Origin of the sequence: Kitasatospora dryopteridis (assembly GCF_050749075.1) — a bacterium.
In the GTDB taxonomy this organism is placed as follows: domain Bacteria; phylum Actinomycetota; class Actinomycetes; order Streptomycetales; family Streptomycetaceae; genus Kitasatospora.
Genome location: NZ_CP192749.1, coordinates 5,823,447 through 5,879,653, shown reverse-complemented (window position 1 = coordinate 5,879,653; position 56,207 = coordinate 5,823,447). Strand labels below are relative to the sequence as shown.

At 72.0% G+C, this 56,207-nt stretch carries 54 protein-coding genes and 1 tRNA gene (2 of these 55 cut by a window edge); 23 read left to right on the top strand and 32 right to left on the bottom strand.

Translation table 11 applies throughout. The features are described from left to right. Positions 1 to 368, top strand: the final stretch of a protein-coding gene (locus ACQ614_RS26495; protein WP_431681210.1) for an XRE family transcriptional regulator. The gene continues 406 nt to the left of window position 1, outside the view; only the last 368 of its 774 coding nucleotides appear in the window; its start codon lies beyond the left edge, outside the window; it ends in the stop codon at positions 366 to 368. Next, a complete protein-coding gene (locus ACQ614_RS26490) occupies positions 355 to 822 on the top strand; it encodes an NUDIX hydrolase (RefSeq protein WP_431681208.1) in 468 nt (155 codons plus the stop codon). Before ACQ614_RS26495 ends, ACQ614_RS26490 begins: the two co-directional genes overlap by 14 nt. Here ACQ614_RS26490 and ACQ614_RS26485 read toward each other — a convergent pair. Continuing rightward, entirely contained in the window at positions 810 to 1,364 is a 555-nt protein-coding gene (locus tag ACQ614_RS26485) for an HD domain-containing protein (protein ID WP_431681207.1), read from the bottom strand. The genes ACQ614_RS26490 and ACQ614_RS26485 overlap by 13 nt on opposite strands. Before the next feature lie 187 nt (positions 1,365 to 1,551). Here ACQ614_RS26485 and ACQ614_RS26480 point away from each other — a divergent pair. From ACQ614_RS26480 to ACQ614_RS26435, 10 genes are all read left to right on the top strand, one after another. After that, positions 1,552 to 2,633, top strand: a protein-coding gene (locus ACQ614_RS26480) for an IS630 family transposase (protein WP_431675994.1) whose coding sequence is annotated in 2 segments (ribosomal slippage) — positions 1,552 to 2,037 and positions 2,040 to 2,633 — 1,080 coding nt in all. Because the reading frame shifts where the segments join, the coding sequence is not laid out codon by codon here. Between the two features lie 738 nt (positions 2,634 to 3,371). Beyond that, on the top strand, positions 3,372 to 4,340 hold the full coding sequence (locus ACQ614_RS26475; RefSeq protein WP_431681206.1) for an NAD-dependent epimerase/dehydratase family protein: 969 nt from the start codon (positions 3,372 to 3,374) through the stop codon (positions 4,338 to 4,340). Beyond that, positions 4,337 to 4,996 carry a phytanoyl-CoA dioxygenase family protein gene (locus tag ACQ614_RS26470; RefSeq protein ID WP_431681205.1) on the top strand — a complete coding sequence of 220 codons (660 nt, stop codon included), beginning with the start codon at positions 4,337 to 4,339 and terminating at the stop codon, positions 4,994 to 4,996. Before ACQ614_RS26475 ends, ACQ614_RS26470 begins: the two co-directional genes overlap by 4 nt. After that, complete coding sequence (locus ACQ614_RS26465; RefSeq protein WP_431681203.1) at positions 4,993 to 6,018, top strand: glycosyltransferase family 2 protein; 1,026 nt, start codon at positions 4,993 to 4,995, stop codon at positions 6,016 to 6,018. Before ACQ614_RS26470 ends, ACQ614_RS26465 begins: the two co-directional genes overlap by 4 nt. After that, positions 6,015 to 7,061 (top strand): glycosyltransferase family protein, encoded by a 1,047-nt coding sequence (locus tag ACQ614_RS26460; RefSeq protein WP_431681202.1) that lies wholly within the window; start codon positions 6,015 to 6,017, stop codon positions 7,059 to 7,061. Before ACQ614_RS26465 ends, ACQ614_RS26460 begins: the two co-directional genes overlap by 4 nt. A gap of 16 nt (positions 7,062 to 7,077) precedes the next feature. Continuing rightward, positions 7,078 to 8,280, top strand: a complete 1,203-nt coding sequence (locus ACQ614_RS26455) for a polysaccharide pyruvyl transferase family protein (RefSeq protein ID WP_431681200.1) — start codon at positions 7,078 to 7,080, stop codon at positions 8,278 to 8,280. A gap of 29 nt (positions 8,281 to 8,309) precedes the next feature. Further along, a complete protein-coding gene (locus ACQ614_RS26450) occupies positions 8,310 to 9,332 on the top strand; it encodes an NAD-dependent epimerase/dehydratase family protein (protein ID WP_431681198.1) in 1,023 nt (340 codons plus the stop codon). Next, positions 9,329 to 10,093 carry an HAD family hydrolase gene (locus ACQ614_RS26445; protein WP_431681197.1) on the top strand — a complete coding sequence of 255 codons (765 nt, stop codon included), beginning with the start codon at positions 9,329 to 9,331 and terminating at the stop codon, positions 10,091 to 10,093. Before ACQ614_RS26450 ends, ACQ614_RS26445 begins: the two co-directional genes overlap by 4 nt. Next, positions 10,090 to 10,950 carry a glycosyltransferase family 2 protein gene (locus ACQ614_RS26440; protein ID WP_431681195.1) on the top strand — a complete coding sequence of 287 codons (861 nt, stop codon included), beginning with the start codon at positions 10,090 to 10,092 and terminating at the stop codon, positions 10,948 to 10,950. Before ACQ614_RS26445 ends, ACQ614_RS26440 begins: the two co-directional genes overlap by 4 nt. Continuing rightward, complete coding sequence (locus tag ACQ614_RS26435; protein WP_431681193.1) at positions 10,947 to 11,948, top strand: glycosyltransferase; 1,002 nt, start codon at positions 10,947 to 10,949, stop codon at positions 11,946 to 11,948. The genes ACQ614_RS26440 and ACQ614_RS26435 overlap by 4 nt, the downstream gene beginning before the upstream one ends. 7 nt (positions 11,949 to 11,955) lie before the next feature. On the opposite strand, the gene ACQ614_RS26430 is transcribed toward ACQ614_RS26435, so the two are convergent. The 3 genes from ACQ614_RS26430 to ACQ614_RS26420 all read right to left on the bottom strand — a co-directional run bounded on the left by ACQ614_RS26430 (position 11,956) and on the right by ACQ614_RS26420 (position 14,788). Further along, on the bottom strand, positions 11,956 to 12,792 hold the full coding sequence (locus ACQ614_RS26430) for an RNA methyltransferase (RefSeq protein WP_431681192.1): 837 nt from the start codon (positions 12,790 to 12,792) through the stop codon (positions 11,956 to 11,958). Between the two features lie 230 nt (positions 12,793 to 13,022). Continuing rightward, the gene (locus ACQ614_RS26425; RefSeq protein WP_431681191.1) at positions 13,023 to 13,475 is read right to left on the bottom strand and encodes a hypothetical protein; all 453 of its coding nucleotides are present in this window, start codon (positions 13,473 to 13,475) and stop codon (positions 13,023 to 13,025) included. Further along, entirely contained in the window at positions 13,475 to 14,788 is a 1,314-nt protein-coding gene (locus ACQ614_RS26420) for a phage major capsid protein (protein ID WP_431681190.1), read from the bottom strand. The genes ACQ614_RS26425 and ACQ614_RS26420 overlap by 1 nt, the downstream gene beginning before the upstream one ends. 388 nt (positions 14,789 to 15,176) lie before the next feature. Between ACQ614_RS26420 and ACQ614_RS26415 the strand changes: the two genes are divergently transcribed. After that, positions 15,177 to 15,824 carry a hypothetical protein gene (locus ACQ614_RS26415; protein WP_431681188.1) on the top strand — a complete coding sequence of 216 codons (648 nt, stop codon included), beginning with the start codon at positions 15,177 to 15,179 and terminating at the stop codon, positions 15,822 to 15,824. A gap of 66 nt (positions 15,825 to 15,890) precedes the next feature. Here the strand turns inward: ACQ614_RS26415 and ACQ614_RS26410 are convergent, their stop codons facing one another. The 9 genes from ACQ614_RS26410 to ACQ614_RS26370 all read right to left on the bottom strand — a co-directional run bounded on the left by ACQ614_RS26410 (position 15,891) and on the right by ACQ614_RS26370 (position 25,435). Beyond that, on the bottom strand, positions 15,891 to 16,715 hold the full coding sequence (locus tag ACQ614_RS26410; protein ID WP_431681186.1) for a peptidoglycan recognition protein family protein: 825 nt from the start codon (positions 16,713 to 16,715) through the stop codon (positions 15,891 to 15,893). A 105-nt stretch (positions 16,716 to 16,820) separates the two neighbouring features. Beyond that, entirely contained in the window at positions 16,821 to 17,981 is a 1,161-nt protein-coding gene (locus tag ACQ614_RS26405) for an HK97 family phage prohead protease (protein ID WP_431681184.1), read from the bottom strand. Positions 17,982 to 18,049: 68 nt separating this feature from the next. Beyond that, positions 18,050 to 19,081 carry a hypothetical protein gene (locus ACQ614_RS26400; RefSeq protein WP_431681183.1) on the bottom strand — a complete coding sequence of 344 codons (1,032 nt, stop codon included), beginning with the start codon at positions 19,079 to 19,081 and terminating at the stop codon, positions 18,050 to 18,052. Between the two features lie 88 nt (positions 19,082 to 19,169). After that, a complete protein-coding gene (locus ACQ614_RS26395; protein WP_431681182.1) occupies positions 19,170 to 20,195 on the bottom strand; it encodes a hypothetical protein in 1,026 nt (341 codons plus the stop codon). A gap of 114 nt (positions 20,196 to 20,309) precedes the next feature. Then, entirely contained in the window at positions 20,310 to 20,549 is a 240-nt protein-coding gene (locus ACQ614_RS26390; RefSeq protein WP_431681181.1) for a hypothetical protein, read from the bottom strand. 62 nt (positions 20,550 to 20,611) lie between these two features. Continuing rightward, the gene (locus ACQ614_RS26385; protein WP_431681180.1) at positions 20,612 to 22,684 is read right to left on the bottom strand and encodes a phage portal protein; all 2,073 of its coding nucleotides are present in this window, start codon (positions 22,682 to 22,684) and stop codon (positions 20,612 to 20,614) included. 14 nt (positions 22,685 to 22,698) lie between these two features. Next, the gene (locus ACQ614_RS26380; protein WP_431681178.1) at positions 22,699 to 22,920 is read right to left on the bottom strand and encodes a hypothetical protein; all 222 of its coding nucleotides are present in this window, start codon (positions 22,918 to 22,920) and stop codon (positions 22,699 to 22,701) included. Between the two features lie 10 nt (positions 22,921 to 22,930). Further along, complete coding sequence (locus ACQ614_RS26375) at positions 22,931 to 23,302, bottom strand: hypothetical protein (protein ID WP_431681177.1); 372 nt, start codon at positions 23,300 to 23,302, stop codon at positions 22,931 to 22,933. 426 nt (positions 23,303 to 23,728) lie between these two features. After that, positions 23,729 to 25,435 carry a DEAD/DEAH box helicase family protein gene (locus tag ACQ614_RS26370; RefSeq protein ID WP_431681176.1) on the bottom strand — a complete coding sequence of 569 codons (1,707 nt, stop codon included), beginning with the start codon at positions 25,433 to 25,435 and terminating at the stop codon, positions 23,729 to 23,731. 187 nt (positions 25,436 to 25,622) lie between these two features. Between ACQ614_RS26370 and ACQ614_RS26365 the strand changes: the two genes are divergently transcribed. Continuing rightward, entirely contained in the window at positions 25,623 to 26,093 is a 471-nt protein-coding gene (locus tag ACQ614_RS26365; protein WP_431681175.1) for a hypothetical protein, read from the top strand. Between the two features lie 44 nt (positions 26,094 to 26,137). Here ACQ614_RS26365 and ACQ614_RS26360 read toward each other — a convergent pair whose 3' ends face one another. From ACQ614_RS26360 to ACQ614_RS26350, 3 genes are all read right to left on the bottom strand, one after another. Then, positions 26,138 to 27,322, bottom strand: a complete 1,185-nt coding sequence (locus ACQ614_RS26360; RefSeq protein WP_431681173.1) for an AAA family ATPase — start codon at positions 27,320 to 27,322, stop codon at positions 26,138 to 26,140. Between the two features lie 441 nt (positions 27,323 to 27,763). Continuing rightward, entirely contained in the window at positions 27,764 to 28,912 is a 1,149-nt protein-coding gene (locus ACQ614_RS26355) for a hypothetical protein (RefSeq protein ID WP_431681171.1), read from the bottom strand. A gap of 71 nt (positions 28,913 to 28,983) precedes the next feature. Then, the gene (locus ACQ614_RS26350; protein WP_431681170.1) at positions 28,984 to 29,214 is read right to left on the bottom strand and encodes a helix-turn-helix domain-containing protein; all 231 of its coding nucleotides are present in this window, start codon (positions 29,212 to 29,214) and stop codon (positions 28,984 to 28,986) included. A 677-nt stretch (positions 29,215 to 29,891) separates the two neighbouring features. Here ACQ614_RS26350 and ACQ614_RS26345 point away from each other — a divergent pair. Continuing rightward, entirely contained in the window at positions 29,892 to 30,200 is a 309-nt protein-coding gene (locus ACQ614_RS26345; RefSeq protein ID WP_431681169.1) for a helix-turn-helix domain-containing protein, read from the top strand. Continuing rightward, positions 30,201 to 31,469: a tyrosine-type recombinase/integrase gene (locus ACQ614_RS26340; protein ID WP_431681168.1), complete on the top strand. Its 1,269-nt coding sequence runs from the start codon at positions 30,201 to 30,203 to the stop codon at positions 31,467 to 31,469. A gap of 88 nt (positions 31,470 to 31,557) precedes the next feature. On the opposite strand, the gene ACQ614_RS26335 is transcribed toward ACQ614_RS26340, so the two are convergent. From ACQ614_RS26335 to ACQ614_RS26315, 5 genes are all read right to left on the bottom strand, one after another. Further along, positions 31,558 to 32,508: a DUF4238 domain-containing protein gene (locus ACQ614_RS26335; RefSeq protein WP_431681167.1), complete on the bottom strand. Its 951-nt coding sequence runs from the start codon at positions 32,506 to 32,508 to the stop codon at positions 31,558 to 31,560. Positions 32,509 to 32,732: 224 nt separating this feature from the next. Next, positions 32,733 to 32,806 (bottom strand) — tRNA-Pro (locus ACQ614_RS26330). A 154-nt stretch (positions 32,807 to 32,960) separates the two neighbouring features. Continuing rightward, entirely contained in the window at positions 32,961 to 34,301 is a 1,341-nt protein-coding gene (locus ACQ614_RS26325; RefSeq protein WP_431681166.1) for an MFS transporter, read from the bottom strand. A 103-nt stretch (positions 34,302 to 34,404) separates the two neighbouring features. Next, the gene (locus tag ACQ614_RS26320; protein ID WP_431681165.1) at positions 34,405 to 35,181 is read right to left on the bottom strand and encodes an RNA-guided endonuclease InsQ/TnpB family protein; all 777 of its coding nucleotides are present in this window, start codon (positions 35,179 to 35,181) and stop codon (positions 34,405 to 34,407) included. 15 nt (positions 35,182 to 35,196) lie between these two features. Next, positions 35,197 to 35,745, bottom strand: coding sequence for an RNA-guided endonuclease InsQ/TnpB family protein (locus ACQ614_RS26315; RefSeq protein WP_431681164.1), 549 nt, complete (start codon positions 35,743 to 35,745; stop codon positions 35,197 to 35,199). Between the two features lie 47 nt (positions 35,746 to 35,792). Here ACQ614_RS26315 and ACQ614_RS26310 point away from each other — a divergent pair, with 47 nt between their 5' ends. After that, positions 35,793 to 36,854, top strand: coding sequence for a DUF2804 domain-containing protein (locus tag ACQ614_RS26310; protein ID WP_431684032.1), 1,062 nt, complete (start codon positions 35,793 to 35,795; stop codon positions 36,852 to 36,854). 48 nt (positions 36,855 to 36,902) lie between these two features. On the opposite strand, the gene ACQ614_RS26305 is transcribed toward ACQ614_RS26310, so the two are convergent. The 3 genes from ACQ614_RS26305 to ACQ614_RS26295 all read right to left on the bottom strand — a co-directional run bounded on the left by ACQ614_RS26305 (position 36,903) and on the right by ACQ614_RS26295 (position 39,579). Next, on the bottom strand, positions 36,903 to 37,718 hold the full coding sequence (locus tag ACQ614_RS26305; protein WP_431681162.1) for a DUF1684 domain-containing protein: 816 nt from the start codon (positions 37,716 to 37,718) through the stop codon (positions 36,903 to 36,905). A 79-nt stretch (positions 37,719 to 37,797) separates the two neighbouring features. After that, complete coding sequence (gene tesB, locus ACQ614_RS26300) at positions 37,798 to 38,661, bottom strand: acyl-CoA thioesterase II (RefSeq protein ID WP_431681160.1); 864 nt, start codon at positions 38,659 to 38,661, stop codon at positions 37,798 to 37,800. Between the two features lie 237 nt (positions 38,662 to 38,898). Continuing rightward, positions 38,899 to 39,579 carry an alpha-ketoglutarate-dependent dioxygenase AlkB family protein gene (locus ACQ614_RS26295; protein WP_431681159.1) on the bottom strand — a complete coding sequence of 227 codons (681 nt, stop codon included), beginning with the start codon at positions 39,577 to 39,579 and terminating at the stop codon, positions 38,899 to 38,901. Positions 39,580 to 39,780: 201 nt separating this feature from the next. Here ACQ614_RS26295 and ACQ614_RS26290 point away from each other — a divergent pair, with 201 nt between their 5' ends. Then, positions 39,781 to 40,584, top strand: coding sequence for an MBL fold metallo-hydrolase (locus tag ACQ614_RS26290; RefSeq protein WP_431681158.1), 804 nt, complete (start codon positions 39,781 to 39,783; stop codon positions 40,582 to 40,584). A 208-nt stretch (positions 40,585 to 40,792) separates the two neighbouring features. Here the strand turns inward: ACQ614_RS26290 and ACQ614_RS26285 are convergent, their stop codons facing one another. After that, positions 40,793 to 41,548 carry a transglycosylase family protein gene (locus ACQ614_RS26285; RefSeq protein WP_431681157.1) on the bottom strand — a complete coding sequence of 252 codons (756 nt, stop codon included), beginning with the start codon at positions 41,546 to 41,548 and terminating at the stop codon, positions 40,793 to 40,795. A gap of 576 nt (positions 41,549 to 42,124) precedes the next feature. On the opposite strand from ACQ614_RS26285, the gene ACQ614_RS26280 reads away from it, so the two are divergent. Together ACQ614_RS26280 and ACQ614_RS26275 are read left to right on the top strand one after the other, a co-directional pair. Then, positions 42,125 to 43,087 carry a hypothetical protein gene (locus tag ACQ614_RS26280; protein ID WP_431681156.1) on the top strand — a complete coding sequence of 321 codons (963 nt, stop codon included), beginning with the start codon at positions 42,125 to 42,127 and terminating at the stop codon, positions 43,085 to 43,087. A 108-nt stretch (positions 43,088 to 43,195) separates the two neighbouring features. Next, on the top strand, positions 43,196 to 43,765 hold the full coding sequence (locus tag ACQ614_RS26275) for a hypothetical protein (protein ID WP_431684135.1): 570 nt from the start codon (positions 43,196 to 43,198) through the stop codon (positions 43,763 to 43,765). 100 nt (positions 43,766 to 43,865) lie between these two features. Here the strand turns inward: ACQ614_RS26275 and der are convergent, their stop codons facing one another. The 3 genes from der to ACQ614_RS26260 all read right to left on the bottom strand — a co-directional run bounded on the left by der (position 43,866) and on the right by ACQ614_RS26260 (position 47,416). Next, a complete protein-coding gene (der, locus tag ACQ614_RS26270) occupies positions 43,866 to 45,320 on the bottom strand; it encodes a ribosome biogenesis GTPase Der (RefSeq protein ID WP_431681155.1) in 1,455 nt (484 codons plus the stop codon). A 141-nt stretch (positions 45,321 to 45,461) separates the two neighbouring features. Further along, positions 45,462 to 46,178: a (d)CMP kinase gene (gene cmk, locus ACQ614_RS26265; protein ID WP_431681154.1), complete on the bottom strand. Its 717-nt coding sequence runs from the start codon at positions 46,176 to 46,178 to the stop codon at positions 45,462 to 45,464. A gap of 152 nt (positions 46,179 to 46,330) precedes the next feature. Continuing rightward, entirely contained in the window at positions 46,331 to 47,416 is a 1,086-nt protein-coding gene (locus tag ACQ614_RS26260) for a prephenate dehydrogenase (protein ID WP_431681153.1), read from the bottom strand. A gap of 303 nt (positions 47,417 to 47,719) precedes the next feature. Here ACQ614_RS26260 and ACQ614_RS26255 point away from each other — a divergent pair, with 303 nt between their 5' ends. From ACQ614_RS26255 to ACQ614_RS26245, 3 genes are read left to right on the top strand one after another with little or no spacing between them, the layout of a single operon-like run. After that, the gene (locus ACQ614_RS26255; protein ID WP_431681151.1) at positions 47,720 to 49,879 is read left to right on the top strand and encodes a DUF4139 domain-containing protein; all 2,160 of its coding nucleotides are present in this window, start codon (positions 47,720 to 47,722) and stop codon (positions 49,877 to 49,879) included. A gap of 2 nt (positions 49,880 to 49,881) precedes the next feature. Continuing rightward, on the top strand, positions 49,882 to 51,501 hold the full coding sequence (locus ACQ614_RS26250) for a mucoidy inhibitor MuiA family protein (protein WP_431681150.1): 1,620 nt from the start codon (positions 49,882 to 49,884) through the stop codon (positions 51,499 to 51,501). A 60-nt stretch (positions 51,502 to 51,561) separates the two neighbouring features. Then, positions 51,562 to 51,924, top strand: a complete 363-nt coding sequence (locus ACQ614_RS26245) for a DUF952 domain-containing protein (RefSeq protein ID WP_431681148.1) — start codon at positions 51,562 to 51,564, stop codon at positions 51,922 to 51,924. 82 nt (positions 51,925 to 52,006) lie between these two features. On the opposite strand, the gene ACQ614_RS26240 is transcribed toward ACQ614_RS26245, so the two are convergent. From ACQ614_RS26240 to ACQ614_RS26225, 4 genes are all read right to left on the bottom strand, one after another. Continuing rightward, a complete protein-coding gene (locus ACQ614_RS26240; protein ID WP_431681147.1) occupies positions 52,007 to 52,987 on the bottom strand; it encodes a helix-turn-helix domain-containing protein in 981 nt (326 codons plus the stop codon). Positions 52,988 to 53,182: 195 nt separating this feature from the next. Next, the gene (locus ACQ614_RS26235) at positions 53,183 to 54,415 is read right to left on the bottom strand and encodes a pseudouridine synthase (RefSeq protein ID WP_431681146.1); all 1,233 of its coding nucleotides are present in this window, start codon (positions 54,413 to 54,415) and stop codon (positions 53,183 to 53,185) included. Positions 54,416 to 54,501: 86 nt separating this feature from the next. Next, complete coding sequence (scpB, locus tag ACQ614_RS26230; RefSeq protein ID WP_431684031.1) at positions 54,502 to 55,164, bottom strand: SMC-Scp complex subunit ScpB; 663 nt, start codon at positions 55,162 to 55,164, stop codon at positions 54,502 to 54,504. Between the two features lie 281 nt (positions 55,165 to 55,445). Next, on the bottom strand, positions 55,446 to 56,207 hold the 3' portion of the coding sequence (locus ACQ614_RS26225; RefSeq protein ID WP_431681144.1) for a segregation and condensation protein A. The gene runs 171 nt beyond the window's last position; the window shows 762 of its 933 coding nt (coding positions 172-933); its start codon lies beyond the right edge, outside the window; the stop codon is at positions 55,446 to 55,448.

The window sequence follows — 56,207 nt, the reverse complement described above, 5'->3', positions numbered from 1 at the left end:
TGTGCTTCGGCGACCCGAGCGGCCGGGCTGCCGCCATCCGAGGGCGTGAGGAAGGCATTGGCGACACCCTTGCAGCGAAGATCCGGGCCTCCCTCACGTACTACCGCCCACTGCTGCCGAAGGGAGACTGCGAGATCCGGCTCCACGACACCACGCTCTACAACTCCCTCTTCCGCTACGACAACGATCTACTGGTAAACCCGCACGTCTTTGGTCAGCCGGCCAGCGCCAACCCCCTTCTCCACCTCAAGCGAGTGGATGCCACGGGCTGGTTCGACAACTACGCTCAGAGCTACGAAACCGTCTGGGCCGGCGCACGGCCCTGGACGCCAGACGAAGAGGGGACCGCCACACATGGGCAGGACTGAGTACTACAACGACCCGAACGCCCCCAAGGCCAACACCCTCATCCCCGCCAGCAACCTCCTCGTCGTCGACGACTCCGGCGCCATCCTGCTCCAGCGTCGCCGCGACACTGGTCAGTGGGCTCTGCCTGGTGGAGCCCAGGACATCGGCGAGACCGCAGCTCAGTGCGCCGTGCGCGAGTGCCTGGAGGAGACCGGCATCATCGCCGAGATCACCGGCTTCCTCGGCGTCTACACCAACCCGAACCACATCGTCGCCTACACCGACGGCGAGATCCGCCAGCAGTACGAAAACGCCTACATCGGCCGCCCCGTCGGCGGTCAGCCGACGATCAACGACGAGGCCGACGGCGTCCGCTTCGTCCAGCCAGCCGATCTCAACGAGTACGACATCCACCCCAGCATGCGCCAGCAGATCGGCGACTACCTCGCTGGCACCTATCCCTACCTCGGCTGAGCCGCCAGTGCCGCCTCCACCCGCTCCACCGCAGCAAAGATCTCCGGCGCGGCCCGACGAATGAATCGTCCGACTACGCTCTCCGCACCGTAACGACTGACGATCTCCGCCACCCTCTCACCAGCAGACGTCGGCTCCCCGTCAGGCGTGGTCGTCATGTCGCACCACACCAGCGCATCCACCAGTTGCTGGTCCTCCAGCAGCGGGAACTCTGTCTCCAGCACGGCCCGCAGCCCGCGCTCCTCCGCCTCCAGCAGGGCGAACGAGTGGTTGGCCACCAGGCGAACCAGGCGACTGTCCCCGCCGTGCTCATCACGAAGGAAACGGGCACCATCCAGCGGGTGAAAGCCTGTCCTCGCGAGCCGAGGGGCGTATCCCACGTCATGGAGAACCGCCGCCGCAGACAGCAGGTCGGCATCGTCCCCCAGCAACGTCGCAAGGTCACCCGCGCGGTGCGCCACCCCGCACGAGTGGACCCATCGTCTCGGCAGCGTTGAGGCGAGTTCCTCCTCCGCCACGGCCCTTGCCCAGGTAAGACTCATGTAGCGATGATGCCCCCTCGCAGCCCGGCAGTCTCGTGAATGGCGGACGACAGCACGCTGCCAGCCCAGCACGGCGAGGTACTCACCGCCGTGATCGCTAGCGCATCCGATACTGACCTCGGCGCTTCAAGGTGATTGGCCTGTTTGTGTAGCTGACTGACGGTCTTTTGCGCGCTATGCCGTTGGTATGCGCTATGCGGATGGGGGCGGGCTGACGGCGAAGGCACGTCAGCGCCGCGAGGCGGTGCGGTTGGAGGCCGCCGCGTTGTTCGACGAAGGTGTCCCGCCGAGGGAGGTTGCCCACAGGCTGCGGGTGACCGCGAAATCGGCCTACCAGTGGCATCAGGCCTGGCGGGAGGACGGGGTCGGGGCGCTGGCCTCACGGGGACCGGGTGGGCAGCGGTGCAAGCTGTCGGCGCGGTGCCGGGAGAAGCTGGCCGGGTACCTCGAGCAGGGGCCGGCCGCTCACGGTTGGGACGAGGACCAGGTGTGGACCGGCGCGCGGGTGGCGACGCTGATCGGGCGGAAGTTCCACGTGTCCTACAGCGTCTCGGGGGCCACCCGGCTGATGCACCGGCTCGGCTTCACCCCGCAGATCCCCGCGCGCCGGGCCGCGGAACGCGACGAGCGGGTCGTGGCAGCGTGGAGGGAGGCGACCTGGGCGGAGGTAAAAGCGCCCGGGCGGCCTGCGACGGATGGCTCTGCTTCGAGGACGAAGCCGGTTTCACCCGCAGACCGCCCAGAGGACGCACCTGGGGACGCCGCGGCATCACCCCGATCGTGAAGGTGAGCGGCAGCCGCTCGGGAAGGATCTCCGTCGCCGGACTGATAGCGATGCGCCCGGGCTCACGAACCCGCCTGTGCCACCGGCTGCGACGCCACACCGGACGCGAGGGTGAGCGCCGCAGCCTGTCCGAACACGACTACATCGGGCTGATAGACGGGATACACCGGCTGGTCAGAGCGCCCATCGTGCTCGTGTGGGACCGGCTGAACACCCACGTCTCCCATACGATGCGCGACCTGATCGACGCGCGGGACTGGCTGACGGTGTTCGTGCTGCCCTCATACGCACCCGAACTGAACGCGGTCGAGTACCTGTGGGCCCACGTCAAACGCAGTCTGGCGAACCTCGCCAGCGTCGCCCTCGACCGGCTCGAAGCCGTCGTCCGCAACCGCCTCAAACGACTGCAGTACCGCCCCGACCTCCTCGACGGCTTCCTCACCGGAACCGGACTCTCCCTCGACCTCCCACCGCCATCACCTTGAAACGCCGAGGTCAGTAAGCCCCGGCTGATGCGCTCCTCGTTGCGGACCGGCCCCTCGGGACAGGCGTCGGCAAGAAGGCCACGCTTCTGAGCCCGCGGTGCCTGTTCCCGGACGGCATTGAACAGGGGAGCCCGTGACCCGTCGGACCCGCAGTGACTCCCGTCCGTGCTACTCCATGCCGTGATTGCGCACGAGCAGACATTCGGTGCTCCCACGCCGCTGACCGCCCGAGCCATCGATACGACATCAATATGCCTGTGAGTAAGCCAGGTTCTGCGCTGGGCGCAGGGGCTCCGATCCGCGATATACCTCGCTGTACTCCGAGAACGTCCCAGGACGTCCTGCAACCGTCCCGGTTCGTGGTGACGCCGTCCCGTCGCACTCGGCCACCATCGCACTCAGCGGCCGCGCCCGGGGATGGCTGGCCGCCCGGATTGCGGATAGGCATCCCTGAAGGCATGCGGAGCAGGGGACCCCTTCGGAGGGCCCGATGGCGACCCTGGCCGTGCCGCGAGACGACGTCGCCAAGACTGACCACTCGTACAGACCACCAACAGCGCCAAGCCCAGCGCCTGCCCCCGACTTTGTGTCCGCGTGCTCCCTGTCGTACGCGGAGACCAGCCGGCTGCGCGGGATCCCGGTGGTCTACCCGAGGAACCGGCACGCCAAGCCCGTCCCTGGCCATTGCTGGCCAGCGACGCGTGTTCGGCGCGCCCCGACACCGGAGGAGCACGCGTCATGACCAGAATCCCCAGGTACCGCAGGGCCGTTGTCACGGGTGGGGCTGGGTTCATCGGCTCGCACCTGTGCGATGCCCTCATCCAGGCCGGAACCGCCGTCGTCTGCGTGGACAACTTCCTGACCGGCAGCCGGGACAACATCGCCCACCTGCTCGGATCAGACCGCTTCGAGCTGCTGGAGCAGGACGTCAACGACAAGCTGGCGGTCGACGGAGAGGTCGACCTCGTCCTCCACCTGGCCTCGCCCGCCTCGCCGGCCGACTACCTGCGCCACCCCATCCCGACCCTGTCGGTCGGCTCCGTCGGCACCCTGAGCGCACTGGAGCTCGCGAGGGACCGGGCCGCGCGCTTCGTGCTCGCCTCGACCTCCGAGGTATACGGCGACCCGCACCAGCACCCGCAGACCGAGTCGTACTGGGGCAACGTCAACCCGATCGGCCCGCGCAGTGTCTACGACGAGGCCAAGCGCTTCGCCGAGGCCGCCACCGCCGCCTACCGCCGCGAGTACGGGACCGACACCGCCATCGTGCGGATCTTCAACACCTTCGGGCCCCACATGCGCGCCGACGACGGCCGCGCGGTGCCGGCCTTCATCACCCGGGCCCTGCGCGGACAGCAGCTCCAGGTCGCCGGCGACGGCAGCCAGAGCCGCTCCCTGTGCTACGTGGACGACACCGTGGCCGGGCTCCTGGCTGTGGCGGCCAGCGACCACGCCGGTCCGGTGAACCTGGGCACCGAGGACGAGCGGACCGTCCTGGAGATCGCCCGGCTGGTCCTCGACCTCACCGGCTCCACCGGCGGGATCGAGTTCGTCGACCTGCCGACCGACGACCCCGCTCGCCGTCGCCCCGACACCTCGCTGGCCCGTCGCGAGTTCGGCTGGGTACCCCGGACCGCGGTGAGCGATGGCCTGGCCGCCACCATCGCCTGGTTCACCGAGCAGCTCACTGCGAAGGCCGCGCGGTGAACGCCCCGGCCGCCGAGACTCTGGAGCTGCTGCGTGCCTACGGCTTCGCGGTCGTGCCGGACGTCGTCACCGAACCGCTGCTGACCCGACTGCGTGAAGAGGCCGCAGCCCTCGTCGCCTTGTTCGGTGGCGGGCACCGCAGCGAGGACTTCTGGCACTTCACCCGCGAGGGCTCCAGCACCCCGGTGCTCTACCGCATCCACAACCTCGAACAGCAACCGGAAGCGCGGCTCGCCGCAGGCCTGTTCGCCGCCGGACCGTTGCATCGTCTCGCCGAGGACCTGCTCGGTCGTCCGGCGCGCGCTCGCGTGATCGCGATGATCGTCAAGATGCCCTGGGTGGCCGCCGCCGTGCCCTGGCACCGCGACCGCACCAACGTCGCCCCGGGCACCGCGATCAACCTGAGTCTGTTCCTGGACGACTCGGACGGCGACAACGGCTGCCTTGAATTCGTACCCGGCTCGCACCTCCTGCCCGATGGCGCCGACGCCGAGCACGTGCGGGCCGACGACTCGGTCCAGGCGGTGTCGGCGAAGGCCGGCGACGTGGCCATCCACGACGTGCGGATTGTCCACGCCTCTCGGCCCAACCCCTCCGCCCGGCCGCGCCGCAGTCTCGTCATCGAGTTCGTCCTCGCTGGCATGGAGGCAGAATGACCACCGCCGACACCGGCCGCCGCCCGAAGGTCGCCGCGATCACGGTCGGCACGAACGAGTCCCGCTGGATCCCCGCTTGCCTCGCCTCCCTGCTCGCCAGCCGCACGCCGGGCCTGGACCTCACGGTCTGGTACGTCGACAACGCCTCCACCGACGGCAGCACCGCTCTGGTTCGCGACTCCTTCCCCGCCGTCCGCGTCATCCAGAACGACGCCAACCTCGGCTTCGCCCAGGCCAACAACGTCGGCATGCGGGCCGCCCTGGACGACGGCGCCGACTACGTGTTCCTCGTCAACCCCGACACCCGAACTCCAGACGACCTGGTCAGCTCGCTGGCCGCCTTCATGGAGGCGTGGCCGGAGTACGGCATCTGCGGGCCCATGCAGTACCAGTACACCGAGGGCGACACGGTAACCCTCGGCAAGTACAACGACTGGTCGAGCACCGCCCTGCGCTGGGGTGAGGCCGACGGCTTCGCCGGGGACCGGCCCACCCGGCCCTCCCCAGCAAGCCTCCAGGAAGGCCGCGCTCCCGGCACCCTCGAACACGCCTACGTCCAGGGCGCCGCGTTCTTCGTTCGGGCCGATGTCCTTCGCAGCCTCGGCCTGTTCGACCGGGTGTTCCACACGTACTACGAGGAGACCGACCTGTGCCGGCGCGCCCGCTGGGCGGGCTGGAGGGTCGCGCTCAACCTCAACCTCGGCATTCAGCACTTCGGCGGCGGAGGCACTGGGGACAGCCCGTACCGGCGGATCCAGATGCGCCGCAACCGGTACTACTTCCTCGCCACCGACATCACCTGGCCTGCTCCCGACGCCCTCAGTCTGGCCTGGCAGTGGCTGCGCGAGGACCTGCGCGGCCGGTCCGTCGGTGGCGCCACCACCGTCCTGCGCGGCTGGGTCGAGACCGCCGCTGCCGCCTGGTGGTTGCTGCGACTGGCGCCGACGATCGCCCAGCGCCGCCGCGCCCACCACCAGCTACGGGCCGTACGCCCAGCTGAGCTCACCGGGAGCGCTTCGTGACGAGGCTGCTGATCGCCGGGGACTTCCACTGGCAGGCGGGCTCCAGTCACGTGATCGCGGAGTACGTCAAGGTAGCGCCCGTCCTTGACTGCGAGGTCGCCCTCGCCGGGCCGCTCTGCCGCCTCGACGACCAGATCCCCACCCTGCTGCCGGTCGTCGACGACCTCGCCTGGGGCACCCACCTCGTTCTCGTCTTCGAAGGCCGCCAGTTCCTCGACGACCGGAAGATCGAGCTGTGCGAGCGGTTCCCCCGCGAGCGCCGAATCGTTCTGGACCCCGACGCGCACTGGGGCGGGCCCACCACCCTCGGCGCCGACGACTCCGCCGGCCCCTACGGACACCAGCAGTGGCAGGAGCTCTACCGCGGGCTCAGCGACCACGTCCTCCAGCCCCGCCTCGGCGAACTGCCCGACGGAGCACGGTTCTTCCCCTACTTCGGCATGCCCAGGCCCGTACGCCGCCCCGAGCAAGCACCGCACCCCAGCCAGCTGCCGTACGAGCTGCAATACGTCGGCGCGAACTGGTGGCGCTGGGACGCCCTTGCCGCCCTTGTCGAGGCCGCCCGCTCCGCCCGACCGCCACTGACCCGCCTGCGGGTCGCCGGACGCTGGTGGACCGGCACCCCTCACCCGGACCACCTCACCGCCACCAGCAACCGGCCCGGCTGGCTCACCGACCGCGGCGTGAGCGTCACCGGTCCCGTCCCGTTCGGCAAGGTGCTCGCACAGATGGCCAAAGCCGCCGTCACCCCGGTGCTGGCCCGCCCGCTGCTCGCCCATCAGCGCCTGCTCACCCCACGCATGTTCGAGACCGTCGCGGCGGGCACCATGCCCGCCCTTCCCCCCGAACTCGCCTACACCACCGACCTCTACGGCGACGAGATCACCCCCTTCATCCTCGGCGACGACCCTGCCGAGGACCTCGCCCGCCTGCTGCGCGACGCCATCACCAACCGCGCACAGCTGAGCCGGATCCAGGACCGCCTGCACCAGCGCTACAACTACCGGCGCGTCCTGGCCCAACTCCTCGCCGTCACTCACTGAGCCAGGAGGCCCACCCATGCCCACCGTCCTGATCACCGGTGTCACCAGCTGCGAGAGCCGGGGCGTCGAAGCCCTCGTCCGTTCCCTCGCCACCGCCCTGACCACCGAGCCCGGCACCACGGTCACCGTCCTGACCCAGACCCCCGACCTGGACGCCGTCGCCCTCGCCGGCACAGGGGCCGTCTGCGTCGCGGACCCGTTCGTCGTCTCCCGCTCCTGGGCCACCATGCGGCCGGTCGAAACCGAGCACCACCTCGCCGAACGCGCCCAGCGCCTCATCCACGACGCGGACCTGGTACTCGCCACGGGCGGCGACCTCCACACCGCCGACTACGGCGTCTCCACTCGCTACCTTCTGGCGCTCGCCGCAGCCCAGAAGCACGGCGTCGCGACCGCGATGCTCGGCCAGTCCGTCGGCCCGTTCACCGATCCCGCCGAAGCGCAGGCGTTCAGCGAAGTCGCCGCCCGCCTCGACCTGCTGACCGTGCGCGAGACTTCCAGCCTGCACTACCTCACCGAGCAGCTGGCCTTGCCCGAGGAAAAGGTGGCGCTCTCCGCCGACCCGGCGTTCCTTCTCCACCCCGCCGACCATGGTCGGGCCCGACAGGTACTCACCGCCGCCGGCCTGCCGGACAGGCAACCGTACGTGTGCTTGGCGCCGAGCCGCGGCGTCACCCGTTACAGCGCGATCAGCGACGCCGAGCACGTCGACGCGCTGGCCCGCCTCGCCGACGCCCTCTGGCGCATCCGCCAGCACGCGCTCGTGCTCGTACCGCACTGCCACGACTCCCGCGACCACAACGACGACCGCATTCTCGCCCGACAGATCGCCGCCCGCCTCCCGGCCGTCCCCGTACACGTCCTCGACCAGGACGGCACCGGGGCCGCGGACTACAAGGCGATCCTCGGCGGGGCCGACCTCGTCATCTCCGAGCGGCTCCACGCCTCCATCGGCGCCCTGTCGAGTGGAACCCCGGCCGTCGCCATCGGCCACTCCCCGAAGTTCCACGGCGTCCTCGCCGACACCTACGGCCCCGCCGTCCCGGCCGGCACCGTCCACCACGACGTCGCGGCCTTCACCAAGGACCAGGCCGCCGCCGAAACGCTCGCCCGCCTCGACGCCGACGCCCTGCGCGAGCACCTGGCGGACCGGCTCCCCGCCATCACTGCCATGGCCGACGCCGACCTCCGGCTCGTCCACGACCTCCTCAACGCCTGAACCACCGAACGAGAACGGAGATCACGCCCATGCCCCTCCACCTTGTAACCGGCGGCGCCGGCTTCATCGGATCCCACGTCGCCGACCGCCTCCTCGCCCGCGGCGACGACGTCGTGATCCTCGACAACCTCGACGGAGGCAAGCACGAGAACGTCCCCGACGGCGCGGCCCTCGTCGTCGGCGACATCGCCGACCGGGCCACCGTGACCGACCTGCTTGCCAGCCACCGCTTCGACAGCATCTTCCACCTGGCCGCGTTCGCCGCCGAAGGCATCAGCCACGCGGTCAAGCACCACAACTATGCCGTCAACGTGCTCGGCAGCATCAACCTCATCAATGCCGCCCTCACCACCAAGGTCCGGTACTTCTCCTACGCCTCCTCGGTCGCCGTCTACGGTACCGGCCGCGTCCCGATGCACGAGGACGACCAGCCCCAGCCCGCCGACAGCTACGGCAACGCCAAGCTCACCATCGAACGGGAACTCGCCATCACCGCCCACCTGCAAGGGCTGCCGTTCACCGCACTGCGGATGCACAACGTCTACGGCGAACGCCAGAACATGGCCGACCCCCTGCGCAACGCGGTCGCGATCTTCCTCAACCAGATCATGCGCGGCGAGCCGATCACCGTCTACGGCGACGGCAGCCAGCGCCGCGCCTTCACCTACGTCCACGACATCGCCGACTGTTTCCTCGACGCCGCCGACACCCCCCGCCACTGGAACCGCGTGATCAACGTCGGCAGCCAACAGCCGCTCACCGTACTGGAGATGGCCCAAGCAGTGCGCGAGGCGATGGGCGTGCCCGATCACCCGATCCGCCACTTGGAGACGCGCGAGGAAGTCCGCGCCGCCTACACCAGCAGCGAGCTCGCCCGCCTGCTGCTGGGCGACTGGAAGGACACCCCGCTGGCCGAGGGCCTCGCCACCACCGCCACCTGGGCGAAGCAGCACGGCCCCGTCCAGCCCCGCAGCACCCTCGCCCTCGAAGTCGACGCCGACAGCCAGCCCGAGTGGTACACCACCGCCACCGCCAGGACGGACCAGCAGTGAACCGCACCCTCCCCGCGATCGGCACCGTCGCCATCGACGTCGGTGGCATCCTCTACTACGACGAGCCCTTCGAACTCATCTGGCTCCAAGGCGTCCTGGAGCGCGCCGGTGACACCGACCCCACGCTGACGATCGAGCAGTTCACCGCCGAGATGCGTCGCTTCTATCTGCAGCGCACCCGTGCCGCCACCAGCCCCGGCCTCTACAGTCCGGCCGGCACGGAGAGCTGGAGGCACGTCCGCCACACCTGGACCGATCACGTGCAGGTGATCCCCGGCGCTCTTGACGCTCTGTCTGCGATCGCCGCGGACCGACCGGTGTGCGTCGTCGCCAACCAGCCACCCGAGTGCGAGAACGCATTGCGCGACATCGGAGCCGTCGACCACCTCGCCTTGGTCGCCCTCGATGCCCTCGTCGGCATCGCCAAGCCCAACCCCGCGCTGCTGCAGTGGGCACTCGGCCAGCTCGGCTGGAAGGCCGTGACCACCCTGGTGATCGGCGATCGCCCCGACCACGACGCCGCACCCGCCCAACTTGTCGGGGCCCATGCCGCCCTGGTCGCCCTGCCCACCGGTTGGTCCGTCCCGTCCAGCATCGACCCCGCTCTGGCCGCTGCCTACGAAGTCGTGCGCGTCGAACGCCACGCAATCCGTCAGCACCCCGCCGCCGACCACAGCCTGCACGGCCGCGACCTCGCCGACCTGGCTACCGCGCTCACCACACAACCCCGGCACTCGAACGCGAAGGAGGCGATCCGGTGACCGTGCCCCTGACCGTGGCGATGTGCAGCAACCGGCCCGCGCTCCTGCACGCCGCCATCGATCGCCTCCGCGCCCTTCTCGGCCCGGAGGACCATCTCCTCGTCATCGTCGACACCGCCGTACGCGCGGACACCACCCGACGGCTCGTCCAAGCCGCCACCGACCAGCAGATCACCGCGCTGTTCAACGGACGCACTATCGGCCTGTCCTACAGCCGCAACCTCGCCCTGAAGGAAGCCGCCACCCAGCACATCCTGTTCGTCGACGACGACATAGTCCCCACCCTGGCTACCGTCGACCGCATCCGCGCCGCCTTGGGCAACGGCGTGCACGTCGCCGGTACCCGGATCACCGCCGACTTCCAAGGCCACCCAACCCCCTGGTATCTGACCGACGGGCAGCTTCACTACCTCGGCTCCCATCACCCCGGGCTACCTGCCAGCATCTGGGGCGGTTGCTTCGCCCTCGACCGCGACCACGCCCGCCTGCTCAGTGTCGGCTTCAACGAGCGCCTCGGCCGGATCGGTGCTTGCCTCAGCTCCGCCGAGGACACCACGCTCGTGCGCCAGCTCCTCGGCCTCGGAGCCAGCGGCACCGTCCTCGACGATGCCGAGGTCCGCCACCTGATCCCCGTCACGCGGCTCAGACTCGGCTACCTTCTGCGCCGCGCCTACTGGCAGGGCCGCAGCGAAGTCCGCCGCAACACCACACGGCGAGGCCTGCGCAAGGAGTGGAGCCGCAACCGCTCCGGCGGCAGCGGTCCTCGAGCGACCGCGCTCGCCCTCCTCTACACCGCCGCCGTCCTGGTCGGCGAGACCGGCCAACTCCTCCGCCAGGCTACTGGGAGCCCGGCATGAGGATCGCAATGCTGAACCCGCCCTACCGGTACGGTCAGGACCCCGAGCAGTGGATCACCGTGCCACCTCAGGGCTACGGCGGAATCCAGTGGGTGGTCGCCGCCCTGATCGACGGCCTGCTCGCGGCTGGCTGCCAGGTTCTTCTGCTCGGCGCCCCCGGCAGCGTAGCGAGGCCGGGGCTCAGCGTCTCAGCCGCCACGACACCGGACACGGCCCTGGAAGCCCTTCAAGACTTCGCCCCGGACGTGGTGCACGACCACACCAACGGGACGCTGCTACCTGCCGATGGCCTGTGGCCGACGGTGAGGACACACCATCTCAACGGTATTCCCACCTACCGGGCGAACGGCGTCTACCTCTCCCGGGCCCAGCGACAGGCCGCCGGGTCCATCGCAGCACCGATCATCCGACTTCCCGTCAACCCTAGTCGCTGCACGTACCGCGAGGTGAAGCAGGACTTCCTGCTATTCCTCGGCCGCGTCTCCGTCCACAAGGGAGCCCGCGAGGCCGCCGCCTTCGCCCGGGCCGCCGGACTGTCTCTCAAGATCGCCGGCCCGGCCTGGGAACGAAGCTACCTAGACCAGATCCTGGCGGACTTCGCGGGCACCGCCGACTACATCGGAGAGATCGGCGGCACCGATCGCACCGATCTGCTCGCGGACGCACGCGCACTGCTCGTCCTGTCCCAACCGTGGAACGGCCCATTCGGCGGCGAGTGGATCGAACCAGGCGCGACCGTAGTCTCCGAGGCCGCCGCCAGCGGCACCCCGGTCATCGCGAGCGACAACGGGTGCCTGCCCGAGATCGTCCCCCACGTCGGGGCGGTGATCCCCGCAGGGCACATCCCCAGGCCGAGAGAAGCCACCCGCCTGCTGGCTAGTCTCCCTGCGGCACCGGACTTGCGTAGGACAGCCCGGGAGCACTGGGGACATGACGTAATCGCCGAGAAGTACCTGACGGTCTACGCCAGGGCAGCGGTGGGCACCGCCTGGATCTGAGCGTGGATCAAGCTGAGCGCTTCCCGGCCGCGATCCGCTGCCGGGAAGCCTCGTAGAGAACCGCAGTCGCCGCGTTCGCAGCGTTCAGTGAACTCGCCGCCCCAGACATCGGAATGCTGACCATGTAGTCACACATGTCATGCCACGTGCTACTGAGGCCAGAGGTCTCGTTCCCGATCAGCAACAGCGTGGGCTGGGTGAAGTCGAAGTCGAAGACATCGCAATCCCCCTTCTCGTCCGTACCGACCAGCACCATCGGACGGCCCTGAGAGCGCTGCATCTCAACCCAGTCGGTCACCTCGCTGGGAGACGGCACCCTCACTGCCGGGAGCGCGAACAACGAGCCAGTGCTCGCACGCACGGACTTGGAGTCGTACACGTCAGCAGCGTGACCTGACACGATCAGTCCGTGCGCACCGAAGGCATCCGCAGACCTGATGATGCTGCCGATGTTCCCGGGGCTTGTAGGCCGATCGAAGAGCACGCCCAGGAAGTCGTCCTCGACGTTGATCCGGTTGAGGTCGTCAGCCGGCATCCCAACCACGGCGACGACCTCGGGCGCGCTCTCGTTCTTCTCGCCCAGGTCCGCGAGCATCTCGGATGCCATCTCGATCCGCTCGGTCTTCACCGTGCGAAGCAGTCCCTCTGCCCACTGCGACAGCTTCCGTTGTCCGTCGTAGATCAGGGCGTGAATGGGCCATCCGTGCTCAACCGCCAGCGAGATCGGGCGCACGCCCTGCACCAGGAACTCACCTGCCCGGGTGCGCTTGTTCCGGTTCGTGAGCAGGGACTGCCACTGCTGGAACCGGGCGTTGCGGGAGGTGATCCGCTTGACCGCTGGCACCTGTCCCTCCAAGGTGATCCGAACTTAACGATGCGTTCCGAGCCTACGGAGTCCGCACCAGCGTGCCATGAACCCTACACCTGGCAATGCGATGGCTCGGCCTCCACGCGCAGGGCGGCCCAGTCCGCCGAGTTCTAACGAAGGAGCCGAGCCGGTTCAGCCGGCCCGGGACAGTGAAAGCGAGCCCGCCCCGTTGTGGGGCGGGCTGCGAGCTGCTTGAGATCGAGCAGTCACTCCCGGCCGAAGAGGAGGCCGAACCGGTCCAACTCTCCTCGCGGGATCGGCTGCGCGGGGGTGTAGAGGAGCTGGGTGACGGTTCGTCGGCTTCCGGTGTAGGTGCGGCGCTGGTAGATCCGCAGGCGCGGGTAGACGACCGTCCACTCGGGGTGGGTCAGGTCGAACAGCTCGGCGAGGTCGTGCGGCAGCTCGTTGCCGTCCTCGCCCACGAGTTCCGTGTGGTCGACGGCCAGGGGCTGATGGGCGGTGGTCCCTGGCTGCGTCGGCGGCTCGGGACTGGGCGCGGGCTCCGGTGCGTGGGACGTTGTCGGCGGTTCGAGTGGGGCGGCGGCCGACAGCTCCATGCCGGGCGGGCTGGCCGGCGGCGGGGCGCTGCTGGCCTCGGAGGTGTCCTGCGGCTTGGGCGTGCTGGCGGCCGCCTTCACGGGCGGCTTGCGGGTGGCCATCAGGGGGTCGCCTTGAAGGTGCCGTAGACGAAGGACTCGGGGCGGGGCACCTCGAGACCGACGCGCTCGGAGCCGCGCACGGTCACCACGCCGCGCTCGAAGTTGTCGCGGTTCTCGGTGGAGATCTGGACGGAGACCTGCTCGCGGTCGTAGAGGCGGGCGCCGAGCCCGAAGCTGCCGATGAGGAACTTGCCCTCGGTGATCGCCATGGAGTCCACGACGGCGAGCCGCCAGACGACCTTCTGCGCGCCGACCGCGACGTTGACCGCGACGCGGTAGGCGCCCTGGTTGTCGGTCTCCAGCTCCAGGTCCTCGAAGTCGAAGGGGTGGAGGACGATGCCGGTGGGCGGGAAGTAGGCGAGGAACGCCCGGGTCGCGGCGCGCCGGATGGCGGCCGACTGCTTGTCCGGGTCCACCTGGGCGTAGGTCTGGACGCCCTGGGTGTTGACGATGCCGGTGATCCGCTCGTCGCCGCCCGGGCCGTAGAGGACCTCGTTGTCCTCGGCCATCTTCACGCCGTCGACCATCTCGCTGTCGATCAGGTCGCGCAGCCGCGGTTCGTCGGCGAGCGTGTTCTTGTGAATCGGCATGGTGTGCGCGATCTCGGCGACCGGGTAGGTGACCGTCTTGAAGGTCAGGTTGGACTGGCCGGCCCGCGCGAACACCTCCACCGCCGCGCCGCCGCCGGGCGGCACCTCCATGGCGCGCTCGGGGACGATACCGGCCGCGTTGGTGAAGCCGGTGACCCGCACGCCGTACAGCAGGTTCGCGGTGGTGGTCTGGGAGGGGAACAGGTCGCGGATGCGCCCCGGCCGGACGGCGCGGGGGACGATCTCCAGTCGCTCCGGGGTGCCGAGGCCGAGGACGGAGGCGGTGCCGGCGGACCGGCTGAAGATGTCCTTGCTGAGCTGGTCGAGGGCGTGGCCGTCGACGGTCACCATCTCGTCGAACGAGCCGCGGAAGCCGGCCCCACTGAGCGCCTTGAACTCGTCGGAGTCGACGAACCGCTGGCCGAGGCTCTTGGCCTGGCCGGCGCCGAGGCGGGCGGCGAGTGCGGCGTCCTGGGGGGCGTAGGGCTGGCTGGCCGGCTCGTTGAGGAAGGTCTCGATGCTGGCGGCGCCCTCGAGGTCGGTGATCAGCTGCTTGATCGCCTGGGCCTCGCCGAGGGTCTTGCGGAAGGCGGCGGCCTTCTCGGTGGAGACGGTGACTCCGCCGTCCTCGATCGTGAAGGCGTTGCTGATGGTGTCGAGCTCGGTGGCCTTAGCGCGCAGCGCGGCGTTGAGTTCCTTGAGCCGGTTCTTGTCGGCGGTCACGAGGTGACGCTCCTTGGGGGTTGGGCCGGACCGTCCCGCCAGTGCGGGGCGAAGGGGTGTCACGTCGTGCGCCCGGTCAGCACCGGTGCGCCACGGCGATCGGCACACCGTAGGAGCGGCCCGTCCTTAGTGTCGCGTCGAGCCGCTACCTGTTGGCGGGCATCGGCTTCCGCCCCGCTCTCGCGCCATAACTCTTGTGACGGTCACCGAAGTTGGGTGTGCCCAGGGTGGGTGAGGTTGGTGACTGTGGAGAGCGGTCCCGCAGAGCGTTGGACCGGCCGGCAAGGGCTCGGCCGATACCGGTACCGACGATCGGAGTCCCGACGTGTATCCCTTCCCCCGTCCCGACCTACCGCAGGTTCCGGGAGACCTTGAGCTGGCTGCGGCGGTGCCGACCGATCAGCCCGGCATCGAACTGGCTGCGGCCGGGGCCCGATACCAGGTGCTCTCCTCGGCTGCGGGCTGGGTGCTGCGCGTTGCCGGGCCTGGTGGAAAGACGGCGTTGTACGGGCCGTGCACAGAGGCAGGGCAAGCGGAGACCTGGATGCACCAGCTCGCAGCGTGGTCGCTGTGGCCGAGGGCGCAGGTGCGTGGGGCCTGGGGCTGCCTGGCTCGAACGGAAGAGGGCTGGTTCACGACCCTGGCCTTCCGGCTCCTCACGCCGCAGGTGCAGATCCATGCGGACGTTCGGACCGCCGAGGAGCACGCCGCCGGCCACCTGATCGCTCCAGCCGTCTGGTCGGACGCCGCAGACTCGGATCTGCCGGACGCGGTGCGGCAGGTCGAGGAGCAGTTCTGGGTGCGTGAGGGCTACCGGGTCCTGGCCACGTGGGCGACCAGCTCGCTGGGAGAGTTGACCCGGGAGGCGTACCGGGGGCGGGTGCTGGCTCGGGGGAACTTCCCGAGCGCGGACCTCGCCGAGCGTCTTGGGGTGTCCGTCGCCACGATCTCCGGCGCCACGACCGGTCGGAGCTGGGATCCGCCGATCAACCGGACGCGCGGGGTCCTCGCGAGCGGCAGGCGGCACGCCTGGTAGCCGCGTCGCCCCCGTCTTCTCAAGCCCGCAGCGCCCCCACCGTTCTGGTGGGGGCGCTGCGGCGTTTCAGCGGGTGACGGGCCGGTCCCACAGGGCCGCCCAGGTGAGCGGTCCGATCTCGCCGTCGTCGTCCAGTGGCCAACCGTTGGCCGTGGAGTCCTGCTGGAAGGCGACGACGGTGGATCGGGTGTGCTCCCCGTACCAGCCGTCCGCGCCGTCGGGTCCGACGTTCCAGATGCGTTCGATCAGCCGGGCCTGTGCGGTTCGCACGTCGGAGCCATGCATCATCGGTTCGGCGAGCCGCAGGATGCGGCCGGGGAAGGGCGGAGCGGCCGACGGGCCGGACGGCGTCACCGGCGCCGGCGCCGTTCCCGAGCCGCTGGGCCTGGGCGCGCCGCGCTGGATCCACGCGTACAGGTCGTCGCCGGGGCAGTCGGTCGCGTAGCCGTCCCGGTGGCCCCGGACCTCCCTGCCGGCGCCGCCATCGCTGCGGCAGTACTCGATGGCGTCGACCAGGCCGTTCAGCATCTCGTCGGTCGGCGAGGTGATGCCGGAGGTGCCGACCATGGCGCACACCGCGTAGTGGCCGGCGTTCAGGGGCCCGTTGCCGTTCGCGCCGTTCTTCCGGTGGAGGCCGCGTCCCTCGTACACGTAGCCGTGCGGGCACACGACGAAGGAGTACGCGATGTCGATCCAGCCCTCGTCCCGGTTCGCCATGTGCGAGGACTGGATGGCGCGAACGTGGCCGGCGCAGCGGTCGTGGTCGCTGGCGAGGGCGCCCGGGACGGCGGACCCCTCGTAGTGGATCTTGACGCCCTTGGTGGTGCTGACAGGAATGTAGGAGCCGGTGGGCCGCGCCGCGCCCCACTCGGAGCGGGAGACGAGCTTCATCGGCTCGCCTCCGGCTCGCTCCAATGCCTCATTCGCACGGTGTCCTCCCGGTTTGAGTACTTGGTGCCGGGAAGCTAGGCCGGGGCCGTGGCTAAGGTCGCGTCGTCACTTGGTCGCGTTGGCGCTCTCGTGGGCATCGGCGAACAGGGCCAGGGCCGCGCTGATCTCGCCCAGGTGCAGGGTCGTGGCCGCCTGCTTGCTCTGCGACGGCGGGTCGTCCGTCTGCTGCCAGGAGATGCCGGCGGAGTCGAGGACGGCGACCAGCTGCTGAACCGCGGTGGCCAGACGGCCGGCGTTCTCGCCCGACAGGGCCCGGCCTTCCTTGCTCTCCACCGTGGTGAGGGTCTTGAGCTGGGATGTGACCCGGTCCAGGTCGGGCACCAGCGGGGCGAGGGCGGCATCCGCGCCGCCGCCCTCAACGTCCAGGACCAGGCGCACCGGGCTTGGCGGGCCGGCGGTCGGCTGTCCTTCACCGTCCAGGGTGTACGGCACCTCCCAGGTGGTGGCGCCGAAGCCGTCCTCGGTGTACTTCCACAAGGAGGCGATCACCCGGTCCGGGTAGGTGCCGATGATCTGAAGAGATCCGCCGCCGAACTCGTCGGTGTTGGCCGGCAGAAGCCGCTGCTGCACAACGGCGGTGATCGCGTCGATGCGCTCTTCGAGTGTCCCGGCGAGCGGGGCGAGTTCGACCTCGGCCTCACGCAGCAGTCCGCGGGCCTTGGCGTCCGGGTGGCGCTTGAGGTCGAGGGTCGAAGTGTACGGGTTCGCGCCGAACAGGACCGGGCTGTACTCGTACAGGTCGAGGTCGGTGATGTGCCGGGCGCCCTTGCTGCGCTTGGCGGTGCGGACCTTGTAGCCGATCGACCACTGCACCTGGCCGCTGAAGAACTGCAGGTTGGCGTACATGTCCTGCCCGGCCTGCGTGGCGAGGTTGCAGCGGCCCTTGACGAGCAGCGCGCCCGCCCCGGCGGGCCAGGGCTGCCCGTCCGGGAGGGCGACCGGCAGCCGTGCGTCGCCGGGCAGCAGTTCCTCGATGTGCTCGGTGCGGGCCGTCCACACGTTCCAGTCGTGCGACCACACGCCCTTGGGGGTGAGCTCGGCCAGGGTGCGGGTGTAGGCGCCGGGCTCGATGACGTCTCCGTCGTGGTCCAGGAGACCGGTGACGGACACGAGCGTGGTGAACGCGCCCTGCTCGTCGTCGGTCTCCAGGACGCCGAGGGTCGCCTGCTTGTGGTCCAGCGTGCCGCTGGCTGTGCGTGCTCCCACCGTGTCGCTCCTCCAAGGTTGGTGCCGGCCACCGTAGGCGCCGGTGGGGTCTTGGGTCGCGCCTGGCCTCAGTCGAAGTAGTCGTCCGTCTCGTCGGGGTGCACCTCGTAGACGTGCCACTCTCCGGGGCCGGCCAGGACGACGATCTCGGTCTCTTCCAGGCAGCCGATCCCTGTCCCTGGGACGGCCAGGATGCGGGTGACCGGCACGTCGCCGCTCATGACGTAGCCGGACACCTCGCCGCCTTGCGTGGCGAACTCCTCTGCCATGTGGTCCTCGGTGGAGAACGAGGAGAGCGGCCGGAGCGGGAGGTCGGTGACGGTGCCGGACCCGTCGATCTCCCTGGTGCGGGTGTCGTCGTAGTCGCCGGTGAAGCCGCGGTGCACGGTGACGTGGCCGACTCCCAGGGCGGCGAAGTGCTCCTGCGTGGTCTCCCACATGGCGGTGACGAAGGCGTTCAGGACCTGGCCGTCTTCGGCGAGAACTGCTTGGGTCTCGGCTTCCAGTTCCTCATGGCCGTGGTCCCAGGGCATCGTGTCCGCGAGGTGGAAGCGGCGGCGGGCTGTCTCCTGGAGCGCGAGGGCGTGGGGGTCGTGGTCGTTGGCGGTGGAGGCCCAGCCGGCCACCAGGTGGGAGACGGCCTCGGCGCGGGCGAAGTCCCAGTACTCGTCGCCGGTCATCCGTGTGTAGCCCCACGGCTCTCGGCGGGTCCCGCTGTCCAGGTCTGCCTGCTCGACGTACTCGGCGTACCCGTTGGCGCCGTTCTCCGGCTGGTAGGCGGCGAGTTGCCCGGCCCGTACCCGGGCGAGGCGGTCGCGCTGCCGGTCGGAAAGCAGCTGCTCGTCCGCGATGGCGCTCATGCGCTGGGCAAGCGAGCCGCACATGGCGGCCTTGACCTTCCCGGCCGGGCGGTGACGGCTGCCGAGCAGCTCCGCGTCGGGGATGTGTCGGCTGTCGGATCGGGTGCCGGGAAGGGCTGCCGGTGCGGTGCCGGCGTGTTCGGCGAAGCGCCCGCGGTTGTCTCGGCGGTGATGGTGCTCGTCCCACGGGCGAGTCTTGGCCTGCAGGCGCAGGGTGACGGTGGTGGGCTCGGCGTACACCGTGCTGCTTTCTGCCGGGTGGTGTGGGTCGCGGCAGGCTGGCAGCGGAGGGGGCTCAGCGTCGCGCCGAGCAGCGCCTGAGTGAGCGTCAGTCGGCTGGCTGCCAGTGCCAGGTGCCGGGGCCGGCCAGGACGACGACCTCGCTCTCGTCCAGGCAGCCGATCCCAGTGGCCGGGGTCGCGATGATGCGTCCGGCGGGCACGATGGCGCTCATGACGATGCCGGGTCCCTCCTCGGTGGCGAACTGATGGGCGACGTCGGGGTCGAGGGAGAAGGCCGAGAGGGGGCGCAGGGCCGGGTCGCTGAGGGTGCTGCCGTCGGCGGCCCATCCTGCGGGCGGCCGGCCGTCGGGGGTGCTCATGCCTCGGAAGACCGTGAGGGAGCCGAGGTTGGCTTCGGCGAGGTGGGTCTGGGTGCCGTCCCACATGGCGGTGAGGAACGCTTCGAGCGCGAGCCGGTGGGCGGCCTGGTGGTCGGCGGTGGCCTGCGCGAGGTGGTCGACGCTCGGCCAGTCGGCGGCAGGCTGCAGGCCGAAGTGGTCGCGGGCGGTGGCCTGCAGCGCGAGGGCGGCGGGGTCCTCGTCGTTGGAGGTCATCGCCCAGGTCGCAACCATGCGGTTCACGGCCTCCAATCGCAGGATGTCTCGGGCCTTCTCCGGGCTGACCGTCGTCCACGAGGGGTGCGGGGCCGAGCTGCCGGGGCCGGTGGTGCGCAGCTGCCCGGTCTCCGGGTCGTGATGGGCGCGGGCGTAGCCGTTCTGGACGCTGGTCAGGCGGATGCGGTCGTGGTCCGTGAGGAGGGCATCGTCCGGGACGTTGTTCAGGTCCCGGGTCAGGCCGACGACGACGTTGGCCTTGTACGCCTGGGCCACGCGCTCGCTGTCGCCGTCCCGGAAGACCAGGCCGTGTTCTTCCTCGTCGAACTGCGGCTGCGAGCGTGGGCCGCGGGCGGGCCGGGCTGCGGCGGCCCGAATGCGCTCCAGCAGCGGGTCGGTGCTGGTGCCTGGCGTGTGCGCGAAGCGCCCCTGGCCATCCCGAGGGTGCAGATTCTCGCGGAAGGGCTGCTGCTTCCTGCGGAGGCGCAGGTGGATGGCAGGAACGGCTGGATGCGGCATGGCACTCCCTCGGCAGCGCTGGGGCGGAGGGTGCACAGTGCCAAGAGGTCGCCGATAGCGTCGCTGCGTCGCAGGACCGCTTTCCGGCGTCCGTAGTTCGGCGAGGTCGCGGGATCAGGAGGCCGGGTCGGCTGCCGGCTTGGCCTCGTCCAGCAGCTCTTGGGGGGCGGCCTTCCCGAAGGGCTGGGTCAGGACGCGGCGGGCCGCCTCCCGCCGATCGATGCCGAGCACTTCAGCGAGGCCGTCGAGCGTGGTCACGGGGTTGCCGTTGGCGTAGCGGATGTCCCAGCGCCGGCTGCGGATCCAGTCCTCGTTCAGCTGCTGCCGGTCACTGGGTGGGGTTCCGGTGGTCATGCTCCATCCTCACACGTGCGCTACGGGCCCTGGGCGGGCCCGTAGCGGGGATTGACGGGGAGTCAGTGCTGGACCCGCCAGGCCAGGCGGCATCGGCAGTTCAGGGCCTGCCCCGGAGGTGCCTCGGGGTCGGCGGGGTGGCGCAACAGGTCCTGTCCGACGGTGAAGGGCTGGCCGAGGGGCTGGGTCTGGCCGTCGGCGGCGTCGTGGTCGGGGCGGGTGCGGGCGTCGTCGTGGGCGACCCAGCGCCGTACGAGGCCGGCGCGGGCGCTGGCGGCGGCGGCCTGGTCGCGGGCGGTCTCGATGGTGACGGTGGCTAGCCGGGCGGCGGTGGCGCTGGCCCAGGTGGCCATGGTGCGGCCCCAGGCCCGGATGGTGGCGGTGAGGCCGACGATGTCCGCGCCGGATCGGTCGTCGGCGCGGACATCGTCGCCGAGCCGGTCGGCCTGTCGGGTGATGGTCTCGGTCAGGCTAGGGGCGAGCGTGGCCCAGGCGGCGACGGTCGGCGTGCCCGGGACGTCGAGGAGCTGGTACATCTCCTGGGCTGCGGCGGTGCCGGCCTGCTCGATGAGGGGCTGGAGGGCCTGCTCGGCTTCCTGTTGCCAGGTCGCCGTGTCGATCATCTGCTCGACGGGCAGGTCCTTGCTGCCGGTGCGGGGGTCGGCGGCGCCGCGGTCGTCCCAGTGGCGGGTGCCCTGGCGGTTGCGGGGGGCGCTGAGGCGGGCGATGGTGCGTTCGGTCCATCGGACGGCCAGGGCCTGGAGGGCGTCGTCCAGGCGGTCGCGGAGGTCGCCTGCCGCGTTGTCGTCGAGCGGCAGGTCGCCGGTCGCGGTGTCGAGGGCCTTGGCGGCGGGCGCCGGCGGCTGGGCGGGCTGGGTCGGGCCAGCGCCGAGGGCCTGAGCGTCGGCGGCGCGGGCGGGCACCGGGGTGCGGCCGGAGGTCAGCCACAAGGCGCGGGTGGCCGGGGTGTCGTCCACTTCGTCGGCGTATCCGGCGAGTTCGGCGTAGGAGCGGACGGATCGGACGCCGGCGGCGACTTCTTCGCGGGCCTCGGCGAGCCGCTTGGCGCGTGCCTCGCGGAGCACGTCCACGTCGGAGACGTCGAAGTAGGCCTCGTTACCGTCGCCGGCGTCCTCCTGGAAGGCTGCCGCGACCAGGCGCAGGTGCGGCGGCATCGTGATCTCCCAGAACATCAGCTTCTCGGCGCGGGCGTTGTCGTAGGTGCGGCCGCTGGCGTTGCCGAGCTGGGATTCGGGCACGCCGAAGGCCGCGAGGAGCTCGACCTTGGAGTTGAGGGAGACGGTCTCGTAGGCCATGTCGCGCGGGGTGGCCGAGGTGTCGGTGACGGTGACGTTGCCGCCCGACAGGACGGTCCACGCGCCGGCGGCCGACGGCCCTCCGGCGAACTTGGCGCGGAGCAGCCGCAGTTCGGCGTCGTCCATGTCGCCGTCGATCCCGATGACGCCGCCGGGGCGGGCGTCGTTGTGGACGAAGCTGAGGTTGTAGTGCCGGGTGAAGAAGTCGAGGTCGGCGGACAGGCCGGCGGCCTCCAGCGGAGTGATGCCGGAGTAGGGGTCGAGGGGGTGCGGGTTGCGGATCCACCGCACCTGCTCGACGTCCAGGGTGCGCAGCTCTCCCGTCGGCGTGACGGTCTCGAAGTGGGAGACCAGGTCCGCGCCCTTCCCGGGCACCGGGCGGGTGCGGCCCGGGGGCAGCAGGTCGATGCGCAGCAGGTCGCCGCCCCTGCTGAACGTGGGCTCCAGGAAGACGCCGCGCTTGGAGAGCAGGAGCTGCATGCTGACGCGCTTCTTGAAGATCCAGGCGCCCTCGAGGGGGTTGGCCTTGACGTTCATCGCCTCGTACAGCGGGTGCGCGGCGAGTGGCGGCAGCGGGTCCTCGGAGGTTCCGCTGCGGGGGCGGACGCGCAGCAGCCGGTCGGCGGCGTGGCTGGAGATGGTGTCCACGGCCTTGTAGATCCACACGGCGCGTTCCATGCCGTCCTGGACGGCTCGTTCGACGGACCACGGCCGGGCCCGGTCGATGCCAGCGGGCGACCAGTTGAGGGCGTAGTTCGGCTCGCTCTTGGTGGCCGACTGCGGGGTTCGGCGCAGGGTGGGGAACCAGCGGTGGGACATGGGCGGGGTTCCTCCTACTGCTGCTCGTCGTCGCGGCCCAGGACGGTGGCGGCTGCGAGCGCGCACAGGCTGGTGCAGGCCGTACCGAGCCGCGGGTCCGTGGTGTAGGCGGCCGCGTTGAGGCCCGCGGTCCCGAGGGCGAACAGGGCTACGGCGACGACGTCGCGCACCCGGCGTGCTGCCGGGTGCGCGACGTCGTTCTTGGTGCGCGGGTTGGGCCTGCTGAGTGTGGTCACGGCACGGAGGCTAGGCAACCCCGCTGCTTAGCGTCCCGGTGTGGCTGGCGGCGGCGGTGCGGCGCGTGCGCGAGGTGCTGGCGAGGCGGGCGGCGGGCGCGGCGTCGGCGACGGTGGGGTGCGCCTCGGGGGTGCGGCGCTTGCGGGTCCCGATGGGGCCGCCGTGGAGGGTGGGGTCGGAGCCGGGGCACTCGGTGTGCAGGGCCTCGTCGTAGGGCTTGCGGCAGTGAATGCACATCACCTCGGCGGAGGAGACCTTGGTGGTGGCCGGAACGCGGTAGACGCCGCGTCGGCGTGCATATGCAGCGCCCTGTGCGTCCACGGGTACGTAGGCGGCGATAACCCATTCATGCGAGAGCTTCTCAGCGGCCGTCGTCGTCATTTCGAAGCTCCTTTCCGGGCAGCCTTGCGGGGGCGGGCTGCGTTGCGCATGAACTGATTTGTGAGCACTGATTCATCCTTTTCTCGCCAGGGTCGGTAGCGCTTCCGACGTGGGGTTGGAAGCACTTCCGTCTCGACCTAGTTATTCGAGTAAGGAGAAATAGAGGGGTGCGGCGATATGCTCCCGATTTTTGACACGCCACCGCCAAATCCCCCTCATCCCCCGACGCCGTCTGGCATATGCAGTACGGCTCTTCACGATTCAATAACTGTCAATGCCGCCCCCGCCACTCCTTTTAATGTGATGTCTATCACATAGATTGACACGCAACCTTTGAGGCCGATCTCCGTCTAACAGGTGGGATCTATATGTGCCCGCATTAGATGAGTCGTCCAATAACTCTCGGTATGCGATTCGATTTCGGGCCTACGCGACAAGTCGGACTTTACGGCGGCGCGTCTGCGGCTCATAGAGAGCCAGCAGCAGGGCCTCGGCCCGGTCCGGAGAACTCACCCCCCTCGCCTTCATCGATCGCTTGGACTCGATCACCGTCCGGCCATTCGCACTCGTGCCGAGCTTGGGCGCGGACAGCTGGGCCTGGGTCCGCCGGTCCACGCGCAGGCGTAGCGCCGAGGCAGCGGGCGAGACCAGCGCCCGGGTCGCCAGCCACATCTCGTCGCGCTGTGTCGCAGGGCGCAGCGTGGCCGCCTCGTCGTCCCGGCTCGGCGCCTCGCTGACGACGACCGACACGATCTCCGCGTCGTGCAGCCCTTCCCGCTTCCACGCCGCCAGGAGGCCGGCCACACCCCAGCCGACCCCGACTCCATCGACCTTGACGCGGACGGGGAGCCGGGTTCCGAGCGCCCCCGCGAGAACCTGGGCCGCGAGGATCTCGCGCAGCACGACGCCGGCGACCGCGACGGGGTCGGCGTTGTCCTGGCCGGCCGTGGCGTGGCGCAGCTCCACGAAGTCGCCGACCGCGCGGGCGATCACCATCTCGTCGCCGCCGCCGGCAGCGACATCGACGCCCAGACGCACCCACGCGCCAGCCTTCACCCGGTACAGGGAGGTCTCGCCCTCCAGGCCGAGGGCCTTGAGCGCGTGGAAGTCCTCACCGTCAGGCTCGGGCGCCTCGGCGGCGGCCTCGATCCAGGACGCCGGGATCGCGCGGGCCTGGCCGCCGCGCGGGAACTGGGCGTGCACCTTGGCCTGGACGAACGGGGCGTCCTCCCCGTGGTCCCGGATCGTGTCCTGCACCCACTCGGGGTCCACGAGGTGGGAGGCGAGCAGGTGCGCCGGCGCTTGCGGCGGGCAGGACCGGCAGCGCCGGGTCCGCTCGCCCGACATCAGCGGGGTGTCGTAGACGCTGATCGGGAGCACGTGCACGGCCGGGTCGGCGCAGGTCTGCTCGAACCAGCTGCCCTCGTCGTCGGTCGGCGGGTTGCCGATCAGCAGGGCCCGGGTGTGCTCGCCGGTGAGGACACCTCGCATGGCCGCGCCGATGATCCGGCCGATGCCGCCGGCCTCGTCCACGATGAACATCAACCGCGGTGCGTGGATGCCCTGGACGGCGGACTCGTCGTGGTCGGGGGCCGAGAAGCCGTAGGCCACCACGACGTCCGAGCCGTGGGAGTCGGGCATCTTCCACTGGGTGACGCCCACCTCGCCTGGCAGGCCCGCCCTGGCGACGATCTGCCGGATGTGGGGCCACATCTGACGCTGCACCTGGCGGGCGCGGGTGGCGGTGGTGACCGTGAGGGCGGTGCCGGGCGGGTGGACGACGGAGGACCAGACGGCGGCTCTCGCCGCGATGTGGGTCTTCCCGGAGCCGAAGCACGAGGGGACGGCGACCCGGCGGTGGTCCACCAGGGCTTCCAGGATCTCGCGCTGGCGGCTCCACTGGGATTCGCCGAGGACGTCTTCGACGAACCCGACCGGGTCGTCGGCCCACAGGGCATACGGGGTGCCGGCCTCGGCCTTGGCCGCGGCGAGGACCTGGGCCCAGTCCCTGGCCGCGAGGCTGTCGTAGAAGCGGCGGCGGACGGCCGGGGGCGAGGCCGCGAGGTCGGCGTACAGGCGGCGGCCGGCCTTGCCGGGGCGGGGTGCGGGCAGGGCCGGCAGGGGCTGCTTCACGGGCTCCCCCACGGGTCGGGATCGATCGGCAGGCCACAGTGCACGGCCGTCGGCGGCGTGTCGCGTCGAGCCCACACACACGGAATCAACCTCAGTCATCTTTGTGGACTTAGGTCTGTTTCTCTGCGAGGCTGGTCCTGCCAGCCGGGGACCGCGAATCCCCGGCCCACACACAAGGAGACCAACCATGGCCCTGACCAACCGGATCACCGCCCGCCACGCCGCCGTCGCCCTCGCCGTTACCGCCGCCTTCACCACCGGTACCACCCTCGCGGCTCGTCCGGCCGCCACCCCAGCCGCTCCCCTCACCCCGGCCGCCCCGGCCACCGCGTTCCTGAGCCCGGCCCCGGCGCAGCCCGTGATCGCTCCTTCCGCTCCCACCGCCCCGGCCCTGCCAACCTGCCCCGCCCCGGCCGCCGACGCCCCCGGCCTCGCCACCGCCACCCTGAGCACCCCCATCCGCACCATCACCGCCCCGGCCGCCCCTGCGACCGTCACCGAGCCCACCCCGACCGTCACCGTGACCGTCACCGCCACCCAGGTGGTCACCGCCCCGACCCCGGCCGCACCCAGCGCCAGCAGCCCGGCCACGATCCTGCCGACCGCCCCCCAGGGCCCGAGCCCGACCGCCCCCCGCAGCCCGCAGCCGACCCACTGACCGCCCAGCCGGGCCCTTCCCGCACCGGGAAGGGCCCGGCCCGTTCATCGGCCGACGTGCTGGGGCGGCAGAGAGAGCACCCACCCCTGCGCCGTCTTGGTCGCCACGACCCCAAGCTCCGTACGCGCCCGCTGAACCGTTCGCGGCGCCAGGCCCACGCCCGCAGCGGCTGCACTCACGTCCCGGGCCGGCACAGGCCCCCGGGCCAGCAGCCCTTCCAGGAACCTGTAGGCCCCGGTGCTCGCCGGACGCCGACGGCACAGGTCGGCGCTCTCGATGGCCCGGCCCGTGCCCCGCGAGAAACGCGAGTTCCACGCCACCGGCCGGTTACGGACGGCCTGACAGAACTGCAAGCCGCCCATGACCTTCCACGACTCACTGGCAACCGGCACCAGCGCCTTCGAGCGGTCGGGCCCGTTCACGGCCATGTGCACCGCCGCCACACCCCCCAGTTCTGCGGCTTCCTGCGCGCGGCGCGAGGCCAGCCAGCCGGCCCGCTTGGATGCCTCCCGCACCGCCAGCACGGCCACCCCGAGATGCTTGGACATGTCGCCCAGCGCCCGCAGCGCCTTCTCTGCGGGCACCCGGTAGGGGCACGCCAGCATCACGTCCACCACCACCAGTTCCACGTCCCGTCCGCGCAGCAGTCCCTCCACCTGCGCCAGGTCCGCCGGCAGCCGCAGCCCCCGCTGGCCACCGCGCCCGCCCAGGACCTCAATCACTTCGGTCCGCCCCAGGTCCGCGCCGGAGGCCGCCAGCAGCCGCTGCGCGTCCGCCGTAGTATGCGGCGCCGTCAGCACCACCACGTCGTGGGCAGTGGGCGGGTGCTGGCCGTCCGGAAGGCCCGCCCCGGCCGACGCGCGAGCGGCCACATCCAGCGCCACCGCCAGGGTGTTGACGCCGTCCTCGCCGTCGATCAGCGTCAGGCCGACCGACGGGAGGTAGCCCGGCCAGATCCAGCCGGGACCGTCCTCGAACGCCGGCGGCGGTACCACCACGTACTGCGCGCCGATCCTCAGAGCCGCCGCCACGTCCTGCGGGTCGCAGCCGGCGCCCAGGCAGTCCAGCTCGACTCGGTCATCGCCGGCGGCAAGCACGAGGAGCGAGCCCTGCCGGTCATCGTGGGCTGGGCATCTGGCCAGCCATCCCCCCTCGGTCGGCCTCACGTTCCCCCAGCGGCGCAGCGCTTCCTGCACCACCTCGTAAGGACTCTCCGACACCTCGATCATTCCCCCTTCGTGCTATCGGCGGGCATCGCGTCGCTTCGCAGCGATGCGCCCCGCACCTGTTCGACACACCCACCAGGAAGGCCATCTGACGCCTCGACAGCCCGCGGCTACAAGGCGTCCCAGCTGGCAGGCAATTACGCCAAACCGCGCAGCTTATCGACGCTTCAAGACCGGATCACAGGTCCGAAGGTCCCGGCTCGCCGGGCCAGGCGGGCAGGTCGCCGCGTGCGGCACGAACAGCCGCTCATACGGCAGCACCGGCAGCTCCCGGGTGAGCCGGCGTGAGCGCATCGTCCCCACGCCATCCCGGTAGACCGCGGTGTTCCCCCAGTCGGAAGGCTCAGGATCGACGGCCAGGCGCGCGCCCGAGACGGTCACCGTCCAGTGCACCAGGCGCCGGCACCTGCGGCACCTCGACAGCCCTCCACGCGGCAGCACGGCTCACAACCCGCCGATCGCCGGGTCAGGGACAGCCAGCAGCGCGGCCACCTGCCGCCAGCCGTACATCGCCACCGCGTTCGCCTGGCCGTGCACGGCGATCGCCTCCAGGACAGCCACCGGATCCGCCGCGCCCTGGCCGCCTCCGGGCAGCGCCGCCATCAGTGGACGCTGCCCCGGCATGACCGCCGCCGCCGGGCGCCTCCCGTCAGCGGGCGGTGCGTCCACGAGCGTCAGCGCCCTCGGTCCTGCGGCTGGCGAGCCGTCCTCCAGTGCGATCCGCCGCTCAATGCTCGCGAACCGCTCGGCCACCGACACCTGCGCCGCATCCGCCACCCCCCGGTGCTGCGCCGGCCGTGTACGGCGCTCAGGCGCCTGATCCGCAGACGCCCCGGGCCGCAACCGCTGCTCCCGCACCCACTTGCGCCACATCGCCTGCCAGTCGGCGCCCTGCGTGCCACGGCCCCGGTGCCAGTCCACGAACGCCTCCGTCGTGGCCGCCAGGCCATCCCGGCCACCGAGCCGCTCGAGGTGCCCCTCGACAGACGCCCACAGCAGCGCCGCCTCATCAGGTTCAAAGCCGTCCGGAAGTGGGTGCCGGCGCGCCGGCCCCCACGGACGTACAGGCTCCCCACACACATCAACCCCCTCCCTTCGGGAGGGGAGGGCAGGGGCCGGGCGCGTGCGAGGGTCATTCCGGTGCCGGGGGGACGCAGCGCCCTGACCTGGGCCGGTGTCCTGAGCGGGCGCGCGATCGGCTCCCCGGTTGTCCGGGGAAGCGTCATCATCGGCGGACGGATGACCGCCGCCGCGCTGCTGGCGCTTCTTCTCGGCGGCGCGCCGGCGGCGTTCCTGGACCTGCCGGCGGCTGGGGTTGGCGTCCAGGTAGTCATGCATCACGAAATCGCCCTCGCGGACCTGCGGGCACTTCGGGCAGGCGTGTCGGGCGGCGTGCCACAGCCCGGCCGCCACGAGCTTCCGGATCTGCGAGGCGGTGCCGTTCTTGGCGGCGACCGGCCCGGGGATCACGCCGTCGGTCAGATGGGCGCTGGCGTAGGCGCCGCAGCGGACCCACAGCCCGAGGGCCGCGTTTCCCGCCGTGAGGGTCTTGAAGTGGTCGTCGGTGCTGTCTCCAACAGCGAACCAGGACATGCCGGTGGTCTCCTACCAGGGTTGTGTGCCGGGGCCGCAGTCCGGCAGATGAGTGATTGGCGCCGGGCGCTTCAGGCCGCCACATCTGTGGGGGCGACCGCGTCGATGCCGAGCAAGGCGCGCAGCTTGGCGGTAGGAACCAGGAGGCGTCGGCCGACCGAGATCGTCGGGATGTCGCCGCGCCGGGCCGCGTTGTAGCTCGCGGCCTTCTGGAGGCCGAGGAGACGGCCAGCCTCCGGCACGGTCATGGTCGGCTGGACCTGCGGATCGGGCAGGACGGGAGTGTCGTCTGTCGTCGTCATGTCCGCACCCTGTCCCGGGCCGGGCCTTTTCGTCCCGCCGTCCACCTCCGGCGCCGCCCGTCTCGGTGCGTCTCATCCGCCACATGCGCGGTACATGCGTGGCCATATTCGTGCAGGTCACGAGTCATGCGTACCGCAGATGGCGTCCTTGGCGCGGATCAGCTGACGCAGGGTCACCTACGTAGGGACAGCCTCCCCACCTGGCAGAGCGCTCTGAATCAACCCAGTTGGCCGGCACGCTGCTCATCACCGCGTCCGTCCACGCCCCCACCGCAGCCGGTTCCACGCTCCCTTACGACTGCTAAGTCCGTAGCGGCTGCTCACCGGTCGTGTGTCCCGCCCCAACCGCTGCGCGCTCTTCCAGCGATTCACCCTCAAGAGCGCCATCTGCGACCTGCGCCGTTGTCGCAACCACGACTACCCCAGAGAAGCGACTCTTTCCCGGTGACCTGGACAGACACCAGCGACCTATGCGGTCTCGGCGGATGGTGCCAGACGTGAGGTGCAAATGCGCGCGGCATGCCACCAGGATCTCGACACGCCTTGAAGACCACCGCGCACGTACGGTCTGCCTCATTCAGCACGCCAAACCCTGTTCCGCCCTGTCGGGTGGCCAGGTGACTGTAGGCGTGTCCGGCCGAGCCCAAGCGGCTCCACCACCCCGCCAGAGGGAGACCATGCACGTCCGACACCACGTTTCCGCCGCAAGCCGGCTTCCCTCTCCGACCCCGGACTCCCCCGCCGTCCTCGCACACGAGACTGAAGCTGCACCGGAGTTCGACCTTCTGCACAGCGGCTGGTACTCGACCGAGGAACTCGCGGTCCTCCTGAAGGTCGATCCGTCGACCCTGCGGCGCTGGCGCTCCGCCACTCCTCCGCAGGGGCCGCCCTTCGTGCAGATCGCTCCCCGGCTCTACCTCTACAGCATCCCCGACACCCAGGTGTGGCTCGCCCAGAAGCGCACCGACCCATCCAAGGAAGCCTGAATGTCCGACCACACCCAGCTCATCCCCATGGGTGTCAAGCTCACCACCGACATCGAACACCGCCCCGGCCGCCGCCCAGAGTTTCGCTACCGCGCCCGCGTGCGCTGGACGGACCCCAACGGCGGCGGCCGCAAGTCAGCTTCCTCCTCCGTCTCCACAGAGGAGAAAGCCGAGGCCTGGATCTCCCGCATGGAACGGGCCGCAGGACGCGGCATCACCCCCAGAACCCTCACCATGACCCTCGCCGAGTACGGCGACGAGAACTGGGACCTGGCGATGCGCGGCCTGGAGACCACCACCCTCGACCCCTACAGCGCCGGCTGGAAGCTCCGCGTCGTCCCGGTCCTCGGTCACATACCCGTCGTCAACATCACCAACGGCATCACTGACCGGGCTCTCCACTTCTGGGTCGCCGACGGACTCACCGTCTCCTCCGTCAAGAACAGTCTCGCCCCGCTCGTACGCGTCATGGAGCAAGCCGTCCGGGACGGCCTCATCGACTTCAACCCCTCACGCATGAGCGGCTGGCAGCGCCTCTACAAGAAGGCCGAGGACGAACTCGACGACCCACGCTCCCTCGCCCTCAACGACTGGGACGCCCTCGACGAACTCGCCAACGCCTTGGTCGAGCGCTCCCACAACCACTACCGCGGCTGGGGCGACATCGTCCGCTTCGCCGCCTGCACCGCCGCCCGTATCGGCGAGGTCTCCGGTGTCCGCGTCAAGGACATCAACCGCTTCGACTGGACCTGGGACCTGTGCCGCCAGACCACCACCGCTCCCGGCGGCCTCATCGACAAGGGCACCAAGGGCAAGCGGCGCCGCACTGTCCCCATCATCGAGGAGATCCGCGACCTCGTGAACTGGCGCATGAACGTCGTCGGCAACGACCCCATGGCCCGCCTCTTCGCCGGCCCGCGCGGCGGCCGCATCACCACCGCCATCCTGCGCGACGCCACCCACTGGGACGAAGTCGTCGTCAGCCTCGGCTACGAGTACCTGCGCCGGCACGATCTCCGGCATACCGGCCTCACCTGGTTCGCCGACGCTGGCGTCCCCATCCACGTCCTGCAGAAGATCGCCGGGCACGGGCACATCACCACGACCCAGCGCTACCTTCACCCGGACAAGAGCTCCATCGAGAAGGCTGGCCGCACCCTCAGCAGGCACCTGTCAGCGGAACGGCAGCCAGCCCTCGCCGAACCACGCAGCGCGAATCACGTGGATGCCGACACAGCGCCCATCCGCCACCTGCGGCTCGTCCAATAAGGTCCGCATTCTACGAACGCCGCCGGTTCGAACTCGGCATGCTGCGCCGGACAGCATGCCGAGTGGCACTGCGAATTCATCGCCCGCTTCAGCTTTTTGAGGCGCTCCTCGGAGCGGGCGGAGCGTGTTCATCCAGCCAGCGGCGTTCGACGGTCAGATGGGGAGCCAGCACCTCGTAGTCCATCGCGTACATGGGCGCCGGGTGATCGTCCCCGTCCCAGGGAGCAGGCTGGCGGGGACCGTCCGGCTTCCAGTGGCGCCACGGGTCATGCCGGGGATGGTGGAGGACGAAGGCGTCTGCCACGTCGTAGACGATCTGCACCAGAGCCATCCCCAACCCGCCGTGGAACTTCATTCGGTGGTCCGAGCGCTTGAGCGGGTCTTGCTCCTGCATTCCATGGCCGGGCAGGAACAAAAACCGGTGGGGGTCGAGCGGGAGAAGAATGTCGCAGACCTCTACCGCTGCCAGCTGGTTGCCTGCGTCATGGCCGTTCAGCATCACCAGGGGCACGTCGCTGGTGAGCAGACACATGTCGCTGAACCCCAGGCCCCACGGTCTGGCAAAGAGAACCAGCGCCAGCGCAGCGAGGTGTTCGGCTATGTAGCGCAGGTGCGGATTGTTGGCGGCAATCGCGGCGATATCCGCCGGCACCTGCGCCACCTCCTCTGCCGAGCCGTCGTCGAACATCAGCCGCTTCCTCTGGCGGGTGGTCCGCAGCACCTGCGCGGCCATCCACCAGGCCAGGCGAAGTCGCTCGTCGGCCGTCAGCGGCCACCGCTGGGGCAGCGCCCCCTCAGGGGCGTCCAGCATGGCGTCGAAGACAGGCTTCGCACGGGCTTCGAGCTGCGAGAAGAGTTCCTCGACCGCGTGGTGGGGCGCGCCTTCCAGGGTGGTCCCCCAGTAATAGCCGCGCTCGGCAAGGATGTTGCCGGTCATCGCAGGGAACGGCGCGTCGATGCTGGCGGTCCTGCGCACGGTGAGTTCGTGCTGACGTCGGCCGCGGTGCTCGGCGAACCGCCGCAGGTACATCTGCGGCACCGTGTGGTCCCGGGTTCTCCCGGCTTCGCGCGCCGCCTTCTTTCCCGATGACGCTCTGCCCAATTGCCCTCCCGGCTGCGCCCGGCCGGCACCGCGGTCCCCGGCTGGTCCCTGGCAAGATCGCCCGAAGCATGGCAGGGGCAGGTGACGGCATCAAGAGGCGGGCAGCAGAAAAGGCCGCTGATCTGGGATTTATCCCGATCAACGGCCTTCCGACATCACTGTCGGGACGACAGGATTTGAACCTGCGACCCCTTGACCCCCAGTCAAGTGCGCTACCAAGCTGCGCCACGTCCCGTGGTCTTGTTGCCTCGACTCTCCGACCTTGATCGGTGATCTTCGGTTTCTTGACCTTGCCTCCGGTCTCCCGGCGACGTGGAAAACAATACAGCACGTGGAGGGGTGCTCGCTGCCAGGTTTCGGGTGGCGTGGCCGGGGGGTGTCGGGGCCGGTCAGGGGGTGGGCCGGCGGGAGTCGTAGCGGAGGAAGGCGGGGCGGCGGGCGGCCAGGAGGAGGACGGCGGCCACGCAAGCCAGTCCGCCGGTGACCACCGAGACGGTGACGGAGGAGGTGAGGGCGGCGACGGTGCCGGATTCGAAGTCGCCGAGGCGGGGGCCGCCGGCGACCACAACGATGAAAATGCCCTGGAGGCGGCCCCGCATGTCGTCGGGGGCCGCCACCTGCATGATCGTGTTGCGGAAGATCATGCTGATGGTGTCGGCGCAGCCGGCCGCCGCCAGCAGCGCCAGCCCGAGCCACAGCTCACGGACGACCCCGAAGGCCGCGATGGCGAGCCCCCAGGCGGCCACGGCGGCGAGAACGGCCGCACCGTGCCGGTGCACCCGCCCGATCCACCCGGAGAACAGCGCCCCCGCCAGCGCCCCCACGGCCGGTGCGGCGACGAGCAGGCCGACCGTCCCGGCGCCGCCGCCGTAGAAGCCGACGGCGATGGCGGGAAAGAGCGCCCGCGGCAGGCCGAAGATCATGGCGGCGAGGTCGGCGAGGAAGCTGGTGCGCAGATTGGGCCGGGTCGCGAGGAACCGCAGCCCGTCAAGCACCGACGCCCGCCCCTTCCGTTCGCCGCCCTCGCTCTGCGGCTTCATCGAGGGCAGCCGCCACATCGCGTACAGCGTGGCACTGAAGGCGACCGCGTCGACGAGGTAGGCGGCCTGGGCCCCGTACGCGCCGATGAGGACGCCGCCGAGCATGGGGCCGACAGTCATGCCGAGGTTCATGCTGACGGTGTTGAGAGCGTTGGCGGCGGGCAACTGTTCGCGCGGGACGAGCCGCGGGATCATCGACGACCGGGCCGGTGAGGAGAGGGCGAAGAAGGCCGCTTGGAGCGCGACGGCCGCGTAGAGCAGGGCGACGGCGTGCAGACCAAGCAGGGCCTGGGCGGCGAGCAGAACGGAGACGGCGGCAAGGCCGGCGGAGCCGATCAGTCCGAGTCGGCGACGGTCGACGGTGTCGGCGATCGCGCCGCCCCACAGGCCGAAGGTGATCAGCGGGACGAGCGAGAAGAGGCCGACCAGGCCGGTGGCGAAGTTGGAGCGGGTGACGTCGTAGACCTGTACGGCGACGGCCACGGCGGTCATCTGCTGGCCCACGGAGGACACGGTCTGGCCGAACCAGACCCGCCGGTAGTCGGGGTTGTCGCGCAGCGGTCCGATGTCGGCGAGAGTGCCGCGGGCAAGCCGCCGCAGCCGTCCCGGGTCCGCGCCGCCTCCCGCCGGAGGAGCAGCATCAGTAGCAGGGGCGGTACCGGCAGGGGCAGGTGGCTGATCGGTCGACATGGTCAACCATGTTCGACCACGACGTTTCGGCCCCTCCTCCCAGGGTTGCCGCTACGGTGACCCGCGTGCTGTCCTCGGATCGCGAATTGGCTTCCTCCCCGTCCTAAAGGACTGGGATCCCGACCGCGCGTGCCGCGCGGGGACTTCGCCCCGTGCGTGTGCGCGTCGCCGGTAGTTGGCGCTTCACAGACCGGGCAACCCCGAGGTCTCCACGCCCTGACACCGCATGCCCTGCGGCGTTAAGGATGTTCTTCGCGGCGTTCACGTCGGCGTGGTCCTTATGCCCGCAGGCGGTGCACGCGAAGACCGCTTGGCTCTCGCGGTTCTTCGGGTCCACATGCGTGCAGGCGTGGCAGGTCTGCGACGTGTACGCCGGGTTGACCAGCACGATCGTCGTGCCGGTGATGCGCGCCGCGTTGCGGAGCGCGAGTTCGAGCATGTGCCATCCCTTGTCCAGGACGGCCCGGTTGAGTCCAGCTTTGGCACGGACGTTGCGGCCGGGCTGCTCGATGGTGCCGGCCGCCGAAGTGGTCATGTTCTTCGTGCGGAGGTCTTCCAGCACCACCACCGCGTTACGGGTGGCCAGGGTGCCTGCGGTCTGCGCGCAGAAGTCCGCGCGGCGGTCGCGGACGCGACCGGTGATGGCGTTGATCTTCGCCAGCACAGCCCTGCGCCGGCTGCTGCCGCGCTTGCACAGGGCGAGCTGCTGCTGCAGGCGGCGCAGCCGGGCCGTCTCGCCCACGGTGGCGTAGGGCCGGTCGTGGAAAACTCCCTCGCTAGTGGTCGCGGCGACCTTCACGCCACGGTCGACACCGACCGCCGTGTTCGGCATGGCGTGACACTCGGAGGTCTTCCTGCCGTCCTCCACCAGGAACGACACGAACCAGTGTCGCCCCTACCGAGTGACGCTCGCCGAGCGGACAGCGCCGTCGAGCGGGCGCGACCAGCGGAAACGGACCCAGCCGAGCTTCGGCAGCTTCGCCCGTCCCCACTTGCGGCCGACCCGCTCCACGACGATCAGGTTTCCCGCCGGGAACCGGAACGACGGAGACCAACGCGCCTTCGATCGCCACCGGACCTTGAACGTGCCATGCGTCCGGCATGCCTTGTCCAGGTCGCGCAGGGTCTGTTGCAACACGTGCGACGGGGCCTCGGCCAGCCACGGGAACTCCCGCTTCGCCTCCGCCAGCTCGGCGGCCTGCGGCACGTAGTTCATCCACACGCCTCGACGCCTGTACTCCCGGCGCTGCTCGAGGGCGGTGTTCCACACCGACCGGCACACATCGCCGAACATCTCGCACAACTGCGCCTGAACAGCAGTCGGTTCAAGCCGATATCTGCGGCCCGACAGCACGTGGAACACCCCCTTCGATTGCTGTCCGGGCAACCTAGTCCATGCCACCGACAACGCAGCGATCTGCGCCGCTTCGCGGCTCCAGGCCAAGGATGAGCTAACTCCGCCCTGAAGGACGGAGTCCGCGTTCAAGAGACCTGATCACCGGCCCCGTCGACCTCTGCCTGCCGGACGGCCGGGTCGACCCGGCGGCCGTCGGCTGGTCGCGTCGCCCGCTGCACCGCGCCAATCTGCGCGGCTGGGGCCGCACCAAGCGCTGGGAGTACTGGTGTGTCACCGGCCGCACCCACCTGGTGGCGCTGACGGTCAGCGATCTGGACTTCCTGACCCTCCACAGTGTTCACGTCCTCCGCTGGGACGAGGACAGCCACCGGCAGCCCTGGGAGCTGGAGCGCACCGCCCTCGTGCCCTTCGGTCGCGGCGTCCGCCTCCCGGAGCGGATCGCCGGCGCCCGGGAGGACGGCTCCGACGACGTGGTCGTCGGCCCCGAGCGACCTGCGGATGGCCGGGTCCGGGTCGAGCTCCTCGGTGAGCCCGGCGGCACCCGGCTGCGGGCCCGCTGCACCACGCGGGACGGGCTCCCGGTGGAGGTCGACGTGTTCGCGGCGCTGCCGGACGGCCACGAGACGCTGGGCGTAGTGGTGCCCTGGAGCGAGCGGCGCTTCCAGTACACGTCCAAGCACACCGCCCGCCCGGCCACCGGCACGCTGCGGATCGGCGACGAGGTGCTGGCCTTCGGGGCGGCGAACGAGGCCGACGACGCCTGGGCGGTGCTGGACCACGGCCGGGGCCGCTGGCCGCGCTCGGTGCACTGGAACTGGGGCGCCGCCTCCGGCCGTACCGACGGCTGCATGCTGGGGCTGCAGTTCGGCGGCCGCTGGACGGTCGGCACCGGCACCACCGAGAACGCGCTCTGTGTGGACGGGCGCCTCTCCCGGATCGGCGAGGAGCTCACCTGGTCGTACGACCTCGCCGAGCCGCTCGCGCCGTGGACGGTCCGCACCCCGGGCTCGGACCGGGTCGACCTGGTCTTCACCCCGTTCCACGACCGCCGGGTCCGCACCGAGGCGGGCGTGCTCGCCAACCGCACCGACCAGTGCTTCGGGCACTACAGCGGGCAGGTGCGCACCGACGACGGCCGCCGGATCGCCGTGGACGGCCTGCTCGGCTGGGCGGAGGACGTCCGGATGCGGTGGTGAGCCACGGGCCACGGCGCACCATGCCTAAACCCCCGACGCCGACAGCCCTCAGAAGCCGTGCGGTTCGGCCGTCACCACGTGCCGCTCCCCCGCCTCGACGGCGACGGGCAGCCGGTTCCCGGGCGGCGGGAACGGGCAGATGAAGTGGTCGGCGAAGGCGCACGGTGGCAGGTGGGCCCGGTTGAGGTCGAGCACCGTCCTGCCCTCGGCGTCGGGCGCGGGCAGTGTGACGAAGCGGAACCGGTACGTCTCGTGCCCACTGGTGGCGTCCGCGATCACCCCGGTCAGCCGGTTGCCGGCCCGGCTGACCGTGAGGGCGTACTGCTCCCCGCACAGCGTGAACGCGATCTGCCCGGTGACGGCGAGCGGCCGCTCCCGCCCGTCCGCGTTGGGGACGGTGAGCGCCTGCTCGCCGCTCTCGAACGGCGTGAACACGGCCGGAACGGCCCAGTCCGGCGCGTACGGGTAGGTGTCGATGCCGACGAAGGCGGCCCGGGCATGGGCGTTCGGGTCGAAGACCCGCAGCGCGAGCTCGCCCTCCCGCTCGATCGGGACGAGCCGCAGCTCGCCCAGGGTGGCCCGCTCCGGGGCCGGGTCGGTGTCGGGCCGCAGTGCCACCTCCCCGTCCAGGGCACCGGCCGTGTCCCCGGATTCGAGCCGGATGCCGTACTCGGCCTTGGCGTTGAGCCGGATCACCCCGTCGGTGGCCCACCACTCTCCGGGCAGTCCGGGGATCTGCTCCGGATCCGGGCCGAGCCAGTGCGTGCCGGTGAGGGCGAGCGGCCCGTGCGGGGTGCTGACGGCGGCGGCGCGGGCCTCGGTCCAGCGCTGCCAGGATTCCGCGGCGGTCTCTGCGGCGGTCATCGGCGGTCCTTCCTGAGCGGTGCCTGAGCGGTGGCGGAACGGATCTGCAAAGGCTCACGGGCGGGCTGCGCCCACCGGGTCAGCGCGCGGTGAGCGGCCGGAACAGGCCCTCCTGGACGACGGACACGACGAGTCGCCCGCTGCGGTCGAAGATCTCGCCGCGGGCGAGCCCGCGGGCGCCGTGCGCGATCGGCGACTCCTGCTGGTAGAGCAGCCAGTCGTCGGCGCGGAACGGCCGGTGGAACCACATCGCGTGGTCCAGCGAGGCCATGTCGAAGTTCCGCTCGCCCCACAGTGGTTCGACGGGGGCGCGGACGGCGTCGAGCAGTGTCATGTCGCTGGCGTAGGTGAGGGCGCAGACGTGGATCAGCGGGTCGTCGGGCAGTGCGCCGTTGGTGCGGAGCCAGACGCCGCTGCGCGGCTGGACGTCGGCGAGGTCCTCCTTCTTCCACTTCAGCCGGTCGACGTAGCGGATGTCGAACGGCTGGCGGCGGCTGATGAAGGGCGGCAGTTCGCCGAGCCGGGAGCCGACCTCGTCCAGGGCGCTGGGGAGTTCCTCGGGGGCGGGGACGTCCGGCATGGCGACCTGGTGCTCGATGCCGCCCTGCTCGGGGCGGTGGAAGTCGGCGGTCAGTGCGAAGATCGACCGGCCCTGCTGGATGGCGAGGACGCGGCGGGTGGTGAAGGAGCGGCCGTCGCGGATGCGGTCGACCTGGTAGACGATCGGCACGCCGGGCACGCCGGGGCGGAGGAAGTACGCGTGGAGGGAGTGCACCGGCCGGTCGCCGTCGACGGTCCGCCCGGCGGCGACGAGGGCCTGCCCGGCCACCTGCCCGCCGAAGGTCCGCTGGAGGGCCTCCTCCGGGCTGCGTCCCCGGAAGATGTTGAGCTCGATCTGTTCCAGGTCGAGCAGGTCGACGAGCTGGTCGACGGGCGTACCCATGGTTGTGTGTCCTCTCCCGGCCGCCGGACGCCGGCCCCGGGATCTCCGGTCCGGCGCCGCCCCGGCGCCCTACGTCTACCGAGAAGTCTCCTCCGTTCCGGGGAATTCCCGCCGCCCGGGGCGCCGGCCGCCGCGGGCGCCCCCTGATCCGTAAAGCGCCCCGCGATCCGCAAAGCGCCCCCGCCGGTCCGGACACGCCGGGCCGGACACGACGTGCCGGCCCGGGAACGGGGCCCGTCAGTCCAGGCCGGACTGCCGGACGGTGATGTTCAGCCGCCCGACCAGGCCGAGCGCCGGGTCGGCGGTGCCGGGCAGGGTGCGCACCACGCCGTGGTAGGCGAAGCGGGCGGGGCCGCCGAAGACGAACAGGTCGCCGCTGCGCAGCTCCACGTCCGTCCAGGGCCGGGTGCGGGTCTCGGTGTTGCCGAGCCGGAAGATGCAGCTGTCGCCGAGCGAGAGGGAGACCACGGGTGCGTCGATGCGCTCGTCCCTGTCCTTGTGCAGGCCCATCTTCGCGCCGTGCGGGTAGTGGTTGACGACGCCGATGTCGGGCTCGTACCCGGCGGCGCCGGCGATCTCCGCCAGCCCGTCGGGTCCGTACGCGGCGGTCAGCGCGCGCCGGGCCAGCTCGCCGAGTTCGGGCGGGAAGGGCTTCACGGGGGCGCCGTCGCCGTCGACGACCGTCCGGGCGTAGCCGTACGGGTACCAGTGCCAGCCGAGGCTGACGGTGCGGACGGACATCAGGCCGCCGGTGGGCATCCGGACGGTGTGCATGCCGGCGGGCGGGCGGGCCCAGGCGCGGCAGGCCTCGACGAGTTCGCGCTGCTCGGCGGTGTCCAGCCAGTCGGGGAGGTGGACGGCGCCGGGGGCCGGTTCGGCGGGCTCACGCGGGAAGAACGGGAGGGGGTCGCCGGTCATGGGGCCATCCTCCCAGCTGAGGCCGGCCGGCCGGGCGGACACCGGGAAGCCGGCGGCCGACCCGAAAGGTTCCCCGCCGTACGGCCGGCGGGACCGACGTGCGGCAGCCCGGTGCGCGGCCCACGCTGGACGGGGAGCCGACCCCGCCCCGCCCCGCCGCGGCGCGCCCGTTCGCGCCGCTCCGCGCCCGAAGGAGCCGGCATGAGCAGGCTGGACTTCGCCGTCGTCGACCTTCCCGAGTCGTCCCTGCACAAGACGGCGGTGGTGGTCGTCGGCGCGCACGCGACGATGCTGGTGGACACCGGGTTCACCCGTTCGGACGGGCGTCGGCTGGCGCAGCTCCTGCGGGGGGTCGACCGGCCGCTCACCACGGTGGTGATCAGCCACGGCGACCCGGACTTCTACTTCGGCACCGAGGAGGTGCAGAACGCCTTCCCGGACGCGAAGTTCCTGGCCCATCCGCTGGTGATCGAGCACATCGCGGAGACCTACCCGGTCAAGCTGTCGATGTGGGCGCAGCTCGGGAGCGAGCTGCCGACCCGGCCGCCGCGGCTGCAGCCGCTGGACGGGGACGTGATCGAGTTCGAGGGGTACCGGTTCGAGGTGCGCGGCTTCCAACCGAAGCTGCCGGACCGGCACTTCCTGTGGGAGCACCGCACCCGGGTGCTGCTCGGCGGTGTCGCGCTCTTCCAGGGTCTGCACGCCTGGACGGCGGACACCCCGGAGCCGGGCCAGCGGGCCGCCTGGATCGACCAGTTGGACGCCATGGAGGCGCTGGAGCCGATGATGGTGGTGGCCGGGCACCGGATTCCGGGCGTCACTCCGGACGTCGGGGCGGTCACCTTCACCCGCGACTACCTCAAGGCGTTCGAGCGGGAGGTCGGCAAGGCGCAGGAGGCGGCCGAGGCGGAGGAGGCGCTGCTGCGGCTCTACCCGGACGCCGGGCTGAAGCTGGCCGTCCGGCTGGGCACCCAGGTGGCGAAGGGCGAACTGGCCCTGGACTGAGCTCCGGCCGTACGGCCCCGGGGCCGGAGACGCGAACGCCCGTCGGCCGCCGCCCGTCCGGGGGGTACGGGCGGCGGCCGACGGGCGGCTGCGGGCCGGGGCGGCCGCGGACAGGCGCGGCGGCCCCGGGTTGTCCGGCTGTCCGACCGCCGGCCGACAGGGGGTCGGTCGGGGTGGTGGACGTCAGGCCGGACGGGTGTCCGACGGATCAGACGGAGAGAACCTGACCCGGGAAGATCATGTTCGGGTTGCCGCCGATGACACCGGAGTTGTTCTTGTACAGGGTCTTCCAGTCGAGGCCCTTGGCGTTGGCGATCTTGCTCAGGGTGTCGCCGGCCTTGACGGTGTAGTTGCCACCGTTGGTGTTCTTCTTCGCCGGGGCGGACGGCTTCGGGGCCTCCTGCTTGGCGGTGGTGTTCAGGGTGGCGCGGGCCTCGCTGCGGCTGGCCTTCTGCTCGGCGGCCTTGGGGGCGGCAGCAGCCTTCGGGGCGGCCGGGGCGGCGGCCTTCGGGGCGGCGGCGGCCTTCGGGGCCGGGGCGGCGGCGGTGGTGCTGACCGAGGCGGCCGGGCCGCCCTTGGTCAGGCCGGCCTTGACGGAGCAGACGGGCCAGGCGCCGGGGCCCTGCACGGCGAGGACCTTCTCGGCGATGGCGATCTGCTGGTCCTTGGTGGCCAGGTCGGCGCGCGGGGCGAACGAGGTACCGCCGAAGGCGGCCCAGGTGCTGTTGGTGAACTGCAGGCCGCCGTAGAAGCCGTTGCCGGTGTTGATGTGCCAGTTGCCGGTGCTCTCGCACTGGGCGACGGCGTCCCAGGTGGAGACCGAGGCGGCGGAGGCGGAGGTGGCCGTGACGAGGCCGGCCACCGGCAGGACGGCCACAGCGGCGCCGCCCGCGATCGCCAGCCGGACGCGGTTGCGCTTGGTGGCGGTGGTGGTGGCAGCGGCAGACTCGTTACGGAAGAGCATGGGATTCCTCTCGAAAGCCCCGGGCGGGCAGGCGGAACCAGAGCCTCATGGCTCGATTTCGCTCGCCGCGTCCGCAAGACGGCCTGCACGTGTTCGTACGTGCTGTGCCGCCCCGGCCACCTGTTGCGTCCGGGCGGTGGTCAGCCGCTCGGGCGGGCACCTGCGCCGCCGGCAGGTGCCGGTGGGCGGTGCGTCGGGGTGAACCCGGGAAGTGCTCGGTGCACTGGGCAAAAACCTACGAGCCGCCCGGCCGGGCACCAAACAGTTTCGGGTCCTCCCAGCTCAACGCGGCGTTACCGCGGGTATCGATCTAGCAAATCACGATGGTTTGCCCGATTTGCCCATATTTTCCATGATCAATCCCCCCTGGATCGTGAGGCTGCTCACCGTTTCCGCCCTGTGAGGTCGGGCACAGCGTCGACAGATTGCGACTGATCCACCACTCGTCGCAGTCATATCCGTGGCAAATCCCGTCGGAGCCGGACGCACCCGTGACCCCGACCACAACCTCCCGTTGGGAATGGCGGCCAGGTGCGCCCGTGCCAACCATGAACCGGAGGAGTCCCCTTGCCGCGCATGCTCGATGTCAGCGACGAAGTACGAACCGAGATCGGCGACGACGAGGCGGACCGCCTGGTCGCCGGCGCCCACGCGCCCGACGCCTACGACTGCACCTCGTGCCGGGCGCCGGGCGACTCGCTGCGCGAGCCCACCAGCACCGTGCTGTTCATCGGCGACGAGACCGCGGTGCTGGCCTTCGCGCACGCCCGCTGCGTCCCCTCCCAGGTGGTGCCGGTCGACGAGGAGCAGCTGCTCGGCGCCGTCCGCTCGATCAGCCAGGCCCGGGGCGACGCCGGCATCCCCGCCCCCGCCGTCCCGGACCCGTACGCCGGGGCCTACGCCGGACCGAACGGCTTCGACACCCCGAACGGCTTCGACACCCCGGCCGACTTCGACACCCCGGCCGGCTTCGCCGCCCCCGCCGGGTACGACATGCCCGCGGCCCCGGCGCCGCAGCCCCAGGCACCGGCACCGCAGCCGCAGGCCCCGGCCGACCCGGGCACCCAGCCGGCCGTGCTCGGCGTCACCTGCGGACTGGTGCTGTGCGGGGACACCCCGTACGCGGCCCTCGTGGTGGAGCCGACCGGCCCGGTGGCCCGCCCGGGCAGCGGATCGGCGGAGGACGAGTTCCTCTCCCTGCTCACCGACCACGGCTTCCAGGTGGTGCAGTCGGTGGACCGCGCGCCCGACCGGCCGCTCGCCGGCTGGTCCGTGCTGATGGCGATGGGGCAGCTGCACGCGATCCTCCAGCCCTCGGCGACCGGCGGCAGCGCCGCCTGGTGGCAGGCCCACCAGCCGCTGCAGGTCACCGAGGCCTGGCGGGCCGCGGTGGGCCGCCGCTCCCAGGTGATCATGTACGCGGTGCCGGCCGGTACCATCGGCCGCCAGCCCCGCGAGGACCTGCTGCGGATGGCCCTCGACCGGGCGGCCGCCCAGGGCATCCTGGTGGCGGGCATGCTGCCGCTGGCCGGCACCTGAGCCCCCGGGGCGGCGCACCGAGGGCCGCCGCGGGGAGCGGGAGGAGACTGGCATAGGCCGGGCCGCGCAACCCCGCATCCCCCGGCGGCCTCGCTCGTTGGCCCTCACGTGTACAGCTACGACGTCGCCCCGACCACCCGCCCGACCGTCGGCCGCACGATCCCGGGCATGCGCCCCTCGTACGACGCGGACCGCTCGACCTCACCGACCCCGATCTACGACGCGCTGTACTCCGAGTACCGGAGACTCTTCCGGGCCCTCCCGGGCGACCGGACGGACGAGGAACAGCTGCGCTTCGCCGGGTTCGGCGGTTTCGGCGGGCGGAGCGGATTCGCCGGGTTCGGGGCCCCGGTCGCGTACCCGCAGCACCAGGCCTTCGAGACCCGCCCGGGGCACGCCCAGGACACACCCCGGTTCGTCTCCGAGGCGCAGCCGGCGGCCGACTCCGGCGGCCGGACGCACAGTGTCGAGCACCAGCAGGGCCGGCTGGCGGTGAGCCTGGCGGCGGACCACCTGACCGGGCACACGGTCGGCGAGTCGGTCGGCGGCACCGGGCAGGGCTGGGTGGCGGCCGGGTACCTGGGGCAGCAGACGGGCACCGTGGTGGCCCCGGCGACCGGCGGCGGCCGCCACCGGTCCCTGCTGTCGCTCCCGCCGGGCCCTTCCGCGGAGCACTAGGACAGCACAAGAACGGCCGGGGCCGGGCAGCACCACTGCTGCCCGGCCCCGGCCGTCCGCGTCCGTGGACGCACTGCTCATTACTTCTTGTGGCGCTTCATTACTTCTTGCGGCGCTTCTCGCGCACCCGCACCGAGATGGAGATCGGGGTGCCGGCGAAGCCGAACTCCTCGCGCAGCCGGCGCTCGATGAAGCGGCGGTAGCCCGCCTCGAGGAAGCCGGAGGCGAACAGCACGAACCGCGGCGGGCGGGTGCCGGCCTGGGTGCCGAACAGGATGCGCGGCTGCTTGCCGCCGCGGATCGGGTGCGGGTGGGCGGCGACGAGCTCGCCGAGGAAGGCGTTCAGCCGCGCGGTGGGGATGCGGGTCTCCCAGCCCTCCAGCGCGGTCTCGATCGCCGGGACGAGCTTCTCCATGTGGCGGCCGGTCTTCGCCGAGACGTTGACCCGCGGCGCCCACTGCACCTGGACGAGATCCCTCTCGATCTCGCGCTCCAGGTAGTAGCGGCGCTCCTCGTCGAGCTGGTCCCACTTGTTGTAGGCGACGACGACGGCCCGGCCGGCCTCGACGGCCATCGAGATGATCCGGGTGTCCTGCTCGGCGAGGGTCTCGCTGGCGTCGATCAGGACGACCGCGACCTCGGCCTTCTCCAGCGCGGAGGAGGTGCGCAGCGAGGCGTAGAAGTCGGCGCCGGCGGTCAGATGGACACGGCGGCGGATACCGGCGGTGTCGACGAACTTCCAGGTCTTGCCGCCGAGTTCGATCATCTCGTCGACCGGGTCGCGGGTGGTGCCGGCCAGCTCGTTGACGACCACCCGCTCCTCGCCGGCGACCTTGTTGAGCAGGCTGGACTTGCCGACGTTCGGCCGGCCGATCAGCGCGACCCGGCGGGGGCCGCCGACGGTGCCGTTGCCGAAGAGCTGCGGCGGGGCGTCGGGCAGCGCGTCCATGACGGCGTCCAGCAGGTCGCCGGAGCCGCGGCCGTGCAGCGCGGAGACGGGGTACGGCTCGCCGAGGCCGAGCGACCACAGGTAGGCGGCCTCGGCCTCGGTGGACGGGCCGTCGACCTTGTTGGCGCACAGCACGACCGGCTTGCCGGCCCGGCGAATCAGCTTGACCAGGGCCTCGTCGGTGTCGGTGGCGCCGACGGTGGCGTCCACGACGAACAGGACCGCGTCGGCGGCCTCGATGCCGTACTCGGCCTGGGCGGCGACGGCGGCGTCAATGCCGAGGACGTCGATCTCCCAGCCGCCGGTGTCGACGATCTTGAAGCGGCGCCCGTTCCAGGTGGCCTCGTAGGTGACCCGGTCGCGGGTGACGCCGGGGCGGTCCTCCACGACCGCCTCGCGGCGGCCGATGATGCGGTTGACCAGGGTCGACTTGCCCACGTTCGGGCGGCCGACGACGGCCAGCACCGGCAGCGGGCCGTGCGAGGCGGCGTCGAGGTCGGCGTCGACCTCGTCGGCGTCGAAGCCCTCCTCGGCGGCGAGCGCCATGAACTCGGCGTACTCGGCGTCGCCGAGCTCACCGTGGTGCGCGGCGGTGTCGTTGCTCATGTGTGTGTTTCCGTTTCCCGGCACGGCCCTTCCCAGGGGCGTGCCGTGCGTACCTGCCCTGCCGGGCAGCGCGAAACTACGTGTCCCGTAGTCGGAGGACGGGCCGGACGGCCCGAGGATGGTCGGCGGTGGTGCGGTCGGTCAGACGGCGGACGGCTGCTGGGCCCGCTCCTCGACCAGGGCGGCGACGGTGTCGATCACCTGGTCGAGGGTGAGTTCGCTGGTGTCCACCAGGACGGCGTCCGGGGCCTGGGTCAGCGGTGCCGTCTCCCGGGAGGAGTCGGCGGCGTCCCGGCGGTCCAGGTCGGCGGCCATCGCGGCGATGGTGACCTCGTCCACGCCCTTGGCGCGCAGCTCGGCCGCGCGCCGCTCGGCGCGGGCGGCGCCCGACGCGGTCAGGAAGACCTTCGCCGTGGCGTCCGGGAAGACCACGGTGCCCATGTCGCGGCCCTCGGCGACTATGCCGCGGGTCGCGACCCCGGCGCAGCCGCGCTGCAGCTCCACCAGGCGGGCGCGGACGGCCGGGACGGCGGCGACCGCGGAGACCTTGGCGGTCACCTCGGGGCCGCGGATCGGGCCGGAGACGTCGTGGCCGTCGACCGTGATGGCCGGGCCGGCCGCGTCGGTGCCGGAGACGATGACGGGCTTGCCGCAGGCGATGGCGACCGCCTCGGCGTCGTCCACGTCGATGTCGTTGGACAGCATCCACCACGTCATCGCGCGGTACATGGCGCCGGTGTCCAGGAAGCTCAGGCCGAGCCGGGCGGCGACCGCCCGGGAGACGGTCGACTTGCCGGAACCGGAGGGTCCGTCGATGGCGACGACGACCGGGGCGTGCGCTCGGTCGGCAGTTTCCACGGGGCGAACCTCTCTCTCGGCCGGCGCGTTCGGGCCGGGATGACTATCTCAAGGTTAATGGACCGGCGGAGGGTCCCCGTCCGGCCGCCCGTGCACCCCGGCCACGGGCCCCTTCGGGGTGTCCGACTGCCTCGGCCGCACGCCCCGGCGGTTCAGTCTCGGACGCTCCAGCCGCGATCGCGCAGGCCGTTGGTGAGCAGGCGGACGGCGGTGGGGGCGACGTCCAGGTGGACGTGGCCGACCTGCTGGCCGTCGGAGTGCTCGATGGTGACGTCCTCGATGTTCACGGCGAGTGCGCCGACCTCGCCGAACAGCCGGCCGAGCTCTCCGGGCTGGTCGCCGAGGACCACGGTGACGGTCTCGTACCGGGTGTGCGGGGCGCCGTGCTTGCCGGGGATGCGGGCGTGGCCGGTGTTGCCGCGCCGCATGACGGCCTCGATGCCGGCGGCACCCGCCCGGCGGCCGCCCTCGTCGTCGGCCTGCAGGGCGCGCAGCGCGGTGACGGTCTCGTCGAGGTCGGCGGCGACCTCCTGCAGGATGTCGGCGACCACCCCGGCGTTGGCGGAGAGGATGTCCACCCACAGCGCCGGGTTGGAGGCGGCGATCCGGGTGACGTCGCGGACGCCCTGGCCGGACAGCCGGACGGCGGTCTCGTCGGCGTGCTCCAGCCGGGCCGCGACGAGCGAGGAGATCAGCTGCGGGGCGTGCGAGACCAGGGCGACGGCCCGGTCGTGGGCGGCGGCGTCCATGACGATCGGCATGGCGCCGCAGAGCGCCACCAGTTCGAGGGCGGCGTTGAGGGTGTCGGTGTCGGTGTCCTTGGTGGGGGTGAGCACCCACGGCCGGCCCTCGAAGAGGTCGGCGCGGGCGGCGAGCGGCCCGGAGCGCTCCCGGCCGGCCATCGGGTGGCCGCCGATGTAGTGGACGGTGTCGCAGCCGAGCGCGGCGACCTCGGCGCGCGGCCCGGCCTTCACGCTGGCCACGTCGGTGTAGCAGCGGGCCAGGCCGCGGCGCTGGCAGTCCGCGAGGACCTTGCCGACCAGGGCCGGCGGCACGGCGACGATCGCCAGGTCGACCGGCCCCTCGGGCAGTTCGGTGGTGCCCGCGCCGAGTGCGGCCGCCGTGCGGGCGGCGTCCTGGTCCGCGTCCTCCAGATAGACCGCGACCCCGCGGCCGGTGAGCGCGAGGGCGGCGGAGGTGCCGATCAGTCCGGTGCCGATGACGGCGGCTGTGCGCATGGCGGGGTTGCTCTCCTGGTACGGGGCGGCCTGCTTGGTGCGCCCATCCTCTCGCAGCCGGGCCCGGGCCGTCCGCGCGGGCCGGGCAACCACATGGGCGGGGACGAACCGACCGGGTGCCCGGACGCGCCCGGCGGCCCCCGCTCCCGCAGGCCCGCCGGTGCCGTGCAACCGTCCGGAGCTGCAGCCCGTCCACTCACCGGACGCGCAGCGGAAATCCCCCGCGGGCCGGCCGCGGCAGGGGCAGACTGGGCGGACCGGGGCCGGGGCGCGGCCCGGGGGACGGACGAAGGGCAGGGCGGGGTGGCAGCAGACACGACGGCGCAACGGTGGGAGTCGGTCCTCGACTCGGTGGTGGTCTATGCGAGCGGGGCGCTGTGCCGCCGCCGGGCCCGCGGCACGGTGCCCGCGGACGGCAGGGTGCGGCTGACCGGCCTGCCGCGGGTGGCGGACGCGGGCTCGCTGCGCGCCACCGTGCAGGACGGCACGGCCCGGGTGGCCGCGGCGCGGCTGGAGCCGGAGGTGGAGCTGCGCGACCGCGCGGACCTGCCGGAGCTGCGCCGCCGGGTGGAGCGGGCCAGGGACGCCGCGGACGCCGCCCGGCGGCGCTCGCAGCGGCAGGAGGCCGCGATCGCGGAGATCTCCGCGGTGCGGCCGGTGCCGCCGCCGCTGACCGCGGACGCCCCGCACCGCCGCACGCCCGCCGACGCCTGGCTGCAGCTGGCCGACTTCGTCGACGAGCGGCTCTCGGCCCTGCACGCGCGGGCCGCCGAACTGACCGAGGAGCTCCGCCTCGCCGAGCATGAACTCGACCTCGCCGAGGACGAGTTGGCCCGGGCGTCGTCCGCGCTGGCGACCGCCCCGGTGACGCTCGGCACGACCGCGGTGATCACCCTGGAGGGTGCGGCCGAGGGCGCCGAGGTGGAGCTGGAGGTCGAGTACGGGGTGCCCGGCGCGGTCTGGGTGCCGTCCTACCGGCTGACCTACCGCCAGGGCGAGGACACCGGGACGCTGCTCCTGCGCGCCCAGCTCGCCCAGCGCACCGGCGAGGACTGGACGGGGGTGCGGATCGGCCTGTCCACCGCGGACCTGCAGCGCCGCACCGACCTGCCGAAGCTGCGCTCGCTGCGGATCGGCCGCCGGCAGCCCGCGCCCGCGCCGTCCGGCTGGCGGGAGCCCCCGCCGGGCCTGGGCGACCTGTTCACCGGGTACGACGCGGCGGGCCGCCCGCCGCAGGTCCGCCCGAAGCCCGGCCCGCGGCCCGGTGCCGGCGGCGGGCGCCCCGGCCGTGCGGCCCGGCCCGGCGGCAGCCCGAGCGACACGGTGGTCGGCGGCATCGCGGCCGCGGACATCGCCGTGCCGCTGGCGGCACCCCCGCCGACTCCTCCGCCGCCGCCCGCGCCGGGCGGCTGGCCCGCCCCGGCCGAGCCGAGCGGCGCCCCGGCCGGATTCCCCGCGCCGCCGCCGATGCAGACGTTCGGCGCCCCGCAGGCGTACGGGGCGGTGCCGCCGCCCGCGCCGGTGGCGCCCGCGCCCGCAATGCGCAGCCGGGCGATGCGCGGGGGCGGCGGTCTCCGGTCGGCGCCGGACGTCCCGGTGTACGCGGCGGAGGCCGTGCCGGAGCCGGTCGGCCCGGCCGGTCCTTCGCAGGCGCAGCTGGACTACGCGGGCCTGGTGCTGGACGGCGCGGACCGCCCGGCGCACCGCCGCGGCCTGCTGTTCCCGGGGGCGGTGCACGACCCGGCGACGGTGGAGTCCCGCAACCTGGCCGAGTCGGTGGCCGGGCTGGAGCTGCCGGCGCACGCGGTGCGGCCGCGGCTGTCGGCGGGCTCCTTCGACCAGCGGTACGACGCCGCGGCGCGGGCCGACGTGCCCTCGGACGGCACCTGGCACACCGTGACCGTCGGGGAGGTGCCGGTGTCGCTGCGGACCGAGTACGTCTGCGTGCCGGCGGTCGAGGAGGCGGTCTACGGCACGCTGGTGATCACCAACGCCACCGCATCGGCCCTGCTGGCCGGTCCGGTGGAGGTCACCGTGGACGGCGACTTCCTGCTGACCGCCGCCCTGCCGACGCTGGCCGCGGGCGGCAACCGCCGGGTCGGCCTCGGGCAGGCGGAGGCGGTGCGGGTGGCCCGCCGCACCGAGCTGCGCGAGTCCACCGCCGGCATGCTCAACAACACCACGGTGCTGGATCACCGGGTGCACGTGGAGCTGGCCAACCGGCTGGCGCACCCGGTCACCGTGGAGGTGCGCGAGCGGGTGCCGGTCTCCGCCGACCAGGACGTCCGGATCGAGGAGCGCGCCGACTGGCGGGCCCCCGACCGTCCCTCCGAGACGTATCCGCCCGGCACCCGGTGCTGGCGGGTGGAGCTGCCGGCCGGCGGAACGGCCGAACTCGACGGCGGCTTCGAGATCCGCATCCCGGCCGGCAAGGCCATCGTCGGCGGCAACCGGAGGAGCTGACCATGACCGACACCACACCTGCCACCACCCGGCCGACCGGGACGCAGCCCGCCGAGGCGCAGCCTGCCGAGACGCCGGCCGCGGTGGTGCCGCTGCCGGTCACCGCGGTGACCTGCCTGGAGGACCGCGCCCACGTCGAGCGGACGGCCACCGTCGAGCTGGCCGCCGGCGTCCGGCGGCTGCGCCTCGGCCCGATCTCCGCGCTCGCCGTCGACCGCACCCTGCGGGCCGAGGCGACCGGCGGCACCGCCCGGGTGCTGGACGCCCGGGTCGTCCGCACCTGGACGCCGCGCGCTCCGCTGCCGCCCACCGACCGGGACTCCGAGCTGCGCCGCCGGGTGCACGCCCTGGAGGAGCAGCAGCGGGCCGAGACCCGCGCCCGGGAGCGGCTGGAGGCCCGGCTGGCGCTGCTCTCCCAGCTCGCCGCCGACCTGCTGCGGGAGGTCGGCGAGGGCGCCGGCCGCGGCGAGCTGGAGCCGGCCCGCTGGACCCGCGAGCTGGACCGGATCGACTCCGAGCGCGAGACGCACGGGGAGCGGCTGCGCGCCTCCCGGGCCCGGCTGGAGACGCTCGGCGAGGAGCTGGCCGCCGCACGGCGGGCGCTGGACACCGGCGAGGTGGAGCCGCCTGAGCTGCTGGCGCACGTCGAGGTGACGGTGGAGGCGGACGAGGCGGGCCCGGCGAAGCTGCTGGTGGGCCATCTGACGCCGTGCGCGCTGTGGCGTCCGGCGTACCGGGCGACGCTGTCCGGCGAGCGGCTGCTGCTGGAGACCGGGGCCGTGGTGTGGCAGCGCACCGGCGAGGACTGGTCGGGGGTGCGGCTGACCTTCTCGACCGCCCGTTCGGCGCTGGCCTCCGAGCCGCCGCGGCTGACCGAGGACTCGCTGAGCCTGCGCGAACGCACCTCCGAGGAGCGCCGCACGGTCGAGGTGGAGCTGCGCGAGGAGGAGATCGGCAGCACCGGGCCGTCCGCCGACGGCCTGCCGGGCGTCGACGACGGCGGCGAGGTGCGGGTGCTGCGGGCGCCGTCGCCGGCCTCGGTGCCGTCCGACGGGCGGGCGCACCGCATTCCGCTGTCCTCCTTCGACACCGCTGCGGGCAGCGAGTTCGGCTCGGCGCCGGAGCTGTCGCCGCTGGTCACCCGGGTGGTGCGGTTCCGCAACGACGCGGGCCATGCCCTGCTGGCGGGCCCGGTGGAGCTGGTGCAGGGCAGCGGTTTCACCGGCCGGGGCGAGCTGCGATTCACCGCGCCGGGAGCGCCGGCGGAGCTGGCGTTCGGCAGTTCGGACGCCTACCGGGTGGTCCGGGAGACCGAGGAGAGCCGCGGCTCGGCCGGGATCACCCAGCGCACCGTGGTCACCCGCACCGTCCGGGTGCACCTGTCGCGGTTCTCCGGGCCGGAGGACGTCGACGAGCAGGTGGTGGCGGTGCGCGAGCGCATCCCGGTCTCCGAGGTGTCCTCGGTGGAGGTGAAGCTGCGCAAGGAGGCGTGCTCGCCGCCGCCGGACGAGCTGGACGCCGAGGGCATCGTCCGGTGGGACGTGCCGATGCCTCCGGGCTCCCGGCGCACCCTCACCCTGGTGTACGAGGTGTCGGCCGCTTCCAAGGTGGCCGGGCTGTGAGCCCGTTTTAGCCGGATGTTCTAGCCGGATTTGGACCGTCAACTCCGGTAGAAATGACCCATGATCTACCATCTCGCCCCGCTGGACGACTGGCTGCGTGACCCGGGGCGGCCGTACGCGGCCGCCTCGCTGCTCACCGACGGCTTCATCCACTGCTCGCCCGACGAGCAGACGGTGCTGGCCGTCGCGAACCTGTTCTTCGCCGACACGCCGGACCCGCTGATGGCCCTGCTGATCGAGGAGAAGCTGGTCGAGCCGATGGTGAAGTGGGAAGCGCCCTCCGGCCCGCCGCCGGAGGGCGCCACGCCGGGCGTGCTGTTCCCGCACATCTACGGCCGGCTGAACCGGACGGCCGTGATCGGCCTGGAGAAGCTCGAACGCGGCGAGGACGGCCGCTGGGCCCGGCTGCTCCCCTGGAGCTGATCCCGGGCCGCCCGGAGGGCCGGGAGCGCCCCGTCCCGGGGCCGCCCGGAGGGCCGGGGCGGGCGTCCGGCCCGGCGCCGGCTCAGAGCCAGCCGCGCTCGCGGGCCGCCATGCCCGCCTGGAAGCGGGTGGTGGCGCCGAGCTGGCGCATGAGGCTCTGCAGCCGGCGCTGGGTGGTGCGGGCGCTCCAGCCGAGCGAGCGGGCGATGGACTCGTCGGTGAGGCCGGCGGCCAGCAGGCCGAGCAGCTTGCGGTGGTCGGCCTCGGGCCCCTGGTCGTTCTCACCGTCGCCGATCGCCGCCTGCAGCGGCACGGCCCGCTCCCACTCGGCCTCGAACAGCGCGTCCAGGGCCTGCAGCAGCGCCGAGGGGTGGATGACGTAGGCGGCGTCCAGCACGCTGTCGCCGACGGTGATCGGGATGATCGCCATCTTGTCGTCCGACATCATCATCTTCATCGGCAGGGCGGGGCGGACACGGGCCTCCTCGCCGTCCTCGACGCCGATGAGGATCTCCTTCTCCAGCCGGCCCGGCCAGGCCACCGCGTCCTTGTCGTACACGGTGCGGAAGCGCACGCCGGCCTTGAGCTTGGCGCGCTGCCGGGGCATCTGCGCCACCGGGTCCTGGATGTAGGGCGGGCAGTCGAAGCCGCGCACCTGGTACTGGGTGCTGTCGACGAGGTGCTCCAGCCGCTGGGCGATCGCCTCGCCGCCGGTGAGCACCTCGACCGAGTGCGCCGGGTCGGTGTAGCGGGAGGCCTCGCGGAAGGCGTCCATCAGCCGGTGCATCTCGGCGCGGGCGCTGCGCAGCTCCGCCTCGCGGTGGCCGATCAGGGTGCCGATGGCAACGTCGGGGGCGACCGCGAGGTAGCGCTCGCGGTCCACCGGGGCCCGGGTGGCCATGCCCTGCTCGGCCAACCTGTCGAGGGCGTCCTGGCTCTGTTGCAGTGTCAGGTCGCACTGCCCGGCCAGCTCCTCGGCGGTGGACTGCGGCGAGACCACCAGGGCCGCGTACACCTGTCCGTCCGGCCGTCCGAGGCCGAGCGCTCCGAATGCGTTGAGCACGCCGCTCCTTCCCCCATGCGGCCAGTGGCCCCGTGGCGCAGTTCCGCCACACGTCGAGCCGCTGTCCGGTGGCCATCCTGCGCCACAGATCCACATCATGACAAGGCGGTGCGTCGAGGTTCACACGCGGACCCCGTCGAAGAGGCGGAAGGCCTCCCCGCCGAACGGCGGGGAGGCCTTCGAATCGAAGGTCGGTTACAGACCGACCTCGCGCATCAGCTGTCCGACCTCCGGGTTGGTCAGCCGCCGCAGCCAGCCCGACTTCTGGTCGCCGAGCGCGATCGGGCCGAAGTGGGTGCGCACCAGCTTCTCCACCGGGAAGCCGACCTCGGAGAGCATCCGGCGGACGATGTGCTTGCGGCCCTCGTGCAGGGTCACCTCGACCAGGTAGTTCTTGCCGACGTTGGAGACCACCTTGAAGGAGTCGGCCCGGGCCCAGCCGTCCTCCAGCTCCACGCCCTTGGCGAGCTGCTTGCCGAGGTCGCGCGGGATCGGGCCCTGGATGGCGGCCAGGTAGGTCTTGGTGACGCCGTACTTCGGGTGGGTGAGGCGGTGGGCCAGCTCGCCGTGGTTGGTGAGCAGGATGATGCCCTCGGTCTCGGTGTCGAGGCGGCCGACGTGGAAGAGCCTGGTCTCCCGGTTGGTCACGTAGTCGCCGAGGCACTGGCGGCCGTCCGGGTCCTCCATGGTGGAGACCACGCCGGCCGGCTTGTTCAGCGCGAAGAACAGGTACGACTGGGTCGCCACGGTCAGGCCGTCGACCTTGATCTCGTCGTGCTCGGGGTCGACCCGCTTGCCCTGCTCGGTGACGCGCTTGCCGTTGACCTCGACGCGGCCCTGCTCGATGAGCTCCTCGCAGGCGCGGCGGCTGCCCATGCCGGCCCGCGCCAGCACCTTCTGCAGGCGCTCGCCCTCGGGCTCGCCGAAGGTCTTCGGGGTCTTCACGGCCGGCTTGTCGTGCCGGGCGAGCACCGCGTCCTCGATCTTGGCCTGCAGTTCGCGGGAGCGCTGCGGCTGGCGGCGCGGGTCGCCCGGGGCGCCCTGGCCCTCGCGGCGCGGCTTCGGCGCGGGGCCGGGGCGGCGCGAGGCGTAGCTGCCGCGGCCGGGGGTGGCGTTGGGGCCGCCGCCGTACTCGGGGCGGTCGTAGCGGCGCTCCTCGGGGCGGAGCGGGCGGTCCGGGTACCGGCGGTCGTCACGACGGTCGTCGCGGCGGTCGTCGCGGCGCCCGCCCTGGGAGGACGAGCCGCCCCGGCCGCCGGAGGAGCCGTACGACGAACCGCCGCGGGAGCCCCCGTACGACGAACCGCCGCCGTAGGACGACCCGCCGCGCGAGCCGCCGCCGCTCCGGCCCCCGCCCTGTCCGCCGCGTCCCTGGCCTCCCCGGCCCTGGCCGCTGCTGTTGTTCCTGCCGTTGCCACTGCTGCGCATCAAAATGTCCGTACGTCGTGTCCGTCGTGGGAGTGCGTGTCGTGCCGGCCGACCTCACCGCCCCCTCACCGATCGGACGCGGACCGTCAGGCGCTGTCGCCGTCGGCTCCGCGGGCGGCCGCCACCGCCTCCGTGATCATCGTGCCCTCGAGGGACTCCGCTTCCACGTCGTCGACCTCGGGCAGGAAGGGGGCGAGCTCTGGCAGCTCGTCCAGGCCTCGCAGCCCCGTCCGTTCCAGGAAGTAGTTCGTCGTCCGATACAGGATCGCACCTGTTTCGGGCTCGGAGCCGGCCTCTTCCACCAGTCCTCGCTGTACCAGGGTACGCATCACGCCGTCACAGTTCACACCGCGTACCGCGGAGACCCTGCTGCGCGACACCGGCTGCCGGTACGCGACCACCGCGAGCGTCTCCAGCGCGGCCTGGGTGAGCCGGGCCTGCTGGCCGTCCAGGACGAAGCGGTCGACGGCCGGTGCGCAGTCGGCGCGGGTGTAGAAGCGCCAGCCGCCGGCGACCAGGCGCAGGTCGAAGCCGCGGCCCTGGTCGGTGTACTCGGCGGCGAGCTCGCGCAGGGCGGCGCCGACGGCCGCGCGGGGGCGCTCCAGGACGGCGGCGAGGTGGGCCTCGGTGGCCGGCTCGTCGACCACCATGAGGATCGCCTCCAGGGCGGCCCGCAGCGGCACCTCGGGCTCGTCGGGCTCGGGCTCCGGTTCCGGCTCGGGGAGCGGCAGCGGCGCCGGGTCGGGCATCGGCTCCGGCTCGGAGGTGTCCCCGGCGGGGGCCGCCGCGGGGGCGTCGGGGCTGCCGGGGGCCGCGGGCGCGGGGATGTGCGGCACCGGGTCCGCGACGACCACCTGCCCCGCGGACGCCTGCTCCTGCTCCTGCTCCGCGGCGGGCGCGGGCTCCGGTACGAGGGCCTGCTCCGCCGGGGGCCCGGGCTCCGGCGCGTACACCGGCTCCAGCCACTCGTCGGGGCGGGCCTGGCCGGGGAGGCCGAGGGTGCGCCGGGTGGGGCGCGGCTGCTCACCGTTCACTGCGGTTCTCCGTCCTTGCCGCGACCGTCGCCGTCCTCGCCGGGCGGGCGGTCGAACTCGTCGGTCACCTCGACCCGCAGGTCGGAGTCGGCGACCCAGTGCACCAGCAGTTCCCCGAGGGCGTCCGGCTGCTCGAAGTCGAGAACCTTCTCCCGGTAGAGCTCCAGCAGCGCCAGGAAGCGGGCGACCACCACCAGCGTGTTCTCGGCGTCGTCCACCAGCCTGCCGAAGGTGGCGCTGCCGAGCGCGGCGAGCCGGTCGACGACGACCCCGGCCTGCTCGCGGACGCTGACCGGCGGGGTGTGGATGTGCTCGACGTAGACCACGGGCCTCGGCTTGGGCGCCATGGCACGGGCGGCCAGCCGGGCGAGGCCCTCGGGGCCGACGGTGATGACCACCTCGGGCAGCAGCAGGGCGTGGTGCGGCTCCAGCCCGACCGTGCGGGGGCGCTGCTTCAGCTCGGCGGCCCAGCGCTCGGCGAACAGGGCGGCCGCCTGCTTGTAGGCGCGGTACTGCAGCAGGCGGGCGAACAGCAGGTCGCGGGCCTCCAGGAGGGCGAGGTCCTCCTCGTCCTCGACCTCGGCGGCGGGCAGCAGCCGGGCCGCCTTGAGGTCGAGCAGGGTGGCCGCGACGACCAGGAACTCGGTCGCCGCGTCGAGGTCCCAGTCGGGGCCCATCGCCCGGATGTGCGCCACGAACTCGTCGGTGACCTTGGAGAGCGCGACCTCGGTGACGTCCAGGCGGTGCTTGGCGATCAG

Coding starts and splice junctions, on each gene's coding strand:
- ACQ614_RS26490 (WP_431681208.1), top strand. CDS start 355: ATGGGCAGGACTGAGTACTACAACGACCCGAACGCCCCCAAGGCCAAC.
- ACQ614_RS26485 (WP_431681207.1), bottom strand. CDS start 1,364: ATGAGTCTTACCTGGGCAAGGGCCGTGGCGGAGGAGGAACTCGCCTCA.
- ACQ614_RS26475 (WP_431681206.1), top strand. CDS start 3,372: ATGACCAGAATCCCCAGGTACCGCAGGGCCGTTGTCACGGGTGGGGCT.
- ACQ614_RS26465 (WP_431681203.1), top strand. CDS start 4,993: ATGACCACCGCCGACACCGGCCGCCGCCCGAAGGTCGCCGCGATCACG.
- ACQ614_RS26455 (WP_431681200.1), top strand. CDS start 7,078: ATGCCCACCGTCCTGATCACCGGTGTCACCAGCTGCGAGAGCCGGGGC.
- ACQ614_RS26450 (WP_431681198.1), top strand. CDS start 8,310: ATGCCCCTCCACCTTGTAACCGGCGGCGCCGGCTTCATCGGATCCCAC.
- ACQ614_RS26435 (WP_431681193.1), top strand. CDS start 10,947: ATGAGGATCGCAATGCTGAACCCGCCCTACCGGTACGGTCAGGACCCC.
- ACQ614_RS26425 (WP_431681191.1), bottom strand. CDS start 13,475: ATGGCCACCCGCAAGCCGCCCGTGAAGGCGGCCGCCAGCACGCCCAAG.
- ACQ614_RS26410 (WP_431681186.1), bottom strand. CDS start 16,715: ATGAAGCTCGTCTCCCGCTCCGAGTGGGGCGCGGCGCGGCCCACCGGC.
- ACQ614_RS26395 (WP_431681182.1), bottom strand. CDS start 20,195: ATGCCGCATCCAGCCGTTCCTGCCATCCACCTGCGCCTCCGCAGGAAG.
- ACQ614_RS26390 (WP_431681181.1), bottom strand. CDS start 20,549: ATGACCACCGGAACCCCACCCAGTGACCGGCAGCAGCTGAACGAGGAC.
- ACQ614_RS26385 (WP_431681180.1), bottom strand. CDS start 22,684: ATGTCCCACCGCTGGTTCCCCACCCTGCGCCGAACCCCGCAGTCGGCC.
- ACQ614_RS26375 (WP_431681177.1), bottom strand. CDS start 23,302: ATGACGACGACGGCCGCTGAGAAGCTCTCGCATGAATGGGTTATCGCC.
- ACQ614_RS26365 (WP_431681175.1), top strand. CDS start 25,623: ATGGCCCTGACCAACCGGATCACCGCCCGCCACGCCGCCGTCGCCCTC.
- ACQ614_RS26360 (WP_431681173.1), bottom strand. CDS start 27,322: ATGATCGAGGTGTCGGAGAGTCCTTACGAGGTGGTGCAGGAAGCGCTG.
- ACQ614_RS26355 (WP_431681171.1), bottom strand. CDS start 28,912: ATGTCCTGGTTCGCTGTTGGAGACAGCACCGACGACCACTTCAAGACC.
- ACQ614_RS26350 (WP_431681170.1), bottom strand. CDS start 29,214: ATGACGACGACAGACGACACTCCCGTCCTGCCCGATCCGCAGGTCCAG.
- ACQ614_RS26345 (WP_431681169.1), top strand. CDS start 29,892: ATGCACGTCCGACACCACGTTTCCGCCGCAAGCCGGCTTCCCTCTCCG.
- ACQ614_RS26340 (WP_431681168.1), top strand. CDS start 30,201: ATGTCCGACCACACCCAGCTCATCCCCATGGGTGTCAAGCTCACCACC.
- ACQ614_RS26325 (WP_431681166.1), bottom strand. CDS start 34,301: ATGTCGACCGATCAGCCACCTGCCCCTGCCGGTACCGCCCCTGCTACT.
- ACQ614_RS26305 (WP_431681162.1), bottom strand. CDS start 37,718: ATGACCGCCGCAGAGACCGCCGCGGAATCCTGGCAGCGCTGGACCGAG.
- tesB (WP_431681160.1), bottom strand. CDS start 38,661: ATGGGTACGCCCGTCGACCAGCTCGTCGACCTGCTCGACCTGGAACAG.
- ACQ614_RS26295 (WP_431681159.1), bottom strand. CDS start 39,579: ATGACCGGCGACCCCCTCCCGTTCTTCCCGCGTGAGCCCGCCGAACCG.
- ACQ614_RS26290 (WP_431681158.1), top strand. CDS start 39,781: ATGAGCAGGCTGGACTTCGCCGTCGTCGACCTTCCCGAGTCGTCCCTG.
- ACQ614_RS26285 (WP_431681157.1), bottom strand. CDS start 41,548: ATGCTCTTCCGTAACGAGTCTGCCGCTGCCACCACCACCGCCACCAAG.
- ACQ614_RS26280 (WP_431681156.1), top strand. CDS start 42,125: ATGCTCGATGTCAGCGACGAAGTACGAACCGAGATCGGCGACGACGAG.
- der (WP_431681155.1), bottom strand. CDS start 45,320: ATGAGCAACGACACCGCCGCGCACCACGGTGAGCTCGGCGACGCCGAG.
- ACQ614_RS26260 (WP_431681153.1), bottom strand. CDS start 47,416: ATGCGCACAGCCGCCGTCATCGGCACCGGACTGATCGGCACCTCCGCC.
- ACQ614_RS26250 (WP_431681150.1), top strand. CDS start 49,882: ATGACCGACACCACACCTGCCACCACCCGGCCGACCGGGACGCAGCCC.
- ACQ614_RS26245 (WP_431681148.1), top strand. CDS start 51,562: ATGATCTACCATCTCGCCCCGCTGGACGACTGGCTGCGTGACCCGGGG.
- ACQ614_RS26235 (WP_431681146.1), bottom strand. CDS start 54,415: ATGCGCAGCAGTGGCAACGGCAGGAACAACAGCAGCGGCCAGGGCCGG.
- scpB (WP_431684031.1), bottom strand. CDS start 55,164: ATGCCCGACCCGGCGCCGCTGCCGCTCCCCGAGCCGGAACCGGAGCCC.